Genomic DNA, 46,180 nt, shown 5'->3' with positions numbered 1-46,180 from the left:
AGGGGCGCTGCCCCTACACCCCGGCTAGAATCGGCAAGGCACGCAATCAGGGAAATTCGGGCATGGACAAGCACGGCTGGCAAGTGGTGGCAGGACTGCTAGGGCTGGCGCTCGTGGGATGCGCCTTCGGCCTGGCGGCAACACGAGGTGTACTGGCGCAGGAGCGCAACGACCGAGCGGTCTGCCCGAGCGAGGCAGCAGAACCTGCTGTAGTCCGAGAGGCTGCGCCAGCCTCAGTTGTTCTGGGACTTCCAGTACCGGACGCCGCCCAGTGCGCAGGCGGGGTCTACATTATCCGAACGGAACACGGCTTCGAATCGCTGCTAAGCGGCGGACAGCCGATCCGCTGCACGCGTTGACCTTACCGCCTCAAGTGCCTTCGTAACGGTTCTGCGGTGACTCCGGGAAAGTGCCAAGGATCCTTGCCTCCTTTCCAAGCACAGCCCCCTGTACCCCGGGAGCGGGCTGCGGCGCAGCATGATGGTCGCGCGCGTCGCTGGCGAGCGGCCGCTCATTGCGCTGGGCCTCCACCGGTGGCTTGAACGGGTTGTACGGCTCACCCCAGCGAGCGATATCCCGGCAAACGTCATCCCGCACCACGACGCGGGTGTGCTGCTCAGTGACGCACCGGCACGAGTTGCTGGTGGACATGCAGTAAATGTGCGGGTCCGATACGACTGGCCGCGCCATGAAAGCTGGCGCCGACCACGGCACGTCCTGTACCTGGGGGGTGATGGCGGCGATGTAGTCCGTTCCTGTCCGCATCGCAACGCGGCTCGCAGAGGGATTGATCGCAGGGTCGCCGCCGCCGCTCCGGGTCGCCGTGGGCGCCCCAGAGGCGGCAGCAGCGCCCTGCTCTTTCGTGGACGCGATTTCCGCGTATGCATTGCGGAACATGAAGTACCACACGCCCCCAAGCATCAGAACGCCGGCACCACCGATCAAGATGGCCTTTCTTACCAACGCCGGCATACGGTACTTGATCGTGTGACCGCTGTTGGCGGAGACGTACATCTTTCCCGCCGTTTCGATTGGGAACCGGAACACCTCGTAGTCCGCCTTGGACCGACCTCGCGGGCTGCGCGGGTCTTCCATGATTTCGTCGCACCGGTACAGCTTGGAGGCCAGTTTTCCAGACTCGCGCAGCAGATGCTCATGGCAACCCACGAGATCCTTGATGTGGCTGTCCAGGTACTTGGGGTGCTGGGTAAGAAGCACCATGCGCACGCCTTCTTCGCCGCGCATGGTGTTCATGGCTTTGAGGTAGTCGGGGGCGTAGCCCGACCGGCGCTCGCCGAACCACTTCTGAGCCTCGTCAACGAACAGGATGGCGCCGGACGGCAGCTCCTGCCACTTACGCGGGTCTTCCCAGTCAATCACGCCGGGCACTTCCAGCCCCTTGAACCCGGATTGATACACCTTCTCTTCGTCTTTGACAGCCTCGTTCATCAGCTGCACGGCACGAAGCGTCTTACCGCTGCCGAGAATGCCGGTCAGCAGCGACATTGCTGCGGTCTTATAGATGCTCATGGGGTATCCCTTTTCCGCAAGAACAGGCGCTCAGTTCCCTTGAAACCGTAAGCGCTCAGGATGATCGATACGGCCACATCGATGCCGAGGGCATGCAGCCACATCGCGATGCTGCCCGGCATCGCTTGCCACTTGGCAATGGCCCAATCAAGGAGCGGCTGAAGAATGAGCAGGTAACTGCCGAGCCCGACACCGAGCCCCATGAAGGTCTTTGTGACCCAGCGCGCTGCCTTGTTGATGATCAGCTTGGAGAGCCAAACACCCAATCCATCGGTAAAGTCAAGCATCAGTTGCCCCTTATGATCGCGATTGCGGTCAGCGTCGCGCCAGCGATGATCAGGACACGAAGCACGGCAATGAAGTCCAGCACTTGCTGGGGCATTTCGAACTTGATGCCTTCGACCGACAGGCTGAACCCGAGCTGCCCTCCCCCATAGGCGACTTTGCCTTCGTCAAGCGACAGCTCTTTGCCCGAGTCGTCAATGAAGATGCTGCCCTCTCCGTTGTCGCCGTCGCCCTGCCCTGCATGTCCTTCGACGGAACCCTTGATGCCCTCGACGGCGCATCGCGAACGCCACTGCTGCAACAGCTGGGAATACGCCTCCGCCTTGCAGCTGGAGCCAACGCAGACCGGCACGTCACTATTCGAACAGCCTTGGCCCCCGCTGATCGTTGACCCTTTCGTGTTGCACTGAATCTTCCACGTAAACGTGAGATGGAGACACTTGAGCGTGTCGCCTGTGCATGCGGGGGCCTGCTCGCAATTGCCGCTGTCCGTCGCGGAATCACCTTCGCCGTCGTCCGAGCTGGAGCCGCCGCCGCTGCCGGTACCGGGCTTGCCGTTACCGGATGTGTTCTTGCCGCCGTCAGGCGCGTTGTCGCCGGTTCCGTTCTTGGCAGTGCCATTGGGAACAGATCGGTAATTGGTCACGTTGTACGTCGTGCAGCTGGTGCCAACACAGACCTCATTCTGATGGCCCTCCTTGCGCTGCCACTCCTGCTCGGGCGGTGCCGGTTGCGACGGTGGCGCTACTGGCTTGCCCTGCGGGCTCTTGCTCTGGCCGTCACTGCCGTCTGCCTGTGAGCCTTCCTGTCCTGGCTTCCAGCAGAAGGTCTTTCCGGTGGACGACGTGGCGCAGTGGTCGCCATTGGGCTTTGAACAGGACGTTTGGCCCGACCCGAGCGCTACACATTCGTCCTGCTTAGGCTTCTGTGGAGCTTCCTTGTTGTCCCCTTCCGGACCGATGCCCTCCTGCCCCTTGGGCCTACTACACGTCTGGCCGGTGTAGTACCGATTTCGCTGGCCGTAGACCTTCATACCGCCGTTGCTCTGCGAAAAGGTCTCCCCGGTGATCTGACAGCCGCCAATGCACTTTGCGGGCTCTGAGTACCACGGGGGCGCATCGCCGGGTGGATACCGACTGTTGCGCGACTGGCAGCTCTGGGAGAAATAAGTGCTACCGGCGTTGGCTGTATTGGAGCCGTTCGAGCACGCGACCTGCGCAAGATATGTGCCCGCGTCTGCGAGCCTGACATTGGCCCCGGTATAGGTGACAGTCGAGCCGCCGACCATTTTGCATATGCGCGGCCCCTCGCTGTCAGCGAGGTTGGTCGCGGCAACGAACGCCTCGCCCTGATCACAGGTAACAGGGTTTGGGCCGCACGACTGTGCAGCAGCTTGAGCCCCGGCGGAACAGAGGTGAAGCACTGAGGCAACCAGCACCGCCGCCACGGCATACGCGACACGCCGCACCAATGCCCTTGCGAAGTACTGACCGAGCGCGCGCATTAGACGCGAGCCGCCACGGCGGTGAGCGCTACCCACCAAATGAGCATTACCAAGCCTTCCATAGGGGTCCCCAATTGAAAAAGGGGAGGTCGCCCTCCCCTTGTGGCCTTACTGACTTCGATCAGCGACGACCGCCGATCAGACCAGCAGCGCGCAGGCCCCACACGGCAGCGGCCAGTGCCAGGACGATGACCAGCGCGTAACCAGCGTACGTGGTGATCTTGCTGGTGATGGTGGACGGGTCGAACGTCGCATCCTGAGCCATGGCGAGGCCCGGCAGCATGGAAACGGTGCCGATCAGGGCAACGCCACGAGCCTTGGTGGACGCAGCGAGGGCCTTGGCACGCAGGGCGAAGCTTTCACGGTTCATACGGTTCATCGGATTTCTCTCTCTTCAGGTGGGAAAAGCAGGCGTTTTGCGACGGCCAAGATCATCACGGAAGTGAAGAACACGGCGCCGACCTCGTTGGCCTGTTCAACGGTGGGTAAGTAGTGCGTCCAATCCGACTGCTCCAACCAGACCTCCTTGCTGCAATGGTCGGTTGCTTCGTCGTACGTGACGCACGTGAGAACGCGGGCCATGCTCACGGCCTCCAATAAGTGGTGCTGGTGAGCTGGCCCATGGGTCAAGCCTGCGGCTTTGCCGAGGCGGGTGCGGCCTTCGCGCCGACCGGAACGAGGTCGACGTAACGCTTGAGCGTCAGATCGCCGTAGGTACCCAGCGCGAAGGACTTGGGATCAATGTCGTACTCGCCCGGCGTATAGGCGGGGCGCTGGCCGAGGCCGACACGGAACGGCAGCTCGAAACCGTTGCCCAGGTCGAGGCCGACCATCTGGGAACGCATGATGGTCCCGGCTTTCTGGTTCCGCTCTTCATCGACAACAGCAGATTTCACGCGGCAAATTGGCATAGTCCTTCCCTCACATATTTGTGGAGTGCGTCACCCTTGGAGATACCGCGAAACCGTCCGGGGTGACCGTCACGGAGGATGCGGGCTTCGGCTACATCGGCCCACGAAGGACCGAACGCGCCACGAAGTACGTTGAGGAAGGGGCCGACCTGTCGGTGTGCCCACTCGATACCGGCTTCCACCGATACGTCCACCTGTTTGCGGATGGTGCGCAACCTGCTGCACACACCTTTGATCAAGTCGCGAAGAACGCTGTATGCGCCACGGAGGTAAGAGCCGGGATCAAGCAGCACTTCCAGCGGAACCTCGACGTGCTTGCCATACAGGCGCACCTCTGCGCGCACCCATGGGGAGGACGACAGCCCGAGCTGCTTGCCCTTCTCGTACACGCACAGCTCTTTGTGGCCTTTTCCGCCGACGTACAGAGTGTTGCCGGTGCCGTGGCCTTCATCGGACATAAAGCGGTGCCGAGGAGGACAGCCGCCCTCGGCGAAGCCACCTTCCGCAGCTACTTGACGCAGCGCGTGTACGTCCAGGCGCTTGCCTTCGAAGTCGTCATGGGCACAGTCAACGCGGCTGATCTTGGCTTTGAGCTGAGAGGCGGCGTTGAACGTCACGCGCCAGTCCTTGACCCATTTGCAGCCAGCGCCGGTGATGCTGACGCACACCGTTTCCCGGTTGCCACCCATGCCGATGCGGCCAACAAGCTCGCCCTCGCGATCTTTGAGGACGGCGGACAGGGGGTAGAAATTCCAGTTCTTCTCGCGGATGGCACCCGCTACGACTTCACCCCGGAAACCGAACAGCTTGTACAGCAGAACATCGACGTTGGAACAGCGAAACTCTTCAAGGGCGGAAGCGGGCATCACAAGGGTCAGGTAGTCGATGATCGCGGTTTGCTCACCCTTTTGGCCCGTGTTACTCCCCGGGCCAATCTGCGCTGCTCCCTGCCCCTTTTCCCCGACGTAAACCGGGGAAAAGCCCCTCTGCGGCGTCATGGCCACCAGCACACGTGCGGAAGGCGCGCTCATTCGAATGGCCCGCGACGAATGGCCTTGAACCACACGTAGGTCAGCAGGAGCGCGATGGGTACGAGGAAGATCACTTGCGAACCTCCGCTGCTGCCCTGGCTGCGAACGCAGCGTCACGAATTGCGGCGGTGGCATCGCGCTCGCGGCGGGCAATCAGCCACGCGCCGAGTCGAGCAAGTCCGGCGAACACGGAGAGGACCCCCAGCGTGCCGACAGCGAGCATGTATGCGTCCATCCCCTACCCCATCCCCCAGCCCCTAGATTCCCGCCAGCGCCCTAGGGGGAGCGGCTGGCGGGTGGTGTCAAGCATTCCTCGACACCGGGGCGAACTGTAAAGTACCCCTATACACCCCTGTCAAGTAGGTATCGACAATGAGCGCCAGCTACGACCTGTTCTGCCGCTGGAAGCATGTGCAGAAGATCCAGAGTGACAACGCTGGGGCTCTGGCGCTGGGCGTTTCGCGCGCGACGGTTTCTCTTTGGAAACAAGGCAAAAACGCCGAAATCCACTACATCGAGCGGATGGCAAATGAGATCGGTGACAGCCCGGAGATGTGGTCGGCGGTCGTGATGGCCGAGCGGAGCAATTCGGAGCCCGAGAAGGCCGCTTGGAAGCGAATTGCGCAGAAGTTGGCTACGGTCGCCATGACCCTACTGCTAGGGGTCGGACTCGGATCGCCTCGCGACGCACAGGCCGCTGTAGGGCATTCCGCCACGGACTCTGTATACATTATGCGAAATGTAGTGACTGGGTTTTGAAGCGCTGGATCCTTGTTCCTTCGCATTCTTACCGGTGCTTCCTCGCTATCCCGACCTTGAGCGACTGCAAGTTCTGATGGGTCCACGCCTTCAGGTCATGGGACAATTGGTTGGTCGCTCCCAACTGCACCAAGTCAATGCCCCGGATTTCCGACTTCGACAAGTTCCTCGCCGACCAGAGAGCTGACAAAGCGAAGTATGGCGACCTGTCCGAGCGCAAAGCCCAATGGATCGGCAAGATCGACGCTCTTTACGGCCAAGTCCGCACGCTTCTTGAACCCTATCAGGCGAATGGCAGCATGGAGTTCACCCGGTCCCTGAGCGAAATCCATGAGGAAGAGCTTGGTAGCTATCAAGCACCCAGCCTGACCATCAACCTGGGTGCCAGCAGCGTCCGTTTCATGCCGATTGGCACCATGCTGCTTGGATCGCCTGGTCGAGTCGACCTCGTGGGACTGCGCGGTAGCGTGCGCTTTATCCTTGTGTTGCCCGATATGGACCGCCCGATGCATATGGCCGCTGCGGAACCGAAACGAGGCCGGCTGGATCTAGCACCGTATATCTGGAAAATTTCGACGTCACCGCCCGGGATTCGCTACAGCGTAATCGATGCAGCCAGCCTGCAATCCGCGATCATGGAGGCCGCAAATGGCCACTCCCGTCATCGCTAACCCCGATGTTCCGAACTATTCCCAAGTCGTTGGTCATCACGCCATGGCCAGAGAAGCGATTGGGCTGCTGTTCTCAGATTCGAATCCGGACTACTCCGACTTCCCACTGGAAGCGGTTGAGAATAGACGCAGGTCGGCGTTGAAGAACCAGGAGCTGCGCGACATGATGGCCCTCCTCGCCTTCCTTGAAGCCTGCTTTCGGCTGGACTTCACCAACAGAAAGCGTCTGAAGCTGAAAGATAGGCTTTCTAAGTCTCTCATCAAACTGTTCAATCGAAAGCACAACAAAGCCAGGTTGATGGAGGACATCATCAAGGGATGGCAACAGGAAGGCTTGTTGTCCCATTCCCAATATGACCGCATCAGCAGTGCCTTCAAGCTCAGACACTGGATCGCTCATGGGCAGTACTGGTCGCCTACCAAGATCAAGCCTCACGACTTTAGCGAGGTCGCAGAGTTCGTTGAAGGATTGGTCAATTCGCGCGTCTTCAAGAGCGACGGTATCGATCTGGTAGGTTCGCCCCGCATACTGTGACCCCCTGCCCTCGCTCCAAGTCAACTCAACGTGTCCACGTCTAGGCTGTGGCCTCAGCTCCGCCGGCGTCCGCTCACGCGCGGCTCTATCGCTGCATTGATCGCCCCCAGCCGGTCAGCAATCGGACCGAGCGTTGCCTTGCTCACCCCCATCTCTCGGGCCATGGGCACCACCTGTCGCGCCACCTCGGCCATGGTTTGAATGATCGGCCGCGCCTGCCCCTCGGACAGTTGGTAGTAAGGCGCGAGGTTCAACAGATCCTGCAGGTCGGATCCTGCGTCTCGCCTCCGGCAAAGGTCATTGTGTGATAGCCGCCCGGACCGCTCATGTAGGTCAGGTCATACGCGGGGGAAATGTCCCACTGGTTGTTCCGCCCCGTGATGAAGGCAAAATTCTCCTGTTCGCCAACAGCGCATAATCGAGTTGATCTGCCATGTCTGTTCCTTGAGCGTTGGTGAGGCTTCCAGATGGGATGACGCACTAACAGTTGGTTTCCCAGGACGCTGAGGTTGACTTGAACTGGGGGGAACTCGTGGGCCAAAGCATTTCCTTGTACTCCTCCCGGATCAGGCCCGACTCGCCTGTCGGTCGAATGTGGGTCAAGAGATTCGCGCGCCTGCCGTTCAAGCCAGGTTGCAGGGGCACGACACGCCACGCTCCCCCGGCGACCGAGTTGTACTGCACGTACTGCGAGGCAGGGCGGCCCATGTCGTACCAAGTGCTGCACCACATGTAGGTAGCGACGACCGACCAGGTTGATGAAGCCGGGTCGTAATCCATGACGACCGGAATCAAGCCTGATCGCCACACTGGAGGATTGGCAAAGCCGTCCACCTCCGGGATCCGCAACGTGGTCTCCTTGGGCTTCCAGCCGGTTGCGCGCATGGCGATATCTCGCGTGATGGTCCCTTTCGCTGTGCGCTTCACCACTATCAGCCGGCCGTCGGAGAGACGCACTTCCTCTTTCCACCTCTCACTCATGCGACTGCAGCCGACCATCGTCAGCACCAGCGTGCACAGCAGGATGAGGCGCAAGGCGCGGACCAACGCGGCGGTTGCCCCTGCAGTCTCCATGTTGAAAGCTCCTATCAACGTCAGAGAGTCATAATCTGGGCACGCGAATGCGGGCCGGACCGCTTACCGCTCCCGCAAAGCCTCTTGCCCGTGCTGTTGCAGCGGGCTCAGCAGGTAGTCGATCACCCGCCGCTTCCCGGTCTTGATCTCGGCGCTCAGCGTCATGCCGGCGCTCATGGCCACCACCACACCGTCGATATCCAGCGTGCTACCGTCCAGGCGAATGCGGGCAGGAAACACCAGGCCCAGCTGCTCGTCCTGCGCCGCGTCATGCGACACGCTGACGACCTTGCCGGTGAGATAGCCGTAACGCGTGTACGGGAAGCTTTCAATTTTCACCGTCACCGGCTGGCCGGGGCGCACGAAGCCGATGTCCTTATTGAGAACGCTGGCCTCGACCTCCAGAGCCTCCTGCGGAACTACCGCCAGCAGCTCCTGCGCTGGCGTCACCACCCCGCCGACGGTATGAACCGCCAATTGCTGCACGGTGCCGTTTACCGGTGCACGCAGCGTCATCAGCCGGTCGCGCTGGTCGGCCTTGGCCAGCTCTGGCGTGCCTTGCGCTACCTGCTGTTCGGCATCGCGAAGCTCGTCGCGGGTCTGGCGTCGGAAGTCGGTAACCAGCACGCGCAGCTCTTCCTCGGCAGCGCTGAGTGCAGAATCGATCTCGTGCAGCCGATTTCGCTGGGTAGCCAATTCGCGATCCGCTGCGATGCGCTCCTGCTCGCGCAGCAGGTATTCGTGGCGGCCTACGTACTTCCCCTCGACCAATCGGCCATAGTCTTCGGCGCGGTCCCTGGAAATGCGCGCGGACTCAGCCAATGGCGCGATCGCGTCGCGCGTGGTCTGCCGTTCGGCGCGACGCTGGTCGATCGTGGCCAGCAGGTTGTGGCGCTTGGCCTGCAGCGCGTCGAATTGGCTGTTTGCCAAGGCCTGCTCGGCGGCGAAGCGCTCGGCTGGCACGTCGGCGGCAAAAACCAACTGCGGCGTTCTGCCGCTGTCAATCGCCTTGTCCAGTGCCGACAGGCGGAGCGAGGCCAAGCGTGCCTCGGTCAGGGTCTTACGGGCCTGTGCCAACTCGGCGCCAGTTGCGGTGGCATCGAGCTCGATCATCGGCTCCCCCGCCTTCACCCTCTGGCCGTCACGCACGAGGATTCGACGGACGACCGCGGTTTCTGCCGGCTGCACGATCTTCGTCCGCGAATCGACCACCATCCTGCCCGGCGCCACCGCGACGATATCGAGCTTGCCGATGGCTGCCCACAGCAGCGCCACGACGAAGAACGCGATGAGCACACGCATGGTCCAACGCGCTGTGGGAGAAACCGGAGTTTCGATCAGTTCCAGATGCGCGGGCAGGAAGGCGCGCTCATCTGCATGGCGCACCGGCGTATCCATTTCGCGGCGCGACGCCCATGCTGCGCGGAACACGCCGAGATAACGCTGCGCGAACGCTTTCGATCCTTCCATCACGTGCTTCATGGCGCTCCCGCCTGCAGCCGGTGCAGCCGCGCATAGTGGCCGTCAGGCCGATCCACCAGCTCAGCATGACTTCCGGTCTCGACGATGCTGCCCCGCTCCACTACTACGATCCGGTTGGCGTGACGCACGGTCGAGAGCCGATGCGCGATGATCAGCACGGTGCGCCCTTTGCAGATGGACCGCATGTTGCTCATTACCGCGTGCTCGGACTCATAGTCCAGTGCGCTGGTGGCTTCATCCAGGATCAGGATGCGCGGGTCGGTGATCAGTGCCCGCGCGATCGCCACGCGTTGCCGCTGGCCGCCGGACAATCCGGCGCCGTGCTCGCCAACCACGGTGTCGTAGCCTTCGGGTAGTTCCGTGATGAAATCATGCGCGCCTGCCAGTTTGGCCGCGTGGATCACCCGCTCCAGCGCCATGCCCGGATCGGCCAGTGCGATGTTCTCGCGGATGGTGCGGTTGAACAGGAAGTTCTCCTGCAGCACCACCCCTAGCTGGCGTCGCAGCCAGGCCGGATCGGCCAACGCCAGGTCATGCCCATCGATCAGTACCCGGCCGCGCTCCGGCGTGTAGAGCCGCTGCACAAGTTTGGTCAGTGTGCTCTTTCCCGAACCCGAACGGCCGACGATGCCGATCACCTCGCCGGCTTTGATGTCCAGTTCAATCCCGGCAAGGACCTCCGGCGCCTCTGGGCGGTAACGGAAATGCACCCGCTCGAAACTGACCCGGCCTTGTATCGGCGGCAACGCCACCCGGCTGCCCGGCACCTCCGTGCGGGTGTTGAGGATATCGCCCAGCCGCTCGACCGAAATTCCGACCTGCTGGAAGTCCTGCCATAGTTGTGCCAGTCGGATGATCGGTGCCGCGACCTGTCCGGACAGCATGTTGAAGGCGATCAGCTGCCCGAGTGACAGCTTGCCCTCAAGCACTTGCTTGGCACCGAAGAAGAGGATGGCCACGCCAACCAGCTTCTGGACCAGTTGCACGCTTTGCTGGCCGACGGTGGCCACGCGCGTGACGCCGAAGCCGGCGCTGACATACCCCGCCAGCTGGTTGTCCCAGGTTCGGGTTGCGCGCGGATCGACCGCCATCGCCTTGACCGTACCGATACCACTGATCGTTTCGACCAGGAACGACTGGTTGTCCGCGCCGCGTGCGAACTTGTCCTGCAGGCGGCGCCGCAGCACCGGTGTAATGCCCGCCGAGATCAAGGCGTACACCGGCAACGAAAGCACGACGATCAGCGTCAGCCAGCCGCTGTACCAGAACATTACTGCCAGGAAGACCACGGTGAACAGCAAGTCCAATACCGAGGTCAGCGCCTGGCCGGTCAGGAAGGTGCGAATGTTCTCGAGTTCCCGCACGCGCGCGATCGTGTCGCCGACGCGGCGTGATTCGAAGTAGGCCAACGGCAGCGCGAGTACATGGCGGAACAGCCGGGCACCCAGCTCCACATCGATCTTGCTACTCGTATGCGAGAAAACATAGGTGCGCAAGCCGGTCAGTACGACTTCGAACACCGCCATGCAGACCAGGCCGATGGCGATTACGTCCAAGGTGGTCAGTCCGTTGTGCACCAGTACTTTGTCCATCACCACCTGGAAGAACAGTGGTGTGACCAGCGCAAACAACTGGATGAACAACGAAACGACAAACACCTCCAGCAGCATTCGCCGGTACTTGATGATTGCCGGGATGAACCAGGTGAAGTCGAAACGCGCCAACTGTCCAAGGACCGAAGCCCGCGAAGCGACCTGCAGCAGGCGCCCGTTGTAGCGTTGCTGAAGCTCCTCCAGTGATATCTGGCGGGGTCGGCGCTCAGCCAGGTCATGAATCAGCGCTTGCTCACCCTGGATCCGGGCGATCAGGAAAGCCTGACCGTCGGTGCCCCACGCCAGCGCGGGGAAGTTGGCTAGCGACAGGCGAGTTGCCGCCAGCGTGGAGACCTTCGCCTTCAGCTCGAGCTTGCGCGCCGCGAGCAACAGCGTGGTCTCATCGAACGCCTCGCCATTTCTGCCAAATTCATGCGCCAGCTGTGCGGCGTCGGCAGCGATGCCATGGAACTGCGCGAGCAGTACCAAGCCGCGCAGGCCCAGATCGTGTTGATGGGTTTCGTCAGATGTGGCGCTATCGCCTTCCGCGCCAACGACGGCAAGTGCTGCGGTCCCCTGTTGCATAACGTCCCTGCTATGCGGGCCCCGACTGGGCCTTATGCGCGTAGCATTGGCATGGATTCAGGATCGCGTCAATACTTTGGCGCAAACTGCGACCGACCGCTCACTTTTCTGCCTTCCAAGGGGTGCTGCGGGCCGCAGGAATGCCGTTCAGGTCTCCTGGTTGCGCGACCCCAGGCTGACCGAGCTCAGCCCCAGCGCTGCCGGATCGGCCTCCAGCTACCTGCACGCCTGAGACACGTCAATACCGTCTCTGTGCTTCAAAACAAATGCCTCAAAATCCTCGGGTCCAGGCGCAGGTCCGGCTGGACCCCCGGGGTGGCCCGAGCGCTTCAGGCGCGCGTACATGGATTCCCGAAACTTCTGAACATCCGGCGCTCGCTGATCAGACTGCGCCATGGCATGAACGAACATCACATCCCTCCCATTGTCCAGCAGCAGAAGCGGGACGCCTTTGCAACTGAACGAGAATGACGTGGTTTCCTCCGCCCCCCCGTAGAACCGAATACCCTTCGCCTCGACTGTGCGCGCAAAAGTTTCGGCACTTCTGCGGAGCTCCACATACTCCTCGAATGGAAGCGATTCGAACGTGGCTAGGTTTGACTGTATTCCTGTGGGATACAGAAGCCATGTTGCTGAAATCATTGCGATGGAAAGAAACGAGACCAGCAGTATTGTGGTTTTCATTGTGGATCTTGGCCGGCCAGAAGCAGAGGCTGCACTTACACTCTCCAGACTTTGCTGCCTACGGGTACGTCAGACTCATCTAGTCCAAGCAGATAGACCATTAATTTGAAACCGCCAGGTCGAAAGTGCTCATAACGAAGTTCTGCCTTTGCGGGCAACCTGGTGCCGTCCGGGCGCTCGACGATAACGGCACATTCGCAACTGTGCTTGTCATGCGGGAGCGCCAAATCGGGCGTGACCACCAAGTCTCGGCCGGTGATCATAAAGCAGTGCTCGACGCTTAGTAGAAGCTCCATTCGTTTCCTCTCAAAATCGCGTGCAACAACGCTTGAGTAATGCCAACTCGTTGATTACAGGTCGCCACTGCAATTTTCATGCTGGATGCTCCAATCATTGTCAGGTAGCTTTCGTTACGCTTTGACTTGATACGTCAGCCAGCGACGCTTCCAACAGGTTGACATAGGTGTCCAGTCTTATCCGCATGCCCATCAGCACCCAGCCGAGTACATATAGCAGAACCATGGCGGCAATCACCATGCCCGAGACAAGATTCACGTCGAAGGCAGCCGCCCAGTCGCCCCACTTCCAGTTGCGGAACTGAAGATAGAGCGCCACCAGCATGGGAAACAGCTTGAGAAAGACATGATCGCGGTCCGCCTTACGCCTGACCTGAAGATGGTGGCCGTGGCCGCTCCGGAATACCTGGCAAGGTGCGGAACACCCACGTCGCCTGCCGACCTTCACCAGCATGCCTGCATCAACTGGAGGCTTCAGGCAGACGGCAGGCAGTATCGCTGGGAGTTCAAGAAGCGGGGGCAGCGCCTGGATGTCGCGGTGGAAGGTCCGGTCGTCACCAATCATGCTGACATCGGCATCGCGGCCGCACTGGGCGGACTCGGCATTGCCTATCACTTCGAGCAGGATGGCGTGGCCGAGCATATTGCCCAAGGGCGGCTGGTCCAGGTGCTTGCGGATTGGACGGTGTCGCGGCCTGGGCTGTTCCTTTACTACCCGAATAGACAACATCGACCCGCCCTGCTCGGAGCATTGATCGACTGCCTGCTGGACAAAGGCGTGTTCGCTGAGGTCCAGGAAGCATAAGTCGAAGAACCCGGCACCCGACCGGGGCCGGGCGCCGGGGCTTCATCAAATGGCGTTGATGCGGCGGTCACGCAGAGCCCTTCCCGAGGATCCCGCCGGCTATACCCCGAGCATCTCAATGATCGCTTGGGCCATTTTTCTTTTTCGAGGGGAGAGGCGCCTGATCAGGGAAAGAATCGTTCCCTCAAGCTCATTCTGGACGTGGTCCGCATTCATCTGCACGGCCGCGTCGAGTCCTTCTCCGTCAGTCGAGGACAGCCCGCGTCCAGTGGCCAGCCACTCGAACCGTACTCGAGTGATGACTGCAATCTGCGCAAGGTGAGATACGCATGGCGTCGTGCCCTTCGGACACTCCCACTGGGCTACGGCGCTGCGTTCAACCCCGGCTTCTTTCGCCAGTTGCGACTGAGAGAGCCCTGCTCTCGTCCTTGCTGCCCGGATTCGGTCCGACATCGCCCACATCGCAGTCCCCCTGCTTATCCCTTTGCATCGGATACCTCGAAACTTTCCGAAGATTCTGAACACCTCGCAGAACAACGGATTCCAAGAATATCGGCCAGCGCCCCGGAATATGAAGGAGCTGCGGGTATAGAGGCGGTCCCAGCACACGAGTTTCTCGCTACTGGTCACGGCACGCCGTTGTCAACGTGCTGGGCAAAGCCGGCACGACGCTCGAGGCGAGCAAACCACGCTTCCACAGCCGGAAGATCAGGCTTGTCACCTGGGGTCATCCGCCAGCGCTGGGTCGACAGATCGGTCGCCTGCCAGTCCCAGCGCCCGGACCATGTAACGTTATGTCATATCATAACGTGGTAGATTGCTCGGCCCCTCGTTGTTGAGCACAAGACCTTGAGCGCCACTACTCCTGTCCTCGACGTCCGCGCCCTGAGCGTGGCGTTTTCCGGTAAACCGGTCCTTTCCGATCTCAGTCTCCAGGTCGAGACCGCCAGCATCTATGCCCTGCTTGGTGGCAACGGGGCCGGCAAGTCAACGACGTTGTCGGTGCTGCTGGGCTTCCTGAAACCTACTGCCGGCCAGGTCCTCGTAGCTGGGGTAACGCCCTGGGTAGAGCCGGCCCGTGCACGTAGCCAGTTGGCCTGTCTGCCGGAAAACGTGGCGCTGTACGAACATCTCACGGCGGTCGAGAACGCGGACTACCTGCTTTCGCTCAGCGGCATGCGGGTATCGCGCGACGCCTTGGTGGAAGCGTTGCGTACCGCGGGCCTGCAGGAGGCTGCCTGGCACCAGCGACTGGGGCGGTTCTCCAAGGGCATGCGCCAGAAGGTGGCTATCGCCATCGCCTTGATGCGCCAGGTGCCCGTCCTGCTGCTGGACGAACCGACGTCCGGCCTGGATCCGGGTGCCAGCGCCGACTTCCATGGTCTGCTTGAATCCGTACGTGCGCGCGGCACTTCCGTCCTCATGGTGACCCACGACCTAATGGGTGCGGTGGACGTCGCTGACCGGATTGGCGTGCTGGAACGTGGCCGGATCGCCTACGAGTCGGAGAAAGCCCGGTTTGACCTGCCGGCGCTGCATGCCCACTTTTCCGGACGGGCACGCGCGGCATGAGTGCCTGGTCGTTGGTCATGCGCAACGAACTGCGCGCCATGGTGCGCAGGCGCACTGCCGTGGTCGGAATCGTGCTGCTCGTCCTGCTGGCGATCGCCGCCTCGGTGGTGTCCGCGCACCACATGCAGTCTTCAGCGGAGTACCGGATGCGCCAACAGGCTGCCGCGCAGGAGGCGTTCGACGCCCAGCCGGACCGGCATCCGCACCGCGTCGTGCACTACGGGCACTTCGTGTACCGGTTGCCCACCGCGCTGGCAGCTTTTGATCCAGGGGTCGATCCTTTTACCGGCAGCAGCATGTTCCTGGAGGGCCATCGCCAGAACTCGGCCAACTTCGGCGATGTGATGCAGAGCTCGATCCTGACCCGGTTCGGCCAGCTCACGCCGGCGTTCGTGCTGCAGATCCTGGCACCGCTGATGTTGATCTTCCTCGGCCATGGGGTGTTGGCCGAGGAGCGGGAGCGCGGCACGTTGCGTCAGCTCATGCTGCAAGGGGCCACGGCGCGCGCCATCGTGTGCGGCAAGCTGGCGGCCCTGTGGCTGGTGTCGGCGCTGTTCATGCTTCCCGCATTTGTTGGGCTGGCAGTGTTGGCAGCGGCTCCCGGGGCATCGCTGGCGGTCGCGGCGGCCTTGATGCTGGGGTACGTGCTGTACCTGGGCAGCTGGTGCGTCGCGATCGCGGTGGTATCGGCACTGTTGTCCCGCCGCCGTGACGCGTTGCTGGTGCTTGTTGCCGGCTGGGCGGTTACTTCTTTGCTGGTGCCGCGCGTGGCTCCGGACATCGCCCATGCCGCGTTCGCGCTGCCCGATCGACTGCAGACCGAGGTAAGCATCGGCCGCGATCTTCGTGCTTTGGGTGACAGTCACAACCCGGATGATCCCTACTTTTCAGCGTTTCGCAGGCAGGTGCTGGCGAAGTACGGTGTTTCCCGGATCGAAGACCTGCCCGTGAACTACAAAGGCCTGTTGGCCGTCGAAGGCGAGCGCATCACGTCGGCGTTGTTCAGCGACTACGCCCAGCGCAGTGCGGAGCTGCAACACGCCCAGAACCAGCTCGTGGGCCGGTTCGCCCCGCTGAGCCCCTCCATCGCGCTGCGGCAGCTCTCGATGGCGGCCGCTGCGACCGATCTCTCTTCGCATCTGCGCTTCCTTGAGCAGGCCGAAGCGCACCGCTACCGCATGGTCCAGCATCTGAACCAGCTGCAGGCCGACGCGGTGAGCTACGCCGATGACACGGCCAAGGATCCGAGGGCCGATCAGCGCAAGCGGGTTGATAGCACCCACTGGCAGGAGATTCCGCATTTTGAGTACGTACCGCAATCGTGGACGGCAGGCCTGCACGCCATGATGCCCGGCCTGCTGATGTTGTTGGGGTGGCTCATCGCCAGCCTGCTCGCCCTGGTGCTGAGCACCCGTCGTCTGGAGGTGACCCGATGAACGTCTGGAAGTACGAATGGATGCTCCTGCTGCGCTCGAAGGTGGCCGCAGCGGGTCTGGCATTGCTGGTGGTATTGACGATTGCGAGCCTGGTCTCCGGCGTGCAGAGGATCGACAGCCAGCGCGAGGCAATCAGCCGAATCGTCGCCCTGCAGCAGGAAGACATGGAGGCGGTCATGGCTGCCCATGGCGGATCGCAGGATGCCGGTACTGCGGCCTATTACTCGTTCCATCCCACCTGGAATCCGCCTTCGCCACTGTCCTTCGCCGCCGTGGGAATGCGTGACGTGGCTCCTTTCATGCTGCGGGTTCGGGCCCTCGGGCTGGAAGCCCAGATTCACGATGGCGATGCCTTCAACCCGGAACTGGCGTTGGCAGGACGTTTCGACTTCGCATTCCTGCTCACGTTCCTGGCGCCGCTGTTTGTCATCGTCCTGTTCCATGACCTGATATCGTCAGAACGTGAAGCTGGGCGTGGACGACTGCTGGCCAGCCTGCCAGGCTCCATCATGGCCTTGCATGGACGTCGTGCATTTGTCCGGTTGGCGGCCTTGGGCATCGCGTTGGGTGCTCCCTTTACTGCGATAGCGATGCAGCAAGGGGTTCCGGTCCTTCAGATCGCCGGCGTCCTGGCGCTGATGCTCGTCTACCTTGCCTTCTGGCTGCTGATCGCGCTTCTGGTGGGTTGGCGCGGTTGGAGTTCAGGGACGAATGCCGCAACGCTCGCTGCGGCGTGGGTGACGATTGCCCTGGTGCTGCCGGCACTGTCAAACGTGGTCATTGAACGCGCCATTCCAGTGGAACAAGGCGCGGAGATCGCGCGTGCGCAGCGTGAGACGGTCAATGGGGCGTGGGATATCCCCCGCGAAGACACCATGAAACGGTTCTATGCGAAGTATCCCGAATGGAGCGCTTCGAAGCCACTGGGGAGCGCGTTCCACTACAAGTGGTATCTGGCCTTCCATCAGAACGGCGATGACGAGGTGGCCCCCATGGCAGCGGCGTACCGCGCGGGCATCGAGCGACGTTCGGAGGCGGCAACGCGACTGGGCTGGCTGCTGCCGCCAGTGGGTCTCCAGGCCGCGTTGACGCGCATGGCCAAGACAGACATGCGCGCGCACCTTGCGTACCAAGGGCGGATCCGGGCTTACCACGCACAACTTAGGCACTTCTACTATGGCTTCCTCTTCCAGGATCGCCCGTTTGAGGCAGTACACTACCTGCAGGCGCCCACGTTCTCCTCCGAGGGTGCTGACGACGGACGTTGATCAGGGCGCTGCCGTCTCCGGCACGCCCCCCTCTGGTACGTACACCATCCGGCCGTCCGGCAGGCGGTAGGTCACGCCGGCCTTGATACCGCCACCCTCTCCAATCTCGCCTGTCGACTCGTATTTGGTCAGCTCTTCGCCCTTCTTGACCGTGATCCGCATATCGGCCTGACCTGGGTTCTCGATCACGGTGACATCGGCCGAAGAGAACGGATTCAGCGGATTCTTGACGACGACGATCATCAGGATGCCGGTCACCACCAGGAACAGATCGATCAGGTTGACGACAGACAGAATGGGGTCGTCGGCTTCGTCGTCTTCGAGAAAGCGCATCAGATGTTCTCCTGCTGTCGTTCAAAGTGACGCAGCTCCTCAAGCAGCCAGCGCCTGCGGATGGTCATCACGAAGAAGGTCAGACTGGCGGCAACCAGCGCCAGAATCACCGACGAGAACGCGACGACCATATTCTCACCCACGCTCTGCGCGTCGCTCCTGGTCAGGGCCAGCAGTGCCGGTCCCATCGGGATCATGGTGGCCACCAAGCCCAGCATGGGCGCAGTGCGCGAAACGATGCGCAGCAGCTCCAGACGCTTGAGTATCCAAAGTTCTGCGTCATCCGTGGTTCCGCCGGCACCGGCGTGCCACCGCATCAGCGCCGAGTTGTACTGGCCGCGCCAGCGCTTGAAGGCCTCCCAAAGGAACCCACCCAGCGCGACGAAGGCGTAGGCCAGTGCTGCCAGGATCAGCATGAGAACGGGCGCGAGGAAGATATGGGAGAGCTCGTAGAGCGTTCTTTCAATGGCATTCATGGGTCATCGTTCTTGCATGGAGGGGGATACAGGGGATCGGGATTGCAGCCACGCACCGAGCGCGACGAGCATCAGGATCGTGAGCAATGCCAGCCAGGTGCTGTTGCTGGACTCGGCAGGCGGTGCAGCAGCGGTCTGGCGCATGACGCGTCCCCGAACACTCGGTACCGGCGCCGGGAGGGTTGCCGCGGGCGTAGCAGATGCCGGAATTACGGCCGCGGGCATGGGAGTGCCCGTTCCCTGCGAGGTTCCGTAGCCTGCCCTGCCGAGGTGGGAAGGTTGCTGGATCGTCGCGTTGCCATCCGGCCGGGTCAGCGCCGCCAACTGGTCAAGCCGGTCCTGAAGCTCCCTGCGCGTCAGATCATCCGGCGCCCAATAACCTCGGGCTATGGCTTCCTGAAGCCGAGCAATGAGCTGGGCCTGGGCAGTGGGATTGTCCTGTTCGAACCAGCTCGAGATGCCTTGTCCCCTCGCATCGCGGACATAGGTGTCGTGCACGGCCTGCCACTGCGCCTCGCGCACGGTACCCGGTGCCGTGACCTGCCAGCCCAGCAGATTGTCTGTGGTCTTCAGCACTTCCAGCGTCCCCGCGTAGCCCTCCGCTTTCATGGCTGCCGTCCATGCCGGATTGAGCAGGCCGGCACGGAGCTCGTCTGCCAGGAAGCGGGTCGCCGTCGTGGTCTTTGGGGCCGCTTCACGCAGGTCCGAAATGAACAGCGAGGGCGTCTTCCCATCCAGATGCCTCACAGCCAAGGCCAACCCGCCCAGGTACTCGAAGGGATGGTCCGTACTCAGCAACCCATTGACGTTGGAAGACCGCGAGAGCACCGCCGCCTGGACGCCACGAAGCTGCTCCGCGAAGAGGTTGCCGCCCGATAGTGTAATGGCACGCCCCTTGGCGTCGTAGCCATACTGCAGGCTTTCCAGAAACCCGTTCGCCAGTGTCGCGTCGTCCTTTGACGCACCCTCGGAGCGATCAAGCACCGCACGGCCGAGGCCACTCCCGAACACACCAGGCGCATTGCTGAACACCCGCAGGTTCGAGAGTGCCCTTGCCTGCTCTGCAGACATGCCGCGCTGACGCAGGGTCTGCTCGACCGCGGCGGAGTTGCGCGCGATTGGATTGGACGCGGTGGCCGGCATGCGGCTCAGGTGTTCCACCGCATCTGCAAGCATGCGCAGGAAGGGATCGAACTGGTCTCGGTACACACTGGTGGCCTGCACCACGACGTCGATGCGTGGATGCTTCATCTCTACGTCCGGCACGATCTCCAGCGCGATGACCTTGCCGGCGTCGTTCCATTTCGGCCTCAACCCCATCGCATGAAGGACCTGCGCCTCCAGCACCCCCAGGTGGCGAATGGCTTCGCTGGACCACAAACTGATGGCCAGCTTCTCCGGGAATGCCGCACCGTGCTCCTGGCGGTAGGCGTCAATGAGCTGATCCAGTGCCACCCGCCCGCTTTCAAATGCGGCCCGGGTCGGCAGGCGGTCAGCCTCGAACGCGTACAGGTTCCGACCACTGCGCACCTCAGGCGAACGAATGGGATCGCCTCCTGCGCCCGGCGGAACGAAGCCGCCAGCGAGGCCCCTTAACAAGGATTCGACTTCCTGCGTGTCCACCAAGGCGGCATCCAGCTGCCGGGCGCGCTTCAGCTGCGTTCGCACTGCTTCTGACAGGTGCTCGACGGACACCTCGTCCTCGCGAAGGTACTTCTGCAGTGTCTGGTAAGGAAGACCATTACGGATCTGCTCTGCGTCGCCGGTGTTGGCTTCTTCCGCATCCAGACCTAGCGCCTCCAGGTAGGCCGGGCCAAGCTGCTGCATCACCGTCATGAACCGCAGTTCTTCAGGAGCGGACTCTCCGAACGTATGCAGGCCGAGCGGCAGCTGGCGGCGGGCCAGTTCGTGCAGGTGATCATGCAACGCCTGCAGGAAGGCCGGAAAACGGGACTGCATGTCCACCGCACTCCACCCCATGTCGCCGGCGATACCCGAGCTGTGCGCCAGCTCCTGCAGCTGCGCGGCAGTCGTGTCGCGAACCTGCCCATCATCGAGCTGCTGGTACTCGTGCACCAGCTGATGCAGGTCCCGAAGCTCATCGTAAAGCCCCGATGGCGCGAATGCAGGCGTCTGGTGACTCACGACCACGGCGCGACCACGGCGTTTGGCCTGCATGGCCTCGCCGATATTGTCCTGGATGTACGGGTAGAAGACGGGAACGTCGCCAACCGTCAGCCATGGATAGTCGCCCGCCCAGAGCCCGCGATCCTTGCCAGGCGTCCACTCCTGGGTTCCATGCGTACCGAAATGAACGATGGCATCCGCCTGCCACTCAGCACGAATGTAGAGGTAGGCCGCCAGGTAGTAATGGCTGGGGACTGCACCCAGATCATGGGTGGCCTGGCCCACCTGCCCTGCCCTGGGCGGCTGTGGCATCACCAGCAGATTACCCAGGCGCAGCCGCGGTAACACGAAGCTCTTCCTGCCGTTGACGGTGCGGACAAACGGACTGCGTGCAGGATCACCCCACTGACTGTTCAGCTCAGCCCGGCGTGCCGGTGGAAGCGTGGCCACCCAGCGCTGATAGCGCTCCAAGGGGAGCGCCACCGCCAGATCGCGTGCAAGAAGATTCTCCAGCGTCTCTGGACGATAGTAACCGCCGAGCAGCGCCTGCGAGCCTTCGATGATCGCCTTCTCACTGGCAGGTGCCACGGTGTAGCCGGCGGCCTGAAGCTTGGGCAGGAGTGAGGCGACACTGCGCGGCACATTCAGATGCGAAGCCGACAGGTTCTTCTCTCCATCCGGCGAGTTCCAGAACAGAAGGGCCAGATGTTTGTCGGCGACAGGCACCGTGCGCAGCTTTCCGATCCTGACAAGCTTGCCGACGAGAGCCTCCACCTGTTCTGGAATAGGCTGCAGGCTGCCATTGTCTGTTGCTGAGACCACCGTCGGGTCCGACGTGCCCCAGGTCTCAGGCAGCGCGACGAATGTCGCCATCTGGGACATCGGGACGCCGCTGGTCGCGTTGCGCCACTCCTCGCTGTTGCCTTGCCGGTAGTTCAATCCCTGTATCACCGGAACATTCAGACCGACGAACTCCTGCGAAAGCGCTGCTCCATTCTGCAGGTGGGTGAGATTGACGACCGCAGAAACGTTGATCGCGGCAACTGCGTTGCGAAGTCCATCATCCAGCGCCTGGTCGTACCAGACTCCGAAAAGGGAAATCTTCTTCCGTCGCCCTTCCGTGATGAGCGCGTCGACCACCTGGGTCTGCATTGAACTGACGTTGTTGGCGGCGATGATCACCGCTACGCGCGGCCAGGCAGCTTGCCCAGCCTTCTCCCAGACATCTTCCAACTCCAGCTGATTGTCAGACGCTGGCTGGCCAAGCCCAGCGTAGTAGCCGACGGCGGGGAGTACGCGTGGCGTGCGAACGCTGTCGAGCGCGGGGTCCTGCACGGCCCATCGGCGGAGCCATTCGCCCAGCGCCCTGAAGTTGTACTCGCCACCATTGGCGTAATAGCTGGCCACGCGGCGTGCGTGGCCGGTGTCCAGACCCGCCGATGCGGGCGGTCCGCCACCCACTTGCACCCAGGGCGTCTGCCCGCGCAAAAGCGCGGGCCTGATCGATGCCATGACCTGCTCGGCATCCGAGGGTCTGGGACTGTCGACGATGACCAGGTCGACGCCTGCCGGCCATCCGTCGGGCAACGCACGCCCACCGCCCACCAGCCGGTGCTCGACGCGTACGCCCTCAGGTGCCATCAGGGCATCAACCGCCACAATCTTCGCAGGCATGATGAAGTCATTCGTTACCACCTCCACCCGTAGGCCCCCTGCCCATGCAGGCAGGGAGACCGTCAGGCCGAGCAGCAGCATCCAGGCTCGTGCGCGCACTTAGAAGGCCAGATCAAAGCCAGCGTGCACGTAGCGACCGGTTTCCGGATACGCGTACAGTGCACCGGTCTCGTCAAGCCGCTTGTCCGCAATGTTGTCGATGCCGACCACCAGGCTGAGCGTGGGGGTGATCGCCCAGCGGGTATCCAGCGAGACAAGCGCATAGTCGGGCAAGGTCACCTGGGCCGTGCCGGACGCCTGCTTCTGCGGGCCGATGTACTCGACGCGAAGCGTCGCCTGCAGCGGACCGTGCTCCCACACCAGATTGGCTGCCCCACTCCGCTCGGGGCGCTCATTCAGGGTCTGTCCGGTCTCCTTGTCCTCGGTATCCAACCAGCTGTAGTTGGCGTCGATTCGAAGGCCTTCGGCCAGCGGGATCGTTCCGGAAAGCTCCATGCCACGAATCCTTGCCTCTGCCACATTGGTGTAGTTGCGCAATTCGCGCCCACGGACACCGCAGGAACGCACGCAGACCGTCTGGATCAGGTCCTTCAGTTCATTCTGGAAGACCGTGGTCTGGATGGACCAGCCTTCGTGCTGCCACGCCCCCGAGAGCTCATAGCTGGTGTTCTGCTCGGGCTTGAGCAGCGGGTTGCCGACGATGGTGAAGCGGCCTCCCCCACCCACGGCGGAGTACTCCGGCGATAGCTGCTTCAGGCTCGGCGCCTTGAAGCCAGTGCCAACACCGCCCTTCAACGTGAACGCGTCACTGACATGCCATACGGCATAGCCGCGCGGACTGTGGTGCCAGCCGAACTCGGAATGGTGATCTGCGCGATCGCCCACAACCACCGAGAGTCCTTCGGTGATCTGGATCTCATCCTGCAGGAAGAGCGCAGTCTGGATGGCCTGCACCTGGCCCGACGCTGCGGCTGAGGCATCATCAAGACGCTCGCGACGCCATTCGCCACCCACGCTTACCCGGTGAGACGATCCGAGATTCAGAGTCGCACGACCGTCAACGATGTCATCCCGAAGGCGCTGCGGTCGGGTTGCTTCGCCGACATCACGGCGGTTCTCACGGTCCAGCTTGCTCTGGTAGGCGCTGAAGCGCGTCTGGCCCCAGCTCCATGTGGCGTCGTGGGACAGCGTGGTCTGCTGGCGCTCAATGTCGTCGATGGTCTCATAGACATAAGGCGCGTTGCCCGCCTGCAGCGCATTGCGCTTACGGAACTCCTTGCCCTCCAGGTGTGACAGGTCGATGCGCTGACTGTCCGTTGGCGTCCACGTCAGCACGGCGCGACCGGTGTTGACCCGGCGCTGCTCCTGCTCGTCAAGCCGCTCATCGGTAGGATCCCTGGTTGCGTCCTTCTGGTGGTGTTCTGCAAACACGCTGAGACCAAGCGTGCCGGGTAAGAGCGCCCCGCCCGCATAGAGACCGGCCTGCGTGGTGTTGCCGCCACGGTCACCGCCCACCACGCCGCCGTTGTAAACCACGTTCCCCTGCCAGTCGTCGGTGGCCCGGCGACTGATCACGTTTACCACGCCGCCGAGGGCTTCAGAGCCATACAAGGACGACATGGGGCCGCGTACCACTTCGATCCGTTCGATCGCGGCAGCCGGCATCCAGCCCAGGTCGAAATCGGCATGAGCAATCGCATCGCTGGCGGCATTCACCCGCTGACCATCGAGCAACACCAGCGTGTACTCGGGGTCCATGCCGCGGATACGGATGCCATGACGGCCGAAGCCGACGCCAGCCAGGGTCACACCGGTGGTGCCGCGCAGCGCGTCACTGAGGTCCAGCACGGCTCGCGCCTGGATCTGCTCGCGTGTGATGACGCTGATCGATGCCGGAGCATCGCTGGCCAACCGATCGGTCGCGGTCGCTGTGACGACGACGGGATCGAGTTCAAGGGCTGCGGGGGCGGCGATGGCTGTGGAGCTACAGGCAAGCGAGACAGCAATAGCCAGCGTGCACTGACGCGCACGGAGTTGAAGCGAACGAGGCATGTTGGAATGATTCAAGGGGGTGTAATGCTATAACATAGCACCATTAACACTATCATCACAGACTCAAAATTGCGGCCGCCTTTCGGCGGCCGCCCTGCCCCTGGATCAGAAGGCGTAACGAACGCCGATCACCATGCTCCTGCCCCGCAGCGGGGACTGGTCTTTGACGAACGACGTATGCACGTACGCGGTCTTGTTGAGCAGATTCGTTGCCCGCAGGTAGAACTCCGCTGACTGGCGCTCCGTCAGTTCCAGGCGATACGCGAGGGTGGCGTTGAGCATGTCGTACCCGCGGGTCCGCGTCTCGTACTGCGCGATGCGGTCCTGCGAGAAGGTGTGGTAATACTCGGCATCCGCGGTGTACGGCCCGTTCGACCACTGGTGGCGCACGCCCAGACGGCCCGGCGGAATGCGTGGCAGGTTGTCGTCCTCCCCCGTGACCTTGGCGCGCACGTAGTCACCGAACAGCGTCGTTCTGTGTTCCGGGTTGAGTTGCAGGCTGATCTGGCCGTCCGCGCCGGTGAACGTGGCATCGGCTGCCGTGTACAGAAGGTAGTTGTGTGGCACGCCGGTTTCGTTGTCGGTTTCAATGAACCGGGCGAACACATAGTCATCGATATCCTGATGGAAAAGGCCGATTTCAAACTCAACCGTCCCGCCTGCCTTCCGCAGCGTCAGGTCCACGGAGCGGGCCGTCTCCAGTACATCGGTCCGACCCTCCGGGAAGGTCGGCGAGGCACTTCGCGAGCGCACCAGACCAACTTCATAACTATTGGCAGCCAGGTTGTTTCCATAGGCGTACAGTTCCCGGACGCTCGGAGCCCGCTGGGTTCGACCCAGGCTCAGGGCCGCCGAATAGCCTTCGGCGAAGTTCCAGTTGAGACCCACCGAGGCGGAGAACGGATTGACCTTGGAGCCCGGGTTCCTCTTGACGAAGGTTCCGACGCTCTCGTCTTCCAGGTACTGCTCCCAATCGGGTCCGTACCACTCGGCAAACAACGCCTGGTATTCGGCATTCAGCGCATGCCGGAAGGTTGGCAGGGGAATGCTGATCTCCCGCCAGTCCTTTCGTGCGGCGAACAACAGATCCACGGGCCCGAATGACCGCTTTTCATCCAGGAACACACCGATGTTCTTCGTGTCGTGACGCTGGGCGCTGTCGAGCCCATAGCCGTTCTCGGGGAATGGGACGTGCATGTTGTTGACGTTAAGCCCACTGAACTCACCATCGGTGTACTGCACGCCCAGCGTGCCGGTGAATCCCAACACCGGGTTGTGGGTCAGCTCAACGCGGCCGTCATCGACTTCGTTCGTGTAGCGATTGAACAGCGACGGGCCGTCGATCTCATCATGCCGGTAATCCGTGTGCGAGAGGCGCAGCCGGAAGTGCTGGAAGCCTGGCAGCGGGTCATCGTAGTCGGCGCGAACGTCGGTGCGTTCGCTGCGCAGGCTGATCTTTGCGGTGTGGTCATCGGAAGAACCGAACGGATCCTCATAGGCACCATGCGCGGCGCAATGCAGGTCGATGCCGTGCGTGTGGCAGACGCCATTCTTGTGCGAATGCCCGGGCAGACCGTAGTCACTCTCCTGCAGCGTATACGCGGCACCAATGTATCCCTTGTCGGTGATCCAGGAGGCACCGAAGGACGAGGTGGTGCCTTCGGCGAAGGAGTCTTTCAGCTGACCGCCGGGGATGTCGTAGTCGTCGCTGTGATGACGCGCCACTTCGGCATGGACTGCGAACTGGCCAGCGCCTGCGGTGATCTGGCCCACGCCGGTCCTTTCCTGGTCGCCGGAGCCCAGGCGAACTTCCGCCGCGCCCGTGACGCCATTGGTCGGCAGGCGCTTGGGAACGCGCCCGTCGATCAGGTTCACTGCGCCGCTCATGGCGCTGCCGCCATACACAACCGCTGCCGGGCCACGGATGATCTCAATAGCTTCCAGCAGCATCGGGTCGGTGGTGATGGCGTGGTCCGGCGACACCGAGGCGGCGTCGAAGAGGTTCGCGCCATCGGAGAGCACCTCGATGCGCGGCAGTGTCTGCCCGCGAATGACGGGCCGTGATGCGCCGCCGCCAAAGTTGTCGAGATGCACGCCGGGCAATCCTTCAAGGGTCTCGCCGAGGGCGCCCTTGCGGCGGTGTACGAGCTCCTCCCCGGTCAGCACCTGGACCGGCAACAGGGTCAGGCTGGGGTCCACACCCCTGTCACCGGTGACGGTGAGCTGGTCCAGGTCGGTCGGTGTACGGGAAGTTTCCTGGGCGAGCGCAGGGGCGGCGGTGATCAGCAGCGCGGAAATGGAAGCGGATAGAACACGGGTGTTCATCATGATTCTCGTGCAGGGCATGGCGACAGGTCAGCGTCAGCCATGCGGCGGCAAGGACTAACCGTCGGGGCAGCGCGTGTTCCTTCGTGGGAGGGGTGTTACTTCTGGTGGTGCGGGGTAAGCGCACGAGAGTTATAGTATAACATTACGCAAAAGTGAAGAGGCTTTGCGTGTGGGCTCAACGCTGTGTCCAGCGACCGGCGACCCGCATCATGGAGTTCTGGCGCTGGGCACAGCGCCAAGCGCGTGAGATGGGCGCTCAGTCGACTGGCCGGCCGAAGCGTTTACCCAGCAGATCGGACTTGAGTCGAGGCTGACCATGCCGATTTACTGCTGCCACCTGGCGTGTTGCACGCCCGGGTCTGTTTCGGCGTATCGCGAACGGGCAATGCAGGCATCCAACAAATCGACGCCTCAATGCTCCGCCAGTGCATTGATCTCCGCGCATTCCACCACCCCCGGAGGATGCGCCTGCGACGCCAGTGCGATCATCGCCCGGCCGATGGCCTCGTTGCTCGTCACCATCGAGGGGGCCATGTGCTCTGCCATCTTCATCAGCGGCCCACCCAAGAGGTAGAGCGGCTTCAATGCGCCGTGTCGGGTTCCGGTATGTTCGACCGGCCTTACCCCGCCCGGCCGCAGCATCACGGTACGTATGGGCAGTGCGCCCAGTGCCTGCTCGGTTTCACCCTTGATCCGCAGCGGCATGACCCGGCTGGTTGGGTCCGCATAGGCACCCGATACGTAAAGGAAGCAACCCGCTGGATTTGCCTCGGCCCATGCTCGCGCGACTGCCAGGGTGACCTCCAGCGTGACGTGCCAGTATTCCGGTTCAGGCGTACCGACTGGCGGCGCGCCGGCACAGTAGAAGCAGGCATCGAAGCCTGAAAGTTGGTTGGCAATCGTGGCGGCCTGCATGAAGTCGGGAAGGACAATCTCGTCCTTGCCCGGGCCCGCATCGTCTGGTTTGCGAACCAGTGCCGTCATCCGGTCGACCACAGTGGACGCCTCGCAGGCACGTACCACGCCCTGCCCCACCAGCCCGGTTGCACCGGTCACCAGAACTTTCATGATGGAACCCCTCTGCCCAACTGCCAAATCGCGATCAAAACTATCACCTGCACCGAGTGATGGAGCTGTGGGTGACCGCTATAGCCTTAAGTCGACCGTAGAAGCGCCTGCCTTCAACGGAGCCACACGAACCGATGTCGGGACCAGAAGTTGTGCGATGCACGGTACAACTTGGCAAAGCCCGCGTAGCGCCATCACTCCAGGGCCGGTGCCTAGGTACATGCGCCTTCCCGTCTCAATGCCGAGGTCACGGATCCAGAGTCCCCTAGCCTTCAGGAAGGGAGCCGTTGGGCAGCCGGGGCTGGAGAAGAGGCCCGTCACGACGGTAACGAATGTCAGCAGCTTCATCCGCTCGTTCGTCTGGAACTCGGTCTGAGTGCTGAGCAGCTGAGAGCTCCCCAATACGAGCTCCCGGGCATTGGCGACCACGTCCAAAGCTCGCTCGTACCGATCGTCCAGGTCACGCAGATGACGAGCTACGTCCTTGCACGACAAAATTCTCGTGCTCGAAGACGACGCGGACTTTGCAGCGCTGCTGAGCGAGGTGCTTTCCATGGCTGGCTACAATGTTTGCTGGGCCAGATCGACGCCGGAGGCCATGGGCTGCATCAAGGACGGTTGCGTTGCTGCCGCGGTCTTGGACTGGCGTGTCCTTGGCGACAGCGCCGAAGACGTGGCAGATCGGTTCTCGCTGATCAGTTCAGATGCGGCGCAACGAGCTGGCTGATTCTGTCTACACCCGTGGCGCGTTGACCTCGCGGATGGCTGCGCTGCACCAACGCAGCCCATTCAGCCCTCGTGGCTTCAGCAAGATCGGACTGATCAACAGGAATCCAATGCATTGACCAATACGGGAAGCGCCTGGCTCCTGTCATTGCACGCCCCAACTCCATCACCTCAAAGTGGCTCGTCGCGTTGCGTATCCGTCGATAGGCGGACGCTACTCCGTCAGCAGGATGGTAGAGGTGGAAAGGAAGCGGGTCGGCTCGGATTGTGCCAACGCCTCTGCAAACCCTTTGGCGAAGCGCTTGGTCAAGTCCCAGTCGCACCCGGGGTTCAATGGCACGACCACGTGCAGACCCTTGCCCCCGGAGACGCGCAGGAATGACTCCAGCTCCAGCTGCCCAAGGAGCTTGCGAATTTCCACTGCCGCCCTCTTGACCTCGGAGAACGGAACCTCTGGGCCTGGATCCAGGTCGAAGACCACGCGATCCGCCCTGTCTGGCGCTTCCGCATGGCTGCCCCACGGGTGGAACTCCAGCGCGTTGAACTGCACCAGCTCCAGGAGGCTGGCCGCGTCTCTCACGACCAGATAATGCGCGTTTATTCCGCTGTCTTCCTTGAGCCGAACCGAGTCCACCAGTTCCAGGCCGGCGGTGTGGTGCTTCTGAAAGAAGAACGGTCTTCCGGTACCACTGGGGCAACGGATGATCGATAAAGGGCGATCAATGATTTCGGGCAGTAGATGGTCCATTACTGCCGTGTAATAGTCCCAGACGTCCCGTTTGGTGGCCTTGATGTCCGGGAATATCAGTTTGGCGGGGCTGGAGAGCTTGGGAGCGTTCCGTGGCTCACTGGCCGTTTTCGTTGCCGGCCTGCGGGCGCTCGTCGTCGCTTTGCGAGCCGCATTCGATATCGCACCCTTGCCAACTTCTGTGGTCGTTCCGTTTCTATCCGAGTCCATCAAGTCCGCCACGTCTTTATCGCCCCTCACCGCCTTCAGGGAGGGCTGACGGAGCAGTTGCTGTCCTCCGATACCTCGGTAGAACACCTCCACGACGAACCGGGGGGTGAACCAGGTCGCTGACCGGAGGTCCGTCTCCTGGGTGGGCACATGGGCCGTAGGGGTCTTCCCGCCAGCCCGCCCGATGAGGTGGGTTAGTTCTTTGATAAGGACATCGGAAAACCCGGAGCCCACGCGGCCCACGTAGAGCCAGCCGTGCTTTGGATCCGGCTTGGCCAGCAGAAGGGAACCGAAGCCCGTGCGGTTGCCTTTTGGCGCCGTGTAACCCACCACGGCGAACTCGTCGCTGGTCAGCTGCTTGGTCTTCGTCCAATCCTCGCTTCTGCCTCCGTGATGGGCCCGATCAGCCCGCTTGGAGATGATGCCTTCAAAATGGCGCTCGCCCGCCAGCTGATAGGCCGATTCTCCGTCGCCTTCGATGTGGGAACTGTAGGCCAAGTGGCCCGTAGAACCTTCCAACAGCGCCTGCAGAAGAGCCTTGCGATCTACCAAGGGCGCATTGGCGATGTCGACCCCATCGATATGGAGCAGATCGAACAACGCATAGGCCAGCGTGCCTTGCCGCTCGCCTGACAAGGTAGCCTGAAGCAGGTTGAAGTCCTCCTTCGTACCGCTGCCGGCGATGAGCTCGCCGTCCAGCGCGCCAGACTTCAGCCCTAACGCGGCCACGGCGTCCCGGATTTCAGGAATCTTGTGCGTCCACTCCAGCGCGTTGCGGGACCACAAGCGCACCTCGCCGTCGTTGATCGTCGCGAGAATGCGATAGCCATCCCATTTGATCTCATGAACCCACTGCTCCCCCTTCGGGGGCGCATCTCCGAGCTTGGCCAGCTGCGGCTCGAAGGGCCCAGCGGGAGGTTTCGCCGTCACAGCGCCAGAGAGTGCCAAGGCCTTCTTCGCCCAGTCTTTCCTGCGGGCTCGCTTCACCGGAACAGCAGTCAGCTTCTTTTTGCCGCTCTTGCCCGCGCCCGCTCGCTTGAGGTCTTCGGCGGGAGCGGGTGCCACATCCGCCAGGAGATCGTCAGCCTCCAGATGCCCTGCAAATGCATCGTCCTCTTTGAACAGCAGCCACTGCGGCTGACGTGCAGGTTTGCCAGAGCGGACCAGGTGCCAGCCGCCCTTGAGCTTGGTGCCGAAGAGCTCAAAGCGGAGATGCCCTTTTGCAAGCTGCGCTTCCGGGTCACCATTCGTGGCCCAGACGCCGTGATCGAACTGCGCGACATGACCGCCCCCATATTGCCCCTTGGGGATTTCGCCCTCGAAGGAGGCGTAGTCTACGGGGTGATCCTCGACCTCCACCGCCATCCGCTTGACCTTGGGATCGTAGCTGGGACCCTTTGGCACCGCCCAACTCTTAAGGGCGTCCCCCACCTGCAGGCGGAAGTCGTAATGGCGGCGGCTGGCGTGGTGGAGCTGAACGACGAAAATGGCCCGCTGCCCGGTTGGCAGCGCCTTGCCGGGCTCGGGCTCCTTGGTCTGATCAAAGCGACGCTTGCGACGGTATTCGACCAAGGACATGCCGGCGACCTACTTGCCCAGGTGCTGCCGCACCGCAGCGGCTGTTGGACCTACTGCTTTGACGGCTTCACGTAGTTCATCTGCCGAGACCCCGAAGGCGTTGGTCCAATACTGAAGCTCGTAGTCCTCATTGACGTTGATCCGCTCGCGGTCGGGGCCGCCTGTCTTGCTCTTATCGTCTGTCACGGTTTTATCCTCACATCGTCGTTATCGAAGCGAACGTCGCTCAAGGTTCCCTCGCTGGGCTCTTCGTTGCGCCCGCACCGTCGCCCGTGGCCAGTTCGGCGCCCGTAAGTGGATCTTCTTCCGGATCCGAAAGCGTGCGCAAGCTGACCGCCTCCAACGCCAGCTTCTCGCGCTCAGAGAGGCCGACCGAACAGTCGCCGTCGCCGCCGTCCAATGCTCCCTGGGCATCGCGATCGCTGACCTGCTCCCAGAGATCGCCGCTGTTCCAGCTCCCGGTGGCGTCGCCTTCGCCTTGAGACATGTCCATGTAGAGGTCAGTGAAAGCCGGATCGCCGGGCATCTTGCCGGGCGGGAAGTTGGGGCGAATGCTGTAGAGCGCCTTTTCAAATGACTTCTGATGCGCGATTTCACGTGTCATCAGGAAGCGCAATGCGTCCTTGATGCCCGGATCATCCGTCACGTTGATGAGCCGCTCGTAGACGATCTTGGCGCGTGCCTCGGCGGCGATGTTCGAACGCAAATCCGCACTAGGCTCGCCTATGGAGTCGACATACGAGGCATTCCAAGGCACGCCACTGGAGTTCACGAGCGCAGGGCCGCCGCCGTAGAGGATCTGTTGCGTGTGACTGGTGCTGTTGCCGCCCAGGTTACGCATGTCCTCCACCTCGGCCATGCCCTCGGACTGCACGGCCTTGGGGCCTTGGTTGAGCATGGCAATGATGGTGCCGATGATTTCCAGGTGGCTGATTTCTTCGGTGGCGATGTCAAACAGGAGGTCTTTCCTGCCCGGATCGGTTTCTCCCAGTGCCTGGGTGAAGTAGCGCATCGCAGCGGCCAACTCCCCTTGGGGGCCGCCGAACTGTTCCAGCATCAGGGTGGCAAGGGCTGGGTCAGAACGTTCGACCCGGACGGTATACATGAGCTTTTTATGGTGCAGAAACATGGTGGGTCCTCTGGCGTTGGCTGGGACAACATCGTGTGGGTGTTGCCCAAACGCTACTGGGCAATGCATATGTATGAAGCGAACCTGTCGTGAAGGATTGGCGATGGGCCTACCAAAAGCGCACAGCTTTCTTTCACATGTGGTGGTGTCCCTGCTGCGCGTGTGCTCGTAACAAGATGCATGCACGCCATTCGCGATCTGTTGATCGTCTTGGGCGGAAGCTGAACGTCCCGATGCGCTTGGACCTGACGATGAATCGATCTGCGCTACTGCTACTCCTGCTAGCCTCCCCCGCAGTGTTCGCCCAGCAGGGTGACGGCACCGACGTCCAGGCCGGCGTGCACACCTTCAAGCCAGGCAAGATCGAGGCTACGCCCAGCCGCATCCAAGCCCTGAAGGTCCCGAACGGGTTCCAGGTTCGGCCCTTGGCCCAAGGCCTGCAGAATCCGCGCATCATTGCCGTTGCTCCCGACGGGCGAATTTATGTATCGCGGCGCGACCAGGGCGATGTGCTGCTGCTGGAAGACCAGAACGATGACGGCGTTCTCGATGCAGAGCCGAAGGTCGTATTCACTCGGCCGGGCTCTCACGGGTTGGCCGTCGCGAATGGGATGTTGTATGTGGCCACGGTGAATGATGTCTACCGGGCCCGCATCCGACCTGACGGCACGTTGGGGCAGGAGGAGCGGATCATCAACGACCTGCCCGACGGGGGTCAGCACCCCAATCGGACCTTGGCGTTTGGCCCGGACGGGATGCTTTACATCAGCGTCGGGTCTTCCTGTAACGCCTGTAATGAGACCAACCCTGAGCACGCCACGCTGCTGCGAGCTTCGCCGGATGGCAAGACCCGCTCCATCTTCGCCAGCGGATTGCGAAACACCATCGGCTTCGCGTGGGATCCCAAAACCGGCGAGCTGTGGGGCATGGACCACGGCATCGATTATCTGGGTGACAACGAGCAGCCCGAAGAACTCAACCGGATTCAGAAAGGCAAGCAATACGGTTGGCCCCACATCTGGGGCAAGGATGGAGAAAACCCGCAAAGCACGCCGCCGGGGCAGATCAGCAAGAAGCAATGGGCGGCGATGAGCGAGCCCATGACGCTGGGCTACACGGCCCACGCGGCTCCGATGCAGTTGGTGTTTTACACCGGGGCGCAGTTCCCCGCCGAATTTCGCGACGATGCGTTCGTGACCATGCGAGGCTCCTGGAATCGTAAACCCGCCTCAGGCTACGAAGTGGTGCGGATACGCTTTGAGAACGGAAAGCCGGCGGGCGTTGAGCCGTTCCTGACCGGATTCCTGGCTGACGCCGGGAAGTCGCACATCGCGCGCCCGGTTGGCCTGGCCGTGACCAAGGGCGGCGCCTTGCTTGTCGGAGACGACGCCAACGGCATGATCTATCGTGTGAGCTATGGCACCGGACCGTCGGCGGCCGCCGAACCCACGGTCGTGCCTGGCGACGTGCTGATGGCCCAGGTCAAGGACGGCTCTGGGGTTCCCTTGGTGCTGCAACGCGTCGGGCAAGCCGGCAATGCCAGCGTCAGTTCCCCCGCCTTCGCCGAAGGCCAACCCCTTCCGCCGCGCTTCAGCGCCTACCACGACGATGCTTCTCCGCCGCTGTCGTGGACGCCGGTGCCCAACGCAAAGTCGTATGTGCTGATCATGGAAGATCCGGATGCTGCGGAACCGAAGCCGTTCGTCCATTGGGTGGCGTACAACATTCCGGTGACGGCGAACGGCCTGACGGAAGGGCTGCCCACGGATCCGAGGCTTCTTAAGCCCGCGGGAATGATGCAAGGCATCAACAGCCGTGGTTCGGTGGGTTACTTCGGGCCCAAGCCGCCAGTCGGGGACCCGCCCCACCATTACCACTTCCAACTGCTGGCGCTGGACGCGATGCTTGAGCTGAAGCCTGGGGCGTCGCGTGATCAGGTGCTGCAGGCGGCCAAAGGACACGTTGTTGGAAGTGGCGAAGTCGTAGGTACCTACCAGCAGAGCGACCCACCGCTCAAGTAATCAAGTTTCTCCATCCCGGGGCGGCGACTCCGCCGCCCCGTTCGGCGCAACCGTCATCCAGGCAGGCCCAACTTCCAGCTGCCGCCGGTCTTTTCGAATCGGACCATCACCTTGGAGAGGGCCTCCGGTGACGGGTCGGCGGCAAGCACCATTACCCCGGGGCCGGTGCCCAGATACATCCGCCTTCCCGGCTCAATGCCCAGTCCGCGCATCCACAGCCCCCTCGCCTTCAGACATGGAATGGTTGGGCAGCCGGGATATGTTTCGAGCCCGTCATGATGAAGCGCATTGATCATTACGCTCTTCGGCGCGCGCCAGAAGCCCTTGAGAAGCGCTCGTTGGTCGGGGGTCAAGTTAGTCCAGTCGTCGTGCATGATGGTTCTCCTCTGTGTTGTCCCTCGCCGGGATGGCGAGGGAGTCGGGAGGTTCAGAACCGCGATAACTGATACGGTGCGACGTATTCCCGCGAGGGTGTTGTATTCCGCCACCCTCCCGACACAGGTCAACCAACTTGCATTCAGCTATCGGGTTCTGACACCCAGGAGACACCATGCGACCGCAGTGAGCGTACTGGAAATCGAATTCCTCTATCACCGGGGCCGCACGTCAGCGCGGCTGGAAAGAGCATGTCGCGATAGGATCAGTTCGCGGAGATTCGTGTGCTAGCCCGCATTTACCAAGGCACTGGGTCGCAGTTCGGGCTTGCAAGGGCGGGCGATGAGGTCTCTACGACGTCGCTTCCAAGCTGTCGCTACTGGCACATGCCGCGCAGACAGACCCAGATTTCACTGCTTGGCCTGGCAAAGCATCTCACTGGCTATCGCAACGTACTCGGAAAGAGGCCTCATACCCATCGCTGCCCTTCGCGACTCAACTTGAGCGGGATCTTCAACTTCGTCTGGAACCCACGCAGTGCGATGACATCCCCCCTGTGTTCCAAATCGCTGAGGAACGTGCGTCCGGTCCCAAAGATAGGCAAATTGCTCTGGGTTCACTTCCTTCATCTCAACCAGTGGCTGCATCAATTCCAAGGCTCGGTGCTGAAACTGCGGATCTCGATCAGCATGAAGGGCCAGTAATGCGGCAGCATCGGCTGCCTTTCTTCCGACCGCAGATATCCGCGGCCAGCCGATCGACTTGATGATCTCCTTGAGCCGCTCGGTGTTCCGTGCATCAACTCTGAGTACTTCTTTCACGTCAACCTTCTGTGCGCTTCTTACCTCTTGATCCCTCAATTCCATCGCTACCAACTCTTCAGCAACTCGATCTTCATCGGAAGGTGCGGCCTGGGCGACTGCGCATCCACTAGAGAACAACATGCAAAAAGTAAGTGGCACATACCTGATAACCTGTCCCAGCACAAAGCTCTCCTTGCCAGCGTGTTGCTCGATCAGTCGGTTCGGTGATTAAACCGTGTATTGGACGGGGCGCTCCAAGATTGCAGGTGGGCGCTTCTCATTCAGTTGGTCTCTACTCTGCCCTGCACCGCTGCCATCCACCAGCGGGTGACGAGACCTGCTCCCACCCATTGGCCAGCTTGCGCATCGCCTGACCACTCACACATGCGCGTCCTGACTTGGCGGCCGCATCACTGCCCAATGCCGGCAGCTTCATCACGTCGTCAGAGGGTCCTGGGCGCCCGGCGCGGCGTGCCTCACCCTGAAGTGTGCTCGCTTCCAGTTGGTCGCAGTAGAGCTTCACTCTTGGATCCGGGTGATTGGGCGACCGATACTGCTCGCAGTTGAAAGGCGTGGTGGTCTTCGACATGGAGTTGTAGGCCGCCTTTGGCACGACTGGCGCAGGCTTGGGGCTGGGCCCTGTGGCGGTGTGCATCTGCGCGGCCGCTGTCGACGAAACCAGCAACCCCAAGGTGATCATTGCCAAACGTGCGTCCATGTAGCCCCCTTTGTCCTACCCCGATTCTGCATGCATCAGGGCTGGCCGGACAAGGGTTCCATGACCCTGCTAAACGGCTTGACGGTGAGGAAAACCCGGATGCCACGTGAAGAAAACCTCTTCGCCTGAGCATTTGGCTTCACGGTCCTTGAGCATCGCCGGCGCCAACCTATAAGCCCTTCCACCAGAGGATCGATACATGGCGATTAAAACCCTTGAAGAGCTGTTCGTCCACGAGCTTTCCGATATCTACAGCGCAGAGAAGCAGCTGACCAAGGCGCTTCCGCGTTTGGCTCGGGCGGCAGAAAATCCCGACCTGGCTGCCGCGTTTGAGACCCACCTTGAAGAAACGCAGGGTCAGATCGAGCGCATCGACCAGGTAGTCGAAGTACTGGGCATCCGCCTCAAGCGCATCAAGTGCGCAGCCATGGAAGGGTTGGTCGAGGAAGGCAAGGAAGTCATTGACTCGGTTGACAAGGGCCCAGTGCGCGACGCTGCGTTGATCGGTGGCGCCCAGAAGGTGGAGCATTACGAGATTGCCTCGTATGGCACCATCGCGGCGATCGCCAAGCAGCTTGGGTACAAGGACGCGCTGCCGCTCCTTCTTGAGACCTTGGAGGAAGAGAAGGCAACCGATGAGAAGTTGACCCTCCTGGCGAAGTCCGGCGGTAACGCCAAGGCCGCCCAAGCGGCGTGATGTACACCTTGGAGGGCGGCACAGGATGCCGCCCCTCCACGCAACTCGTACTGGAAGGGCAAACGCCGCGTCGCTTGGTCAACTCTGGGCCGTATGCTCATGTGGAAACGTAACGGTTTATCCATCGTGCTGCTCCTGCTCCTTCTCTGCTTCCTGGGCGGGCAGGTGTGGACCGGCTTTCTGGCGCACAATCAGGAGCTCGCGGACGCACACCGTGCATCGTTGGACCTGTGGGAGTACCTCCAGAGCGGGCACTTCGTCAGCGCCACGTTCGAGAACTGGGAGAGCGAGTTCCTCCAGATGGGCATGTATGTTCTGTTGACTGTCACCCTTCGCCAGAAGGGGTCCGCTGAATCCCGGCCACTGGACGAAGCCCAGGAAGAAGATCGTGTTGAGCCTGGTCCCACCCCGTGGGCCGTCCGCAAGGGGGGGCTCTGGAAGACGTTGTACGGCCACTCCCTGGCGATCACCTTCGGCGCCCTGTTCGTTATGAGCTTCTCCCTGCACCTGGCGGGCAGCTGGCGTGCGGAGGTCGAAGAGCAGCTGGCGCTGGGACAGCCCGCCCCGACATGCTGGGAACACCTCTGGAGCAGCAGCTTCTGGTTCGAGTCCTTCCAGAACTGGCAAAGCGAATTCCTGGCGGTACTGTCACTTGTCATCNGTACTGTCACTTGTCATCCTGACCATCTTCCTGCGTCAGAAGGATTCGCCCCAGTCGAAGCCATTGGCCGCCCCGCATGGCCAGACCGGCGATTAGGAGGCCGGAGATTCCATGAGTCAGTCCATTCCTGCACTTCTGATCATCGACATGTTCACGCTGTTCGACTTCCCGGAAGCTGACCAGGTGAAGCCGAGGGCCTTGCGGGCCGCCGGGAAGATCGCGGTGCTAGCGCGGCGCTTTCGCGAGCGGGGTAACCCGGTCATCTATGCCAATGACAACTTTGCCAACTGGCAGATGGACTTCAAGGAGCTGGTGGGGCTCTGTCTGGCTACGGAGGGCGCATCTTCAGAGATTGCCCAGGTGCTGCAACCTCAGCCCGGTGACTACTTCGTGCTCAAGCCCAAGCATTCTGCCTTCCTGGCCACCCCGCTGACCGTGCTGCTTGCCAAGCTGGGGGTCAGCGAGCTCGTCGTTGCAGGAATGACCGCCGAGTCCTGTATCGCCGCCACCTGCTTCGATAGCAATGCCAGGGAGTACGACACGATCGTGGTGCAGGAGGCGGTGGCTGGCATAGGTTCACTACGAAAGACCGCGTTACGGCTCCTGGAGGATTCAAAGGCGGCGCGTGTCCTTAAACTGGCGAGCTATCTGCGCCGCTGAGGAGTCAAGGCCCACTACCGTGAACATGTTCGCCGGTCGGGTCGTGGATCTGGATCACCCTGCCCTTTTGCCAAGCGTCTGCCGCCGGATCAATGGCGGGGACGGGAATATCGGCGCGACGTTCTCGCTTGTCTCCACTGTTGACGCCCAGCCGGGAATCCCGGGCTGCGACCATCGCGGGATCGGCTTGCCGGTCCGCCGTGAAACCCATCATCAACTGCGGCATTCCCCGGGGTAGATCCTTGTCGAGATCGGTGTGCCAGGTATGCCAGGTCTTTCCATAAGTGTGAACAAGTTTTTCCATAAGCTCATGCTCGGCCAGCTCTGGAATGCCTGGCGCGACCAGCTGCCCGGATTTCACCTCATGGACGTGGCTATGCCAGAGCGCCTTTTCCTGCTCAGGCAGACCGGTGAACAGCTTCTCACTGATGATGTACTCCACACCCATCAACTTGGCATCTTTCACGTTGCCATCGTAGATCGTGCACTGAATGACATCCTCGTTCAGGATGGCGCAGTAATGGTGCGCCTCCATCTGGACCTTCATTTGACCGTTGTAGAAATGAAATCCATCCAGGTAGGCATTGACGGCCTCGATTGGGGGACGGTTCTGAAGCACCGCCGCGCCCGTCTCCAGGACCTTGGTCTTGGCGGTTTCCTCAGCCCCGGGGGCTTTGACGTTGGACTCGGTGTTCCCACCTCCGCAAGCGGTCAAGGCAAGTGCTGCTGAGGCGGATAGGATTGATCGGCGCATCTTGCTTCACGCCCAGGCCGGTTTCAGGGCGGTCGACGACGTACGAACGACTGCAGGTGCATACGCCATATGGCCGACAGCTGCGATCAGATCAAGTAGTTGGGATGCAACCGGGCTACCCGCTTTCGGAATCCCGATGAAGTGGACCCATGAACCCTCAACCTCCACTCGTGTTCGACCAAGCTCCGGGGACGCACTCAACAGTGCCTGCAGGTTCTGGATCCATGCGTCGCAGGGGATCGCGTCCAGCTGGACTGCGGTGGTGGCATCTCCCACGTAAAGATCTGCCATTTCGATTCTGGTCACTCGCGGCGTCGCGGCCCGAAACTGTGGGTATGCACTCATAACATCGTCCTGGGAAAAACTGGAGTACGAATATCCGCTCGTCAGGTGGCACAGCGCGTCATCGCGGCGTAGACGGTGCGTCAAATGATTCGTCCGCTCGGTGGCGTTTTCAGGAAATACACATCGCCGTGCGCGTTGGATCTCTAGAATTCGCCCCAGCGCCACCGTTGGCCCGCATGCAGGAGTCACGATGAACCGTTCTTCCAGCGTAGTCGCCGATAGCGATTGTCCGCCGTGGACGTGAGCGGGTGGCATCTGCTGTACCTGGTCTGGCTGTCTGCAGGGAGCATGGACTTTGTACTGCACAGAGCCAGCAGCATTGAAACAACCTCAGGACTGAGGGAATCCAGACTTCACTTGGTTCAGATTGGGATTCTCGGGCTTGCAACGATCCTTTGGCTCTGCTTCCGGGCATCCCCTGCTCTATTGACGATTCTCCTGATCCTGGTGTGCAGTCATGCCGTCACAGGCTACTGGGACACGCGGGTGGCCTATCCAACCCGGGCAATCCGCCCCGTGGAGCAGCACGTTCACAGCATTCTGGACATCGCTCCGTGGGTGGCGGTGGGCGCTGTTTATTGGTTCATGCCGGACAGGCACATGGGGGCTGCTCTTACATTTGAGCCAGCCCCACTTGCCATGTGGCTGTTTGCCATCCTGCCGGCGTTGCTTCTCACGGTGTTTCCTGCACTAATTGAATTTCGACGCTGTCTATCGTTCCGCGCCCTGTGATCGCAAGCGTGTCTCTCAGGGAATGAGAATTACCTTGCGGCAGTCCTCCTCCTTACGGTCGAAGAGTTCGTAGCCGCGTACGGCCTCTTCGAGCGGAAGACGATGGGTGATGATCACGCCCGGGTCGAGTGCGCCTTCCCCGATGTAGTCAAGCAGCTCAGGCATCAGCCCCTGCACGTGGGTCTGGCCCATCTTGAAGGTCAGGCCCTTGTCGAACGCGTCGCCCAGAAGGAAGCCGTGCAGGAAACCCGAATACACGCCAGGGATGCTCACGGTGCCGCAGCGGCGGGTGGCTGCGATGCACTGGCGGATCGCAACACCGCTGCTGCCTTCCACCTTCAGCGTGGCCAATGCGGTTTCCAGAGCGCTACCTTCGGCTTCAAAGCCCACCGCTTCAATGGAGGCATCCACGCCGCGCCCATTGGTCTGGGTGACGATGTACTGCGCCGGGTCTTCGATCTGACTGAAGTCCACCGGGGTCACGCCGTAGGTCTGCGCGGCGAATGCCAGGCGGTATGCCAGATGGTCGACCATGAAGATTGTCTCGGCGCCCAGCAGGCGACAGCACGCGGCCGCCATCAGGCCTACCGGGCCGGCACCGAAGATGGCTACGGTAGATCCCGGCTTGACGCCTGCGTTGATAGCGGCCTGGTAGCCGGTCGGCAGGATGTCCGAAAGGAAGAGTACCTGTTCGTCGGGCAGCGCATCCGGCACGCGCAGCGGGCCTACGTTCGCCTTGGGAACCCGCACATATTCAGCTTGCCCGCCTGATACGCCGCCGTACAGATGGCTGTAGCCAAACAGCGCGGCCGGGGGACGGATCCCCTTCTGGTTTACCGCTGCGCCCTTGCCGGTATTCGTGGTCTCACACGCCGCGTGTTCAGCGAGCTTGCAGTGGAAGCACTCGCCGCACGCGATGACGAACGGCACCACCACGCGGTCGCCCGGCCTCAGGTCGGTCACGCCGCCGCCTACCTCTTCCACAACGCCCATGAATTCGTGACCGAGCACGTCGCCGGTGTGAAGATCGGGGATCTTTCCGCGGTACAGGTGAAGGTCAGAGCCGCAGATGGCGGTGGCCGTGACGCGCAGGATGAGGTCGTCGGGTGCTGCCAGGGTCGGATCCGGGACCGTGTCCACCCTAACGTCTTTGCTGCCGCGGTAGGTCAACGCGCGCATCGGGCGCTCCTGTTTGCGTGATAAGTGCAACAAGAAATACCTGCCATGGCGTTCCCGGTCGGTGACTGCTGTGTAGTGGGGATGTGGACTCCACCAAGACGCTGTGCTCATGGGTCCAGGCTCAGCATGGATATCACCCCAAACCCTGGAGCGATCCATGACCAAGTTACCTCTCAACCCTGGTGCGGACGTGGCTGATCAGGACAAAGCGCACACGCCCGACAAGCTTCGGAACGACGACGCTACCTGGAAGGACAAGGACATGCCGGAGTCGGAGCACACCGCCAAGCCTGAAGACTACGAGCGTCCGCCGAAGCCGTAAGGCAAGCGACCGGTTCCATAGCCAGGAGAACCAGATGGCCTTGATACATTCGATCTTGATGGGAGCAGTGGCCGGGATGCGTGCGATGACGCCCTTGGCTGCGGTGACCAATGCCGCCCGTAGCGGCAACCTTCCCGCCGATAATGGTGCGCCGCGTCTTCTTTCCAATAATCTCGCCTCTGCTGGCATGCTCGCTTTGGCGGGCGGCGAGTTGATCGGCGACAAAATGAAAACAGCGCCTGATCGCATCGTGCCAGCCGGCATGGTGGCGCGGGTCGCGACCGGGATGATCGCCGGCGCGGCACTGGCGCCCCATCGGCACAGAGGGCTGGGCGCACTGTTGGGGGCTACCGCAGCGGTGGGCATGGCTTATGTGACGTTCGATCTACGCATGCGGGCGATTGCCAGGTACGGACAAACCAGCACTGGCGCCGTGGAAGATGCCATTGCAGTTGGAAGTGCCGCACTGATCACGCAGGCTGCAAAGGGTGGCAAGCGGAGACGCCGCTGGTAAGCCGATTTCAGCAGGCAGCAAGCAGCACGACGAGTTTGGCTCAGGTCTGGGCGACGACAGAACCGCCCAGCACCTGCCAACCGATGTCCGTCTTGACCCAGAGCCGGCAGTACCTGAAGCGACCAGAGAACGCCGTGCCATCGATGGTTCCCGATAGTCGGGCTGCTACGGTCGTCACGGCGACCTGGTCCCGCACCGTGACCTCCACGGAGTCCCACTCGGCCAGCGTCAGCTTCTGCCTGCCGGAGCGGTGCAACGCCAGATCGTCCTGCTTGTGAAAGACCTCGCCAGACGGCCCCACAAAGATCAGGTCGTCCGCGATCAGTTCATCCAGTGCCTCCACATCACTGGCGAGCATCGCCAGACGCAGTGCTTCCTCGTGTTTCCGGATTTCAGTTTCCATTCGAAAGTCCTGGTCGTAGGTTGTTGCCCGATGAGCATGTCGGAACTACCTCTCCACCACGCTCCGGATCACCGTGACGGTTCTATCAATGGCTTCCCGGTCGATCTGCCAATGGGTCACCAGCCGCATCTTGCCACCGTACGCGCCGTTGGCGCGGATGCCCTCAGCTTCCAGGGCGTCCATCAGCCTAGGCATGTCCACCCCTTCCGGCAGCGCGAACCACACCATGTTGATGTGGACGTCATCCATGTCGACGTTGATGCCTGGCACTTCCGCCAGTCGCTCGGCCAGGTACCTGGCATTGTCGTGATCCACGTCCAGTCGCTGGGTCATTTCGGTGAGCGCAAGGATGCCCGGCGCGGCGATGACGCCTGCTTGACGCCATCCGCCCCCCAGTAGCTTGCGGTTGTAGCGGGCGCGTTTGATGAAGGCCGCCGGGCCAGCCAGGATGGAGCCGACCGGTGCGGCGAGGCCCTTGGAGAGGCAGCACATCACTGTGTCCACGTGCTGGGTGATCGCTTTTACGTCGCACCCCAGATAGGTAGCGGCGTTGAACACGCGTGCGCCATCCAGGTGGATGGGAATGCCGTGCCTTTGGGCGATGGCGGCTGTGGCCTCCATCGCGGCCAATGGGATCACGCGGCCGTTGCCGTGCGCGTTCTCCAGGCAGATCAGCCCGGTGCGGGGAATGTGGATGTCCTCCCCTACCCGGATGCGGGACTCGATCTCACTGGGCTCCAACAAACCCTGCTTGCTGGCAATCGTGCGCAGCTGCACGCCACTGATCACCGCCGCAGCGCCGTTCTCGTGCCAGACCAGGTGGGAGTCGTCGCCGGCGATCACTTCATCGCCGCGGCGGCAATGGGTGAATACGGCCAGCTGGTTGCCGAAGACGCCGGTTGGGACGAACAGCGCATCTTCCTTGCCCAGCATCTCGGCAGCGAGGCGCTCGAGCTGGATTACGGTGGGATCGTCCTGATAGACGTCATCCCCCACTTCGGCGGTGGCCATGGCCTGGCGCATGGCCGGCGTTGGCTGGGTGACGGTGTCGCTGCGCAGGTCAATCCACTGCATTTGGAAACTCGCTGAATGTGGGCGGTATTGGCCCCGGCGGGCCATTTCCCCATTCTAGATCATGCCCTGGCCTTCTCGTGGCAGCGTGGGTATCAGCAGTTCCGACGATGAGAAGATGTCGCTGATGCAGTTCAGCCCGATGCCGTCGTGGCGGAACTGGGCGATGGCCGGCTTGTCCTTGTCCTGGTCGTCGTTGGTCAGGAATAGCCGGATGGTGTGGCCCGCCTTGAACCGATAGGCATTGGGCACGATAGGAATGCGATACGAAACACGCTCGCCCACCGGCACCGCCCGGTAATTGCGGCACGGCAGCCAGGGCGCACCGATTCGTGACGCGCGCTCGTCGACCTCGCGCAGCCCTGCCCGCAGATAGCCCTGGGTGACGTTGACGATGCCGCCCTTGGGATCCACGTCCTGCAGGCAGACGATCCACGCCACGTCGGGCGCGCTGCACACCGCATCCAGCTTCAGCTCGATGTCGCCCGCCATGTCCAGGTCGTGGGTCAACGGTGGCGTGTTCCACACCAGTCGGTCCGGCGGGTCGGTCTCACTGAGGCGGACCCGGTTCATACCGGTGCCGAGGGTCATCATGCGGCGAGCGCCCTCACTGCCCTGCCCTCCCATGACGCCGTCGGCGCCCAGTGCGAGGGCGCTGTGGACCGACTGCGCAGGCGGCCAGGTGTCAGAGGCACGCCATTCGGGATCGCCTTCCAGTATGTAGCGGACACGCGGGCCTTCCAGACTGCCGGTGTCCTGCCCCTTCAGCCAGTGATCGAACCAGGCAAGCGCCTCAACATGCAGGCTCTCCCACGGCCAGGAGAGGCCGAACTCGCCCATCATCGCCACCTGCACGTGTGGACTGCTCTTGAGCCGGTCGAGCGCCCAGAACGTGTGCGGCAGGTGCAGCGAGACATTGCGCCAGTCGCAGCCGAGGTAGGTGGGAATGGTGACGCGATCCAGCAGCGGCAGGATGTCCCGGTCATCCCACCAGGCATCCTTGTAAGGGTGCTCGACCAGCGCGGCGCGCCAGAGGTCATCCCACGGGTAGGACGGATGGGGCAGGTTGAGCAGCAGTTTGAGGCCGGCGATCATCGCTTCGCCGTTGAAGTGCTCGAAACGCTTGTGCACCGCTGGCAGGTGCAGCGCCTTGCTCGCGGCCTGGACCAGCTTGGAGCGGAAGACGTTGTCGCCCTTGGTGGAGGTCATGCCGATCATGGCCAGGAACGGCGTAAGGAAGCCGGTGGACCCCAGCCCGTGGTGGGTGCACGACTTGTAGAAGTCGTAGGTGCCGGCAATGGGCATGATCGCCTTCAGGTGCGGCGGCTGCTCGACGGCCGCGGCCATCTGCGTGCCGGCAAAGTAGCTGATGCCCACCATGCCGACGTTGCCGTCCGACCAGGGCTGCGCTGCCGCCCACTCCACCAGGTCGTAGAGGTCGCGGCGCTCCTGGCTGTCCGAGAAGGTGTAGGTGCCACCCGAGCCGCCGGTGCCCCGGAGGTTGGCGATGACGTGCACGTAGCCACGGGGGACGAAGAAGTCCGACTGCCCCGCCTCGATGAAGCCCAGTGGTGCACCGCTGTTCTGCAGTTGCCGGGCATAGGGGGCCGCGGCGATCAGGACCGGATAGCGGCCCGGGGTGCCGGGTCGGTAGATATCGACCATGAGGTCGGTACCGTCTCGTACGGTGGCCGGGACATCGTCTTCGCGGACCACCTCGTGGACGGGCTGGGAGAGATTCCGGTAGGCGCGCCCGGTGGTTTGCGGGCCGTTGAGCTTGCGCTGCCCGGGGTCGATTCCTGAAGCGGAGAGGTTCATGAAGCAGTAGCCGTTGGGGTGTTCCGCTAGTGTGGTGCGCGGCGCAACGGGGCTCTTGATGCAGGTCAAGCGAGGTCACGTCTGCGTGTTCGCAGAGTTAGGTGGCCGTGAATGTTTTCACTGAATGGGGGGCTCGCTCTGGAGCCTTTTGTAGCTTCAGACCTCCAAGTGCATCCGGACGCTGGCTTGCCCCGTAGCTATCAGGGCACACCGTTGTGCGCTCGGGATAAGAGGACATACACATGTACAACTCAATTCGGCGTTTGGCTATGGCTTCGTGCATTGCAGCAGCTTGTCTGGCTACCGTCAGTGTTTCGGCTGCTGAGAACCCCATGGTTGGCGGCGCGGCCATGTACCCCACCAAGACCATTGTGGAGAACGCTTCGACTGCCAAGAATCTCACCACCTTGGTGGCAGCCGTAAAGGCGGCTGGCCTGGTAGATACCTTGTCCGGGACTGGGCCGTTTACGGTGTTCGCACCTACCAATGATGCCTTTGCGAAGCTGCCCAAAGGCACGGTCGATACGCTGCTGAAGCCTGAGAACAAGGCGAAGCTCACCAAGATCCTGACCTACCACGTGGTTCCCGGCACGCATTCCGCCGCAGAGGGGTTCACCCCCGTTTTCACGGACACTTAC

Annotated in this window: 47 protein-coding genes and 2 pseudogenes; 18 read left to right on the top strand and 31 right to left on the bottom strand. The window is 62.1% G+C overall.

Annotated elements, in window-relative coordinates:
- Positions 1 to 359 (top strand): hypothetical protein (locus tag C2U58_RS20135; RefSeq protein WP_216362374.1); only part of this gene is annotated, 359 nt, incomplete at its 5' end.
- Between the two features lie 10 nt (positions 360 to 369).
- Here the strand turns inward: C2U58_RS20135 and C2U58_RS02185 are convergent.
- The 8 genes from C2U58_RS02185 to C2U58_RS19995 all read right to left on the bottom strand — a co-directional run bounded on the left by C2U58_RS02185 (position 370) and on the right by C2U58_RS19995 (position 5,484).
- Positions 370 to 1,530 carry a zonular occludens toxin domain-containing protein gene (locus C2U58_RS02185; RefSeq protein ID WP_102944354.1) on the bottom strand — a complete coding sequence of 387 codons (1,161 nt, stop codon included), beginning with the start codon at positions 1,528 to 1,530 and terminating at the stop codon, positions 370 to 372.
- Positions 1,527 to 1,817, bottom strand: coding sequence for a DUF2523 family protein (locus C2U58_RS02180; protein ID WP_102944353.1), 291 nt, complete (start codon positions 1,815 to 1,817; stop codon positions 1,527 to 1,529). The genes C2U58_RS02185 and C2U58_RS02180 overlap by 4 nt, the downstream gene beginning before the upstream one ends.
- Positions 1,817 to 3,319, bottom strand: a complete 1,503-nt coding sequence (locus C2U58_RS02175; protein ID WP_216362373.1) for an A coat protein — start codon at positions 3,317 to 3,319, stop codon at positions 1,817 to 1,819. The genes C2U58_RS02180 and C2U58_RS02175 overlap by 1 nt, the downstream gene beginning before the upstream one ends.
- A 121-nt stretch (positions 3,320 to 3,440) precedes the next feature.
- Complete coding sequence (locus tag C2U58_RS02170) at positions 3,441 to 3,698, bottom strand: hypothetical protein (protein WP_146033386.1); 258 nt, start codon at positions 3,696 to 3,698, stop codon at positions 3,441 to 3,443.
- Positions 3,695 to 3,901, bottom strand: coding sequence for a hypothetical protein (locus C2U58_RS02165; protein ID WP_102944361.1), 207 nt, complete (start codon positions 3,899 to 3,901; stop codon positions 3,695 to 3,697). Before C2U58_RS02165 ends, C2U58_RS02170 begins: the two co-directional genes overlap by 4 nt.
- A 44-nt stretch (positions 3,902 to 3,945) precedes the next feature.
- Positions 3,946 to 4,215: a G5P family DNA-binding protein gene (locus C2U58_RS02160; protein ID WP_253256619.1), complete on the bottom strand. Its 270-nt coding sequence runs from the start codon at positions 4,213 to 4,215 to the stop codon at positions 3,946 to 3,948.
- On the bottom strand, positions 4,212 to 5,261 hold the full coding sequence (locus C2U58_RS02155; RefSeq protein WP_253256617.1) for a replication initiation factor domain-containing protein: 1,050 nt from the start codon (positions 5,259 to 5,261) through the stop codon (positions 4,212 to 4,214). The genes C2U58_RS02160 and C2U58_RS02155 overlap by 4 nt, the downstream gene beginning before the upstream one ends.
- Positions 5,262 to 5,331: 70 nt before the next feature.
- Positions 5,332 to 5,484 (bottom strand): hypothetical protein, encoded by a 153-nt coding sequence (locus C2U58_RS19995; RefSeq protein WP_172448054.1) that lies wholly within the window; start codon positions 5,482 to 5,484, stop codon positions 5,332 to 5,334.
- Positions 5,485 to 5,633: 149 nt separating this feature from the next.
- Here C2U58_RS19995 and C2U58_RS02150 point away from each other — a divergent pair, with 149 nt between their 5' ends.
- The 3 genes from C2U58_RS02150 to C2U58_RS02140 all read left to right on the top strand — a co-directional run bounded on the left by C2U58_RS02150 (position 5,634) and on the right by C2U58_RS02140 (position 7,226).
- The gene (locus C2U58_RS02150) at positions 5,634 to 6,020 is read left to right on the top strand and encodes a DUF3693 domain-containing protein (protein ID WP_102944350.1); all 387 of its coding nucleotides are present in this window, start codon (positions 5,634 to 5,636) and stop codon (positions 6,018 to 6,020) included.
- A 137-nt stretch (positions 6,021 to 6,157) separates the two neighbouring features.
- The gene (locus C2U58_RS02145) at positions 6,158 to 6,691 is read left to right on the top strand and encodes a hypothetical protein (RefSeq protein WP_102944349.1); all 534 of its coding nucleotides are present in this window, start codon (positions 6,158 to 6,160) and stop codon (positions 6,689 to 6,691) included.
- A complete protein-coding gene (locus C2U58_RS02140; RefSeq protein WP_146033385.1) occupies positions 6,669 to 7,226 on the top strand; it encodes a hypothetical protein in 558 nt (185 codons plus the stop codon). The genes C2U58_RS02145 and C2U58_RS02140 overlap by 23 nt, the downstream gene beginning before the upstream one ends.
- 53 nt (positions 7,227 to 7,279) lie before the next feature.
- Here the strand turns inward: C2U58_RS02140 and C2U58_RS02135 are convergent, their stop codons facing one another.
- The 6 genes from C2U58_RS02135 to C2U58_RS02105 form a co-directional block, all read right to left on the bottom strand.
- Positions 7,280 to 7,480 (bottom strand): hypothetical protein, encoded by a 201-nt coding sequence (locus C2U58_RS02135; protein WP_102944347.1) that lies wholly within the window; start codon positions 7,478 to 7,480, stop codon positions 7,280 to 7,282.
- Positions 7,481 to 7,706: 226 nt separating this feature from the next.
- Positions 7,707 to 8,300: a hypothetical protein gene (locus tag C2U58_RS02130; protein WP_102944346.1), complete on the bottom strand. Its 594-nt coding sequence runs from the start codon at positions 8,298 to 8,300 to the stop codon at positions 7,707 to 7,709.
- 63 nt (positions 8,301 to 8,363) lie between these two features.
- Positions 8,364 to 9,782 (bottom strand): HlyD family type I secretion periplasmic adaptor subunit, encoded by a 1,419-nt coding sequence (locus tag C2U58_RS02125; RefSeq protein ID WP_102944345.1) that lies wholly within the window; start codon positions 9,780 to 9,782, stop codon positions 8,364 to 8,366.
- Complete coding sequence (locus C2U58_RS02120) at positions 9,779 to 11,959, bottom strand: type I secretion system permease/ATPase (protein WP_102944344.1); 2,181 nt, start codon at positions 11,957 to 11,959, stop codon at positions 9,779 to 9,781. The genes C2U58_RS02125 and C2U58_RS02120 overlap by 4 nt, the downstream gene beginning before the upstream one ends.
- Positions 11,960 to 12,175: 216 nt before the next feature.
- On the bottom strand, positions 12,176 to 12,643 hold the full coding sequence (locus C2U58_RS02115) for a hypothetical protein (RefSeq protein ID WP_146033384.1): 468 nt from the start codon (positions 12,641 to 12,643) through the stop codon (positions 12,176 to 12,178).
- 396 nt (positions 12,644 to 13,039) lie between these two features.
- Positions 13,040 to 13,264 carry a hypothetical protein gene (locus C2U58_RS02105; protein WP_102944341.1) on the bottom strand — a complete coding sequence of 75 codons (225 nt, stop codon included), beginning with the start codon at positions 13,262 to 13,264 and terminating at the stop codon, positions 13,040 to 13,042.
- Positions 13,265 to 13,285: 21 nt separating this feature from the next.
- Between C2U58_RS02105 and C2U58_RS02100 the strand changes: the two genes are divergently transcribed.
- A complete protein-coding gene (locus C2U58_RS02100) occupies positions 13,286 to 13,744 on the top strand; it encodes a LysR substrate-binding domain-containing protein (RefSeq protein WP_216362372.1) in 459 nt (152 codons plus the stop codon).
- Between the two features lie 99 nt (positions 13,745 to 13,843).
- Here the strand turns inward: C2U58_RS02100 and C2U58_RS02095 are convergent, their stop codons facing one another.
- The gene (locus tag C2U58_RS02095) at positions 13,844 to 14,197 is read right to left on the bottom strand and encodes a helix-turn-helix domain-containing protein (protein ID WP_253256621.1); all 354 of its coding nucleotides are present in this window, start codon (positions 14,195 to 14,197) and stop codon (positions 13,844 to 13,846) included.
- A gap of 396 nt (positions 14,198 to 14,593) precedes the next feature.
- Between C2U58_RS02095 and C2U58_RS02085 the strand changes: the two genes are divergently transcribed.
- Genes C2U58_RS02085 through C2U58_RS02075 form a run of 3 tightly spaced genes read left to right on the top strand, consistent with a single transcriptional unit; the run spans position 14,594 to position 18,020 of the window.
- Positions 14,594 to 15,316: an ABC transporter ATP-binding protein gene (locus tag C2U58_RS02085; protein ID WP_102944339.1), complete on the top strand. Its 723-nt coding sequence runs from the start codon at positions 14,594 to 14,596 to the stop codon at positions 15,314 to 15,316.
- Complete coding sequence (locus C2U58_RS02080) at positions 15,313 to 16,752, top strand: DUF3526 domain-containing protein (protein ID WP_102944338.1); 1,440 nt, start codon at positions 15,313 to 15,315, stop codon at positions 16,750 to 16,752. Before C2U58_RS02085 ends, C2U58_RS02080 begins: the two co-directional genes overlap by 4 nt.
- On the top strand, positions 16,749 to 18,020 hold the full coding sequence (locus tag C2U58_RS02075; protein WP_102944337.1) for a DUF3526 domain-containing protein: 1,272 nt from the start codon (positions 16,749 to 16,751) through the stop codon (positions 18,018 to 18,020). Before C2U58_RS02080 ends, C2U58_RS02075 begins: the two co-directional genes overlap by 4 nt.
- On the opposite strand, the gene C2U58_RS02070 is transcribed toward C2U58_RS02075, so the two are convergent.
- The 6 genes from C2U58_RS02070 to C2U58_RS02045 form a co-directional block, all read right to left on the bottom strand.
- Positions 18,021 to 18,353: a DUF2149 domain-containing protein gene (locus C2U58_RS02070; protein ID WP_102944336.1), complete on the bottom strand. Its 333-nt coding sequence runs from the start codon at positions 18,351 to 18,353 to the stop codon at positions 18,021 to 18,023.
- Positions 18,353 to 18,829, bottom strand: coding sequence for a MotA/TolQ/ExbB proton channel family protein (locus C2U58_RS02065; protein WP_102944335.1), 477 nt, complete (start codon positions 18,827 to 18,829; stop codon positions 18,353 to 18,355). The genes C2U58_RS02070 and C2U58_RS02065 overlap by 1 nt, the downstream gene beginning before the upstream one ends.
- Before the next feature lie 3 nt (positions 18,830 to 18,832).
- Complete coding sequence (cobN, locus tag C2U58_RS02060; RefSeq protein WP_102944334.1) at positions 18,833 to 22,711, bottom strand: cobaltochelatase subunit CobN; 3,879 nt, start codon at positions 22,709 to 22,711, stop codon at positions 18,833 to 18,835.
- Between the two features lie 18 nt (positions 22,712 to 22,729).
- Positions 22,730 to 24,682 carry a TonB-dependent receptor gene (locus C2U58_RS02055; RefSeq protein ID WP_102944333.1) on the bottom strand — a complete coding sequence of 651 codons (1,953 nt, stop codon included), beginning with the start codon at positions 24,680 to 24,682 and terminating at the stop codon, positions 22,730 to 22,732.
- Between the two features lie 105 nt (positions 24,683 to 24,787).
- Entirely contained in the window at positions 24,788 to 27,007 is a 2,220-nt protein-coding gene (locus C2U58_RS02050) for a TonB-dependent receptor (RefSeq protein WP_102944359.1), read from the bottom strand.
- Positions 27,008 to 27,421: 414 nt separating this feature from the next.
- The gene (locus C2U58_RS02045; RefSeq protein WP_102944332.1) at positions 27,422 to 28,078 is read right to left on the bottom strand and encodes an NAD(P)H-binding protein; all 657 of its coding nucleotides are present in this window, start codon (positions 28,076 to 28,078) and stop codon (positions 27,422 to 27,424) included.
- Between the two features lie 484 nt (positions 28,079 to 28,562).
- On the opposite strand from C2U58_RS02045, the gene C2U58_RS19990 reads away from it, so the two are divergent.
- Positions 28,563 to 28,805: a hypothetical protein gene (locus C2U58_RS19990; RefSeq protein WP_172448052.1), complete on the top strand. Its 243-nt coding sequence runs from the start codon at positions 28,563 to 28,565 to the stop codon at positions 28,803 to 28,805.
- 61 nt (positions 28,806 to 28,866) lie between these two features.
- Here C2U58_RS19990 and ligD read toward each other — a convergent pair.
- The 3 genes and pseudogenes from ligD to C2U58_RS02025 all read right to left on the bottom strand — a co-directional run.
- Positions 28,867 to 31,340 (bottom strand): annotated as a pseudogene (gene ligD, locus C2U58_RS02035) (DNA ligase D); the annotation flags it as partial.
- A gap of 9 nt (positions 31,341 to 31,349) precedes the next feature.
- Positions 31,350 to 31,526 carry a DUF3606 domain-containing protein gene (locus C2U58_RS02030; protein WP_102944330.1) on the bottom strand — a complete coding sequence of 59 codons (177 nt, stop codon included), beginning with the start codon at positions 31,524 to 31,526 and terminating at the stop codon, positions 31,350 to 31,352.
- Between the two features lie 40 nt (positions 31,527 to 31,566).
- On the bottom strand, positions 31,567 to 32,469 hold the full coding sequence (locus C2U58_RS02025) for a manganese catalase family protein (protein ID WP_102944329.1): 903 nt from the start codon (positions 32,467 to 32,469) through the stop codon (positions 31,567 to 31,569).
- Positions 32,470 to 32,702: 233 nt separating this feature from the next.
- Between C2U58_RS02025 and C2U58_RS02020 the strand changes: the two genes are divergently transcribed.
- Positions 32,703 to 34,490: a YbhB/YbcL family Raf kinase inhibitor-like protein gene (locus C2U58_RS02020; protein WP_216362371.1), complete on the top strand. Its 1,788-nt coding sequence runs from the start codon at positions 32,703 to 32,705 to the stop codon at positions 34,488 to 34,490.
- A gap of 53 nt (positions 34,491 to 34,543) precedes the next feature.
- Here C2U58_RS02020 and C2U58_RS02015 read toward each other — a convergent pair whose 3' ends face one another.
- Both C2U58_RS02015 and C2U58_RS19775 read right to left on the bottom strand, forming a co-directional pair.
- Positions 34,544 to 34,864 (bottom strand): hypothetical protein, encoded by a 321-nt coding sequence (locus C2U58_RS02015; protein ID WP_102944328.1) that lies wholly within the window; start codon positions 34,862 to 34,864, stop codon positions 34,544 to 34,546.
- A 411-nt stretch (positions 34,865 to 35,275) separates the two neighbouring features.
- Entirely contained in the window at positions 35,276 to 35,809 is a 534-nt protein-coding gene (locus C2U58_RS19775; RefSeq protein WP_146033383.1) for a DUF6624 domain-containing protein, read from the bottom strand.
- Between the two features lie 776 nt (positions 35,810 to 36,585).
- Between C2U58_RS19775 and C2U58_RS02005 the strand changes: the two genes are divergently transcribed.
- From C2U58_RS02005 to C2U58_RS01995, 4 genes and pseudogenes are all read left to right on the top strand, one after another.
- Positions 36,586 to 37,083: a DUF892 family protein gene (locus C2U58_RS02005; RefSeq protein ID WP_070206169.1), complete on the top strand. Its 498-nt coding sequence runs from the start codon at positions 36,586 to 36,588 to the stop codon at positions 37,081 to 37,083.
- Between the two features lie 99 nt (positions 37,084 to 37,182).
- A pseudogene (locus tag C2U58_RS02000) lies at positions 37,183 to 37,743 on the top strand (DUF6766 family protein); the annotation flags it as partial.
- Between the two features lies 1 nt (position 37,744).
- On the top strand, positions 37,745 to 37,840 hold a 96-nt coding region (locus C2U58_RS20410), incomplete at its 5' end, for a DUF6766 family protein (RefSeq protein WP_343125460.1).
- Between the two features lie 15 nt (positions 37,841 to 37,855).
- Positions 37,856 to 38,404 (top strand): isochorismatase family cysteine hydrolase, encoded by a 549-nt coding sequence (locus tag C2U58_RS01995; RefSeq protein ID WP_102944327.1) that lies wholly within the window; start codon positions 37,856 to 37,858, stop codon positions 38,402 to 38,404.
- A gap of 4 nt (positions 38,405 to 38,408) precedes the next feature.
- On the opposite strand, the gene C2U58_RS01990 is transcribed toward C2U58_RS01995, so the two are convergent.
- Positions 38,409 to 39,158, bottom strand: a complete 750-nt coding sequence (locus C2U58_RS01990) for an OBAP family protein (RefSeq protein ID WP_102944326.1) — start codon at positions 39,156 to 39,158, stop codon at positions 38,409 to 38,411.
- A 633-nt stretch (positions 39,159 to 39,791) separates the two neighbouring features.
- On the opposite strand from C2U58_RS01990, the gene C2U58_RS01985 reads away from it, so the two are divergent.
- Complete coding sequence (locus C2U58_RS01985) at positions 39,792 to 40,235, top strand: hypothetical protein (protein ID WP_253256616.1); 444 nt, start codon at positions 39,792 to 39,794, stop codon at positions 40,233 to 40,235.
- A 15-nt stretch (positions 40,236 to 40,250) separates the two neighbouring features.
- Here C2U58_RS01985 and C2U58_RS01980 read toward each other — a convergent pair whose 3' ends face one another.
- A complete protein-coding gene (locus C2U58_RS01980) occupies positions 40,251 to 41,414 on the bottom strand; it encodes a zinc-dependent alcohol dehydrogenase (RefSeq protein ID WP_102944325.1) in 1,164 nt (387 codons plus the stop codon).
- Positions 41,415 to 41,571: 157 nt separating this feature from the next.
- Between C2U58_RS01980 and C2U58_RS19985 the strand changes: the two genes are divergently transcribed.
- Together C2U58_RS19985 and C2U58_RS01975 are read left to right on the top strand one after the other, a co-directional pair.
- The gene (locus C2U58_RS19985; RefSeq protein WP_172448051.1) at positions 41,572 to 41,736 is read left to right on the top strand and encodes a hypothetical protein; all 165 of its coding nucleotides are present in this window, start codon (positions 41,572 to 41,574) and stop codon (positions 41,734 to 41,736) included.
- A gap of 34 nt (positions 41,737 to 41,770) precedes the next feature.
- Positions 41,771 to 42,250: a DUF4126 domain-containing protein gene (locus tag C2U58_RS01975; protein ID WP_102944324.1), complete on the top strand. Its 480-nt coding sequence runs from the start codon at positions 41,771 to 41,773 to the stop codon at positions 42,248 to 42,250.
- Between the two features lie 40 nt (positions 42,251 to 42,290).
- Here C2U58_RS01975 and C2U58_RS01970 read toward each other — a convergent pair whose 3' ends face one another.
- The 3 genes from C2U58_RS01970 to C2U58_RS01960 are packed head-to-tail and all read right to left on the bottom strand — an operon-like array spanning position 42,291 to position 45,542.
- Entirely contained in the window at positions 42,291 to 42,653 is a 363-nt protein-coding gene (locus C2U58_RS01970) for a nuclear transport factor 2 family protein (RefSeq protein WP_102944323.1), read from the bottom strand.
- A gap of 45 nt (positions 42,654 to 42,698) precedes the next feature.
- On the bottom strand, positions 42,699 to 43,772 hold the full coding sequence (gene ltaE / locus C2U58_RS01965; protein WP_216362370.1) for a low-specificity L-threonine aldolase: 1,074 nt from the start codon (positions 43,770 to 43,772) through the stop codon (positions 42,699 to 42,701).
- Positions 43,773 to 43,781: 9 nt separating this feature from the next.
- Positions 43,782 to 45,542: a CocE/NonD family hydrolase gene (locus tag C2U58_RS01960; RefSeq protein WP_102944321.1), complete on the bottom strand. Its 1,761-nt coding sequence runs from the start codon at positions 45,540 to 45,542 to the stop codon at positions 43,782 to 43,784.
- Between the two features lie 242 nt (positions 45,543 to 45,784).
- Here C2U58_RS01960 and C2U58_RS01955 point away from each other — a divergent pair.
- Positions 45,785 to 46,180: fasciclin domain-containing protein (locus tag C2U58_RS01955; RefSeq protein ID WP_102944355.1), on the top strand; the 396-nt coding region annotated here is incomplete at its 3' end.

The organism is Stenotrophomonas sp. VV52 (assembly GCF_002893095.1).
GTDB classification, from domain to species: Bacteria; Pseudomonadota; Gammaproteobacteria; order Xanthomonadales; family Xanthomonadaceae; genus Stenotrophomonas; species Stenotrophomonas aracearum.
The sequence above is the reverse complement of the archived record's forward strand: the minus strand, read 5'-3'. Positions and strand labels throughout refer to the sequence as shown.

What these genes read in the sequence shown, in the direction of transcription:
- C2U58_RS02075 (WP_102944337.1), top strand. Translation starts at nt 16,749, where the DNA reads ATGAACGTCTGGAAGTACGAATGGATGCTCCTGCTGCGCTCGAAGGTG.
- C2U58_RS02025 (WP_102944329.1), bottom strand. Translation starts at nt 32,469, where the DNA reads ATGTTTCTGCACCATAAAAAGCTCATGTATACCGTCCGGGTCGAACGT.
- C2U58_RS02140 (WP_146033385.1), top strand. Translation starts at nt 6,669, where the DNA reads ATGGCCACTCCCGTCATCGCTAACCCCGATGTTCCGAACTATTCCCAA.
- C2U58_RS01995 (WP_102944327.1), top strand. Translation starts at nt 37,856, where the DNA reads ATGAGTCAGTCCATTCCTGCACTTCTGATCATCGACATGTTCACGCTG.
- C2U58_RS02150 (WP_102944350.1), top strand. Translation starts at nt 5,634, where the DNA reads ATGAGCGCCAGCTACGACCTGTTCTGCCGCTGGAAGCATGTGCAGAAG.
- C2U58_RS02005 (WP_070206169.1), top strand. Translation starts at nt 36,586, where the DNA reads ATGGCGATTAAAACCCTTGAAGAGCTGTTCGTCCACGAGCTTTCCGAT.
- C2U58_RS02105 (WP_102944341.1), bottom strand. Translation starts at nt 13,264, where the DNA reads ATGCTGGTGGCGCTCTATCTTCAGTTCCGCAACTGGAAGTGGGGCGAC.
- C2U58_RS02130 (WP_102944346.1), bottom strand. Translation starts at nt 8,300, where the DNA reads ATGGAGACTGCAGGGGCAACCGCCGCGTTGGTCCGCGCCTTGCGCCTC.
- C2U58_RS02145 (WP_102944349.1), top strand. Translation starts at nt 6,158, where the DNA reads ATGCCCCGGATTTCCGACTTCGACAAGTTCCTCGCCGACCAGAGAGCT.
- C2U58_RS02120 (WP_102944344.1), bottom strand. Translation starts at nt 11,959, where the DNA reads ATGCAACAGGGGACCGCAGCACTTGCCGTCGTTGGCGCGGAAGGCGAT.
- ltaE (WP_216362370.1), bottom strand. Translation starts at nt 43,772, where the DNA reads ATGGCCCGCCGGGGCCAATACCGCCCACATTCAGCGAGTTTCCAAATG.
- C2U58_RS02185 (WP_102944354.1), bottom strand. Translation starts at nt 1,530, where the DNA reads ATGAGCATCTATAAGACCGCAGCAATGTCGCTGCTGACCGGCATTCTC.
- C2U58_RS02125 (WP_102944345.1), bottom strand. Translation starts at nt 9,782, where the DNA reads ATGAAGCACGTGATGGAAGGATCGAAAGCGTTCGCGCAGCGTTATCTC.
- C2U58_RS01985 (WP_253256616.1), top strand. Translation starts at nt 39,792, where the DNA reads ATGGACTTTGTACTGCACAGAGCCAGCAGCATTGAAACAACCTCAGGA.
- C2U58_RS02180 (WP_102944353.1), bottom strand. Translation starts at nt 1,817, where the DNA reads ATGCTTGACTTTACCGATGGATTGGGTGTTTGGCTCTCCAAGCTGATC.
- C2U58_RS02050 (WP_102944359.1), bottom strand. Translation starts at nt 27,007, where the DNA reads ATGAACACCCGTGTTCTATCCGCTTCCATTTCCGCGCTGCTGATCACC.
- C2U58_RS02070 (WP_102944336.1), bottom strand. Translation starts at nt 18,353, where the DNA reads ATGCGCTTTCTCGAAGACGACGAAGCCGACGACCCCATTCTGTCTGTC.
- C2U58_RS02020 (WP_216362371.1), top strand. Translation starts at nt 32,703, where the DNA reads ATGCGCTTGGACCTGACGATGAATCGATCTGCGCTACTGCTACTCCTG.
- C2U58_RS02165 (WP_102944361.1), bottom strand. Translation starts at nt 3,901, where the DNA reads ATGGCCCGCGTTCTCACGTGCGTCACGTACGACGAAGCAACCGACCAT.
- C2U58_RS01990 (WP_102944326.1), bottom strand. Translation starts at nt 39,158, where the DNA reads ATGCGCCGATCAATCCTATCCGCCTCAGCAGCACTTGCCTTGACCGCT.
- C2U58_RS02015 (WP_102944328.1), bottom strand. Translation starts at nt 34,864, where the DNA reads ATGCACGACGACTGGACTAACTTGACCCCCGACCAACGAGCGCTTCTC.
- C2U58_RS01970 (WP_102944323.1), bottom strand. Translation starts at nt 42,653, where the DNA reads ATGGAAACTGAAATCCGGAAACACGAGGAAGCACTGCGTCTGGCGATG.
- C2U58_RS01960 (WP_102944321.1), bottom strand. Translation starts at nt 45,542, where the DNA reads ATGAACCTCTCCGCTTCAGGAATCGACCCCGGGCAGCGCAAGCTCAAC.
- C2U58_RS02095 (WP_253256621.1), bottom strand. Translation starts at nt 14,197, where the DNA reads ATGTCGGACCGAATCCGGGCAGCAAGGACGAGAGCAGGGCTCTCTCAG.
- C2U58_RS19775 (WP_146033383.1), bottom strand. Translation starts at nt 35,809, where the DNA reads ATGTTGTTCTCTAGTGGATGCGCAGTCGCCCAGGCCGCACCTTCCGAT.
- C2U58_RS19995 (WP_172448054.1), bottom strand. Translation starts at nt 5,484, where the DNA reads ATGCTCGCTGTCGGCACGCTGGGGGTCCTCTCCGTGTTCGCCGGACTT.
- C2U58_RS01975 (WP_102944324.1), top strand. Translation starts at nt 41,771, where the DNA reads ATGGCCTTGATACATTCGATCTTGATGGGAGCAGTGGCCGGGATGCGT.
- C2U58_RS02170 (WP_146033386.1), bottom strand. Translation starts at nt 3,698, where the DNA reads ATGAACCGTATGAACCGTGAAAGCTTCGCCCTGCGTGCCAAGGCCCTC.
- C2U58_RS02045 (WP_102944332.1), bottom strand. Translation starts at nt 28,078, where the DNA reads ATGAAAGTTCTGGTGACCGGTGCAACCGGGCTGGTGGGGCAGGGCGTG.
- C2U58_RS01980 (WP_102944325.1), bottom strand. Translation starts at nt 41,414, where the DNA reads ATGCGCGCGTTGACCTACCGCGGCAGCAAAGACGTTAGGGTGGACACG.
- C2U58_RS02100 (WP_216362372.1), top strand. Translation starts at nt 13,286, where the DNA reads ATGATCGCGGTCCGCCTTACGCCTGACCTGAAGATGGTGGCCGTGGCC.
- C2U58_RS02065 (WP_102944335.1), bottom strand. Translation starts at nt 18,829, where the DNA reads ATGAATGCCATTGAAAGAACGCTCTACGAGCTCTCCCATATCTTCCTC.
- C2U58_RS02055 (WP_102944333.1), bottom strand. Translation starts at nt 24,682, where the DNA reads ATGCCTCGTTCGCTTCAACTCCGTGCGCGTCAGTGCACGCTGGCTATT.
- C2U58_RS02115 (WP_146033384.1), bottom strand. Translation starts at nt 12,643, where the DNA reads ATGAAAACCACAATACTGCTGGTCTCGTTTCTTTCCATCGCAATGATT.
- cobN (WP_102944334.1), bottom strand. Translation starts at nt 22,711, where the DNA reads ATGCTGCTGCTCGGCCTGACGGTCTCCCTGCCTGCATGGGCAGGGGGC.
- C2U58_RS02080 (WP_102944338.1), top strand. Translation starts at nt 15,313, where the DNA reads ATGAGTGCCTGGTCGTTGGTCATGCGCAACGAACTGCGCGCCATGGTG.
- C2U58_RS19985 (WP_172448051.1), top strand. Translation starts at nt 41,572, where the DNA reads ATGACCAAGTTACCTCTCAACCCTGGTGCGGACGTGGCTGATCAGGAC.
- C2U58_RS02155 (WP_253256617.1), bottom strand. Translation starts at nt 5,261, where the DNA reads ATGAGCGCGCCTTCCGCACGTGTGCTGGTGGCCATGACGCCGCAGAGG.
- C2U58_RS02175 (WP_216362373.1), bottom strand. Translation starts at nt 3,319, where the DNA reads ATGCGCGCGCTCGGTCAGTACTTCGCAAGGGCATTGGTGCGGCGTGTC.